This window comes from Mycolicibacterium sp. XJ662 (assembly GCF_053484035.1).
Map to the genome: position 1 here is coordinate 57,672 of NZ_JBEFTL010000002.1, position 54,195 is coordinate 111,866.

Annotated in this window: 61 protein-coding genes (2 of these 61 running past the window's edge); 28 read left to right on the top strand and 33 right to left on the bottom strand. The window is 66.7% G+C overall.

The window, feature by feature from the left end:
- Positions 1-2,202, bottom strand: the 5' portion of a protein-coding gene (locus ABQE93_RS07495) for an ATP-dependent helicase (protein WP_448407182.1). Its footprint begins 927 nt before the window's first position; only the first 2,202 of its 3,129 coding nucleotides appear in the window; the start codon lies at positions 2,200-2,202; its stop codon lies off the left edge, out of view.
- A 63-nt stretch (positions 2,203-2,265) separates the two neighbouring features.
- On the opposite strand from ABQE93_RS07495, the gene ABQE93_RS07500 reads away from it, so the two are divergent.
- Both ABQE93_RS07500 and ABQE93_RS07505 read left to right on the top strand, forming a co-directional pair.
- A complete protein-coding gene (locus ABQE93_RS07500) occupies positions 2,266-3,048 on the top strand; it encodes an alpha/beta fold hydrolase (RefSeq protein ID WP_448407181.1) in 783 nt (260 codons plus the stop codon).
- 2 nt (positions 3,049-3,050) lie between these two features.
- Positions 3,051-3,347, top strand: coding sequence for an MGMT family protein (locus tag ABQE93_RS07505; RefSeq protein WP_448407180.1), 297 nt, complete (start codon positions 3,051-3,053; stop codon positions 3,345-3,347).
- A gap of 78 nt (positions 3,348-3,425) precedes the next feature.
- Here ABQE93_RS07505 and ABQE93_RS07510 read toward each other — a convergent pair whose 3' ends face one another.
- From ABQE93_RS07510 to ABQE93_RS07520, 3 genes are all read right to left on the bottom strand, one after another.
- The gene (locus tag ABQE93_RS07510; protein ID WP_448407178.1) at positions 3,426-4,280 is read right to left on the bottom strand and encodes a TIGR02569 family protein; all 855 of its coding nucleotides are present in this window, start codon (positions 4,278-4,280) and stop codon (positions 3,426-3,428) included.
- A gap of 36 nt (positions 4,281-4,316) precedes the next feature.
- Positions 4,317-5,495 (bottom strand): adenylyltransferase/sulfurtransferase MoeZ, encoded by a 1,179-nt coding sequence (moeZ, locus tag ABQE93_RS07515; protein ID WP_448407177.1) that lies wholly within the window; start codon positions 5,493-5,495, stop codon positions 4,317-4,319.
- Between the two features lie 173 nt (positions 5,496-5,668).
- Positions 5,669-6,718 carry a DUF3152 domain-containing protein gene (locus tag ABQE93_RS07520; RefSeq protein WP_448407175.1) on the bottom strand — a complete coding sequence of 350 codons (1,050 nt, stop codon included), beginning with the start codon at positions 6,716-6,718 and terminating at the stop codon, positions 5,669-5,671.
- 131 nt (positions 6,719-6,849) lie between these two features.
- Between ABQE93_RS07520 and ABQE93_RS07525 the strand changes: the two genes are divergently transcribed.
- Positions 6,850-7,515: an HTH-type transcriptional activator FasR gene (locus tag ABQE93_RS07525; RefSeq protein ID WP_448407174.1), complete on the top strand. Its 666-nt coding sequence runs from the start codon at positions 6,850-6,852 to the stop codon at positions 7,513-7,515.
- Here ABQE93_RS07525 and ABQE93_RS07530 read toward each other — a convergent pair.
- Positions 7,502-7,756, bottom strand: coding sequence for a DUF3107 domain-containing protein (locus ABQE93_RS07530; RefSeq protein WP_448407172.1), 255 nt, complete (start codon positions 7,754-7,756; stop codon positions 7,502-7,504). The two genes, ABQE93_RS07525 and ABQE93_RS07530, sit on opposite strands and share 14 nt — an antisense overlap.
- 255 nt (positions 7,757-8,011) lie before the next feature.
- On the opposite strand from ABQE93_RS07530, the gene ABQE93_RS07535 reads away from it, so the two are divergent.
- A complete protein-coding gene (locus tag ABQE93_RS07535; RefSeq protein ID WP_448407170.1) occupies positions 8,012-8,824 on the top strand; it encodes a hypothetical protein in 813 nt (270 codons plus the stop codon).
- 7 nt (positions 8,825-8,831) lie between these two features.
- On the opposite strand, the gene ABQE93_RS07540 is transcribed toward ABQE93_RS07535, so the two are convergent.
- A complete protein-coding gene (locus tag ABQE93_RS07540) occupies positions 8,832-9,527 on the bottom strand; it encodes a ferritin-like fold-containing protein (RefSeq protein WP_448407169.1) in 696 nt (231 codons plus the stop codon).
- Positions 9,528-9,760: 233 nt separating this feature from the next.
- Between ABQE93_RS07540 and ABQE93_RS07545 the strand changes: the two genes are divergently transcribed.
- Positions 9,761-11,218, top strand: coding sequence for a DEAD/DEAH box helicase (locus tag ABQE93_RS07545; protein ID WP_448407167.1), 1,458 nt, complete (start codon positions 9,761-9,763; stop codon positions 11,216-11,218).
- Between the two features lie 18 nt (positions 11,219-11,236).
- Entirely contained in the window at positions 11,237-12,448 is a 1,212-nt protein-coding gene (locus tag ABQE93_RS07550; RefSeq protein ID WP_448407166.1) for an Rv3212 family protein, read from the top strand.
- Between the two features lie 49 nt (positions 12,449-12,497).
- Here ABQE93_RS07550 and ABQE93_RS07555 read toward each other — a convergent pair whose 3' ends face one another.
- Positions 12,498-13,301 (bottom strand): ParA family protein, encoded by an 804-nt coding sequence (locus ABQE93_RS07555; protein ID WP_448407165.1) that lies wholly within the window; start codon positions 13,299-13,301, stop codon positions 12,498-12,500.
- A 51-nt stretch (positions 13,302-13,352) separates the two neighbouring features.
- Here ABQE93_RS07555 and ABQE93_RS07560 point away from each other — a divergent pair, with 51 nt between their 5' ends.
- Genes ABQE93_RS07560 through ABQE93_RS07570 form a run of 3 tightly spaced genes read left to right on the top strand, consistent with a single transcriptional unit; the run spans position 13,353 to position 15,567 of the window.
- Complete coding sequence (locus ABQE93_RS07560; RefSeq protein ID WP_448407163.1) at positions 13,353-13,997, top strand: acid phosphatase; 645 nt, start codon at positions 13,353-13,355, stop codon at positions 13,995-13,997.
- Entirely contained in the window at positions 13,994-15,088 is a 1,095-nt protein-coding gene (locus ABQE93_RS07565; protein ID WP_448407162.1) for an isochorismate synthase, read from the top strand. Before ABQE93_RS07560 ends, ABQE93_RS07565 begins: the two co-directional genes overlap by 4 nt.
- On the top strand, positions 15,085-15,567 hold the full coding sequence (locus ABQE93_RS07570; protein ID WP_448407161.1) for a GNAT family N-acetyltransferase: 483 nt from the start codon (positions 15,085-15,087) through the stop codon (positions 15,565-15,567). The genes ABQE93_RS07565 and ABQE93_RS07570 overlap by 4 nt, the downstream gene beginning before the upstream one ends.
- On the opposite strand, the gene ABQE93_RS07575 is transcribed toward ABQE93_RS07570, so the two are convergent.
- The 6 genes from ABQE93_RS07575 to ABQE93_RS07600 all read right to left on the bottom strand — a co-directional run bounded on the left by ABQE93_RS07575 (position 15,519) and on the right by ABQE93_RS07600 (position 20,079).
- Complete coding sequence (locus tag ABQE93_RS07575) at positions 15,519-15,956, bottom strand: hypothetical protein (RefSeq protein WP_448407289.1); 438 nt, start codon at positions 15,954-15,956, stop codon at positions 15,519-15,521. The two genes, ABQE93_RS07570 and ABQE93_RS07575, sit on opposite strands and share 49 nt — an antisense overlap.
- Positions 15,957-16,023: 67 nt before the next feature.
- Positions 16,024-17,070 (bottom strand): patatin-like phospholipase family protein, encoded by a 1,047-nt coding sequence (locus tag ABQE93_RS07580; RefSeq protein WP_448407159.1) that lies wholly within the window; start codon positions 17,068-17,070, stop codon positions 16,024-16,026.
- 7 nt (positions 17,071-17,077) lie between these two features.
- The gene (locus tag ABQE93_RS07585; protein WP_448407157.1) at positions 17,078-17,998 is read right to left on the bottom strand and encodes a catechol 2,3-dioxygenase; all 921 of its coding nucleotides are present in this window, start codon (positions 17,996-17,998) and stop codon (positions 17,078-17,080) included.
- Position 17,999: 1 nt separating this feature from the next.
- Complete coding sequence (locus ABQE93_RS07590) at positions 18,000-18,488, bottom strand: 2Fe-2S iron-sulfur cluster-binding protein (RefSeq protein WP_448407155.1); 489 nt, start codon at positions 18,486-18,488, stop codon at positions 18,000-18,002.
- Positions 18,485-19,255 carry a 2-keto-4-pentenoate hydratase gene (locus ABQE93_RS07595; protein WP_448407154.1) on the bottom strand — a complete coding sequence of 257 codons (771 nt, stop codon included), beginning with the start codon at positions 19,253-19,255 and terminating at the stop codon, positions 18,485-18,487. The genes ABQE93_RS07590 and ABQE93_RS07595 overlap by 4 nt, the downstream gene beginning before the upstream one ends.
- A complete protein-coding gene (locus tag ABQE93_RS07600; protein WP_448407152.1) occupies positions 19,252-20,079 on the bottom strand; it encodes a 2-keto-4-pentenoate hydratase in 828 nt (275 codons plus the stop codon). The genes ABQE93_RS07595 and ABQE93_RS07600 overlap by 4 nt, the downstream gene beginning before the upstream one ends.
- A gap of 174 nt (positions 20,080-20,253) precedes the next feature.
- On the opposite strand from ABQE93_RS07600, the gene ABQE93_RS07605 reads away from it, so the two are divergent.
- On the top strand, positions 20,254-20,682 hold the full coding sequence (locus tag ABQE93_RS07605) for a GlcG/HbpS family heme-binding protein (protein ID WP_448407151.1): 429 nt from the start codon (positions 20,254-20,256) through the stop codon (positions 20,680-20,682).
- Between the two features lie 29 nt (positions 20,683-20,711).
- On the opposite strand, the gene ABQE93_RS07610 is transcribed toward ABQE93_RS07605, so the two are convergent.
- From ABQE93_RS07610 to ABQE93_RS07620, 3 genes are read right to left on the bottom strand one after another with little or no spacing between them, the layout of a single operon-like run.
- Complete coding sequence (locus tag ABQE93_RS07610) at positions 20,712-21,539, bottom strand: aldo/keto reductase (RefSeq protein ID WP_448407150.1); 828 nt, start codon at positions 21,537-21,539, stop codon at positions 20,712-20,714.
- A 51-nt stretch (positions 21,540-21,590) separates the two neighbouring features.
- Positions 21,591-21,893 carry a GYD domain-containing protein gene (locus tag ABQE93_RS07615; protein ID WP_448407148.1) on the bottom strand — a complete coding sequence of 101 codons (303 nt, stop codon included), beginning with the start codon at positions 21,891-21,893 and terminating at the stop codon, positions 21,591-21,593.
- 28 nt (positions 21,894-21,921) lie between these two features.
- Positions 21,922-22,941: an MBL fold metallo-hydrolase gene (locus ABQE93_RS07620; RefSeq protein WP_448407147.1), complete on the bottom strand. Its 1,020-nt coding sequence runs from the start codon at positions 22,939-22,941 to the stop codon at positions 21,922-21,924.
- Positions 22,942-23,189: 248 nt separating this feature from the next.
- Here ABQE93_RS07620 and ABQE93_RS07625 point away from each other — a divergent pair, with 248 nt between their 5' ends.
- The 4 genes from ABQE93_RS07625 to ABQE93_RS07640 are packed head-to-tail and all read left to right on the top strand — an operon-like array spanning position 23,190 to position 28,505.
- A complete protein-coding gene (locus ABQE93_RS07625; RefSeq protein WP_448407146.1) occupies positions 23,190-24,545 on the top strand; it encodes a Rieske 2Fe-2S domain-containing protein in 1,356 nt (451 codons plus the stop codon).
- Between the two features lie 10 nt (positions 24,546-24,555).
- Complete coding sequence (benB, locus tag ABQE93_RS07630) at positions 24,556-25,074, top strand: benzoate 1,2-dioxygenase small subunit (RefSeq protein WP_448407144.1); 519 nt, start codon at positions 24,556-24,558, stop codon at positions 25,072-25,074.
- Between the two features lie 21 nt (positions 25,075-25,095).
- Positions 25,096-27,777: a benzoate 1,2-dioxygenase electron transfer component BenC gene (gene benC, locus ABQE93_RS07635; protein WP_448407142.1), complete on the top strand. Its 2,682-nt coding sequence runs from the start codon at positions 25,096-25,098 to the stop codon at positions 27,775-27,777.
- Positions 27,778-27,815: 38 nt separating this feature from the next.
- Positions 27,816-28,505, top strand: a complete 690-nt coding sequence (locus ABQE93_RS07640; RefSeq protein ID WP_448407140.1) for an alternative oxidase — start codon at positions 27,816-27,818, stop codon at positions 28,503-28,505.
- Between the two features lie 13 nt (positions 28,506-28,518).
- Here ABQE93_RS07640 and ABQE93_RS07645 read toward each other — a convergent pair whose 3' ends face one another.
- Positions 28,519-29,727 carry a globin domain-containing protein gene (locus ABQE93_RS07645; RefSeq protein ID WP_448407139.1) on the bottom strand — a complete coding sequence of 403 codons (1,209 nt, stop codon included), beginning with the start codon at positions 29,725-29,727 and terminating at the stop codon, positions 28,519-28,521.
- 148 nt (positions 29,728-29,875) lie between these two features.
- On the opposite strand from ABQE93_RS07645, the gene ABQE93_RS07650 reads away from it, so the two are divergent.
- The 5 genes from ABQE93_RS07650 (at position 29,876) to ABQE93_RS07670 (ending at position 33,888) form a co-directional block, all read left to right on the top strand.
- A complete protein-coding gene (locus ABQE93_RS07650; RefSeq protein WP_448407137.1) occupies positions 29,876-30,715 on the top strand; it encodes an alpha/beta fold hydrolase in 840 nt (279 codons plus the stop codon).
- A gap of 111 nt (positions 30,716-30,826) precedes the next feature.
- On the top strand, positions 30,827-31,543 hold the full coding sequence (locus ABQE93_RS07655) for a maleylpyruvate isomerase family mycothiol-dependent enzyme (protein ID WP_448407136.1): 717 nt from the start codon (positions 30,827-30,829) through the stop codon (positions 31,541-31,543).
- A 150-nt stretch (positions 31,544-31,693) separates the two neighbouring features.
- Positions 31,694-32,548, top strand: a complete 855-nt coding sequence (locus ABQE93_RS07660; protein ID WP_448407135.1) for a 3-hydroxybutyryl-CoA dehydrogenase — start codon at positions 31,694-31,696, stop codon at positions 32,546-32,548.
- A 79-nt stretch (positions 32,549-32,627) separates the two neighbouring features.
- A complete protein-coding gene (locus ABQE93_RS07665) occupies positions 32,628-33,032 on the top strand; it encodes a helix-turn-helix domain-containing protein (protein WP_448407133.1) in 405 nt (134 codons plus the stop codon).
- Between the two features lie 4 nt (positions 33,033-33,036).
- On the top strand, positions 33,037-33,888 hold the full coding sequence (locus tag ABQE93_RS07670; RefSeq protein WP_448407132.1) for an alpha/beta fold hydrolase: 852 nt from the start codon (positions 33,037-33,039) through the stop codon (positions 33,886-33,888).
- A 28-nt stretch (positions 33,889-33,916) separates the two neighbouring features.
- On the opposite strand, the gene ABQE93_RS07675 is transcribed toward ABQE93_RS07670, so the two are convergent.
- Genes ABQE93_RS07675 through ABQE93_RS07705 form a run of 7 tightly spaced genes read right to left on the bottom strand, consistent with a single transcriptional unit; the run spans position 33,917 to position 40,977 of the window.
- Positions 33,917-34,498 (bottom strand): antibiotic biosynthesis monooxygenase, encoded by a 582-nt coding sequence (locus ABQE93_RS07675; RefSeq protein ID WP_448407130.1) that lies wholly within the window; start codon positions 34,496-34,498, stop codon positions 33,917-33,919.
- Between the two features lie 3 nt (positions 34,499-34,501).
- Positions 34,502-36,154 (bottom strand): 2-oxo acid dehydrogenase subunit E2, encoded by a 1,653-nt coding sequence (locus ABQE93_RS07680; RefSeq protein WP_448412344.1) that lies wholly within the window; start codon positions 36,152-36,154, stop codon positions 34,502-34,504.
- Between the two features lie 42 nt (positions 36,155-36,196).
- Positions 36,197-37,600 (bottom strand): dihydrolipoyl dehydrogenase, encoded by a 1,404-nt coding sequence (lpdA, locus tag ABQE93_RS07685; RefSeq protein ID WP_448407127.1) that lies wholly within the window; start codon positions 37,598-37,600, stop codon positions 36,197-36,199.
- A complete protein-coding gene (locus tag ABQE93_RS07690; RefSeq protein WP_448407126.1) occupies positions 37,597-38,589 on the bottom strand; it encodes an alpha-ketoacid dehydrogenase subunit beta in 993 nt (330 codons plus the stop codon). Before ABQE93_RS07690 ends, lpdA begins: the two co-directional genes overlap by 4 nt.
- Positions 38,579-39,589 (bottom strand): thiamine pyrophosphate-dependent dehydrogenase E1 component subunit alpha, encoded by a 1,011-nt coding sequence (locus ABQE93_RS07695; RefSeq protein WP_448407125.1) that lies wholly within the window; start codon positions 39,587-39,589, stop codon positions 38,579-38,581. The genes ABQE93_RS07690 and ABQE93_RS07695 overlap by 11 nt, the downstream gene beginning before the upstream one ends.
- 14 nt (positions 39,590-39,603) lie before the next feature.
- Entirely contained in the window at positions 39,604-40,434 is an 831-nt protein-coding gene (locus ABQE93_RS07700; RefSeq protein WP_448407124.1) for an alpha/beta fold hydrolase, read from the bottom strand.
- Between the two features lie 57 nt (positions 40,435-40,491).
- Positions 40,492-40,977 (bottom strand): MaoC family dehydratase, encoded by a 486-nt coding sequence (locus ABQE93_RS07705; protein ID WP_448407123.1) that lies wholly within the window; start codon positions 40,975-40,977, stop codon positions 40,492-40,494.
- Between the two features lie 250 nt (positions 40,978-41,227).
- On the opposite strand from ABQE93_RS07705, the gene ABQE93_RS07710 reads away from it, so the two are divergent.
- Positions 41,228-41,614 carry a hypothetical protein gene (locus ABQE93_RS07710; protein WP_448407122.1) on the top strand — a complete coding sequence of 129 codons (387 nt, stop codon included), beginning with the start codon at positions 41,228-41,230 and terminating at the stop codon, positions 41,612-41,614.
- 162 nt (positions 41,615-41,776) lie between these two features.
- Here the strand turns inward: ABQE93_RS07710 and ABQE93_RS07715 are convergent, their stop codons facing one another.
- Complete coding sequence (locus tag ABQE93_RS07715; RefSeq protein ID WP_448407121.1) at positions 41,777-42,619, bottom strand: IclR family transcriptional regulator; 843 nt, start codon at positions 42,617-42,619, stop codon at positions 41,777-41,779.
- Between the two features lie 221 nt (positions 42,620-42,840).
- On the opposite strand from ABQE93_RS07715, the gene ABQE93_RS07720 reads away from it, so the two are divergent.
- The gene (locus tag ABQE93_RS07720) at positions 42,841-43,143 is read left to right on the top strand and encodes a hypothetical protein (RefSeq protein WP_448407120.1); all 303 of its coding nucleotides are present in this window, start codon (positions 42,841-42,843) and stop codon (positions 43,141-43,143) included.
- Between the two features lie 96 nt (positions 43,144-43,239).
- Here ABQE93_RS07720 and ABQE93_RS07725 read toward each other — a convergent pair whose 3' ends face one another.
- A complete protein-coding gene (locus ABQE93_RS07725; protein ID WP_448407119.1) occupies positions 43,240-43,509 on the bottom strand; it encodes a hypothetical protein in 270 nt (89 codons plus the stop codon).
- Positions 43,510-43,868: 359 nt separating this feature from the next.
- On the opposite strand from ABQE93_RS07725, the gene ABQE93_RS07730 reads away from it, so the two are divergent.
- Both ABQE93_RS07730 and ABQE93_RS07735 read left to right on the top strand, forming a co-directional pair.
- A complete protein-coding gene (locus ABQE93_RS07730) occupies positions 43,869-44,693 on the top strand; it encodes an IclR family transcriptional regulator (RefSeq protein ID WP_448412346.1) in 825 nt (274 codons plus the stop codon).
- A gap of 102 nt (positions 44,694-44,795) precedes the next feature.
- On the top strand, positions 44,796-45,611 hold the full coding sequence (locus ABQE93_RS07735; RefSeq protein ID WP_448407115.1) for an IclR family transcriptional regulator: 816 nt from the start codon (positions 44,796-44,798) through the stop codon (positions 45,609-45,611).
- Between the two features lie 18 nt (positions 45,612-45,629).
- Here the strand turns inward: ABQE93_RS07735 and ABQE93_RS07740 are convergent, their stop codons facing one another.
- The 3 genes from ABQE93_RS07740 to ABQE93_RS07750 are packed head-to-tail and all read right to left on the bottom strand — an operon-like array spanning position 45,630 to position 47,428.
- Positions 45,630-45,839 (bottom strand): dodecin family protein, encoded by a 210-nt coding sequence (locus ABQE93_RS07740; RefSeq protein ID WP_448407114.1) that lies wholly within the window; start codon positions 45,837-45,839, stop codon positions 45,630-45,632.
- Positions 45,840-45,848: 9 nt separating this feature from the next.
- Positions 45,849-46,625 (bottom strand): 2-keto-4-pentenoate hydratase, encoded by a 777-nt coding sequence (locus ABQE93_RS07745; RefSeq protein WP_448407113.1) that lies wholly within the window; start codon positions 46,623-46,625, stop codon positions 45,849-45,851.
- Positions 46,622-47,428, bottom strand: a complete 807-nt coding sequence (locus ABQE93_RS07750) for a 2-keto-4-pentenoate hydratase (RefSeq protein WP_448407112.1) — start codon at positions 47,426-47,428, stop codon at positions 46,622-46,624. The genes ABQE93_RS07745 and ABQE93_RS07750 overlap by 4 nt, the downstream gene beginning before the upstream one ends.
- Before the next feature lie 122 nt (positions 47,429-47,550).
- On the opposite strand from ABQE93_RS07750, the gene ABQE93_RS07755 reads away from it, so the two are divergent.
- The 3 genes from ABQE93_RS07755 (at position 47,551) to whiB1 (ending at position 50,771) form a co-directional block, all read left to right on the top strand.
- Positions 47,551-49,260 (top strand): PHA/PHB synthase family protein, encoded by a 1,710-nt coding sequence (locus tag ABQE93_RS07755; protein WP_448407111.1) that lies wholly within the window; start codon positions 47,551-47,553, stop codon positions 49,258-49,260.
- A 56-nt stretch (positions 49,261-49,316) separates the two neighbouring features.
- Positions 49,317-50,282, top strand: a complete 966-nt coding sequence (locus ABQE93_RS07760; RefSeq protein WP_448407110.1) for a diacylglycerol/lipid kinase family protein — start codon at positions 49,317-49,319, stop codon at positions 50,280-50,282.
- Positions 50,283-50,516: 234 nt separating this feature from the next.
- A complete protein-coding gene (whiB1, locus tag ABQE93_RS07765; protein ID WP_014208822.1) occupies positions 50,517-50,771 on the top strand; it encodes a transcriptional regulator WhiB1 in 255 nt (84 codons plus the stop codon).
- Positions 50,772-50,966: 195 nt separating this feature from the next.
- On the opposite strand, the gene ABQE93_RS07770 is transcribed toward whiB1, so the two are convergent.
- Positions 50,967-52,454: a two-component system sensor histidine kinase PdtaS gene (locus ABQE93_RS07770; RefSeq protein ID WP_448407108.1), complete on the bottom strand. Its 1,488-nt coding sequence runs from the start codon at positions 52,452-52,454 to the stop codon at positions 50,967-50,969.
- Positions 52,455-52,492: 38 nt separating this feature from the next.
- Positions 52,493-52,708 (bottom strand): biotin/lipoyl-binding carrier protein, encoded by a 216-nt coding sequence (locus ABQE93_RS07775; protein WP_448395092.1) that lies wholly within the window; start codon positions 52,706-52,708, stop codon positions 52,493-52,495.
- Positions 52,709-52,878: 170 nt separating this feature from the next.
- On the opposite strand from ABQE93_RS07775, the gene ABQE93_RS07780 reads away from it, so the two are divergent.
- On the top strand, positions 52,879-52,971 hold the full coding sequence (locus ABQE93_RS07780; RefSeq protein ID WP_090355725.1) for a 50S ribosomal protein bL37: 93 nt from the start codon (positions 52,879-52,881) through the stop codon (positions 52,969-52,971).
- Here ABQE93_RS07780 and rsrA read toward each other — a convergent pair.
- Together rsrA and ABQE93_RS07790 are read right to left on the bottom strand one after the other, a co-directional pair.
- On the bottom strand, positions 52,968-53,276 hold the full coding sequence (rsrA, locus tag ABQE93_RS07785) for a mycothiol system anti-sigma-R factor (RefSeq protein WP_448407107.1): 309 nt from the start codon (positions 53,274-53,276) through the stop codon (positions 52,968-52,970). The genes ABQE93_RS07780 and rsrA overlap by 4 nt on opposite strands.
- Positions 53,273-53,932 carry a sigma-70 family RNA polymerase sigma factor gene (locus ABQE93_RS07790; protein WP_448407288.1) on the bottom strand — a complete coding sequence of 220 codons (660 nt, stop codon included), beginning with the start codon at positions 53,930-53,932 and terminating at the stop codon, positions 53,273-53,275. Before ABQE93_RS07790 ends, rsrA begins: the two co-directional genes overlap by 4 nt.
- Before the next feature lie 251 nt (positions 53,933-54,183).
- Here ABQE93_RS07790 and ybaK point away from each other — a divergent pair, with 251 nt between their 5' ends.
- Positions 54,184-54,195: the 5' portion of a Cys-tRNA(Pro) deacylase gene (ybaK, locus tag ABQE93_RS07795; RefSeq protein ID WP_448407106.1), read on the top strand. It continues 486 nt past the right edge of the window; only the first 12 of its 498 coding nucleotides appear in the window; it begins with the start codon at positions 54,184-54,186; its stop codon lies off the right edge, out of view.

Sequence of the window (54,195 nt, forward strand, 5' to 3'; positions counted from 1 at the left end):
CACCGCTCGGAGCCGACCGACCAACGCCGCTGGCGTCAACACCCGCGGCGCCTTGACCGGTGTGAAAGCGGCCGGGTCGGCGTCGTCGGCCATGGTGGCCAGTTCGTGGAAGAACGACGACGGCAGCGTCGAGTCGTCGCCGGTGTCGCTGTCGACCGCGGTGACCAGCAGCCGGTCGCGGGCGCGTCCCATCGCGGCGATCAGCAGCCGGCGCTCCTCGGCCAGCAGGGGCGCCCGGGTGGACAACCCGCGGTCCTCGTCGGCCGCGACCCCATCGAGGACGTCGACCAGCTGCTGGGTGCCCAGCACCCCGCCCCGCGGAACAGTGTTGGGCCACAACCCTTCCTGTAAACCGGCGATCACGACGAACTCCCATTCGCGGCCGAGCGATGCGTGTGCGCTGAGCACGGCGACCGCGTCGACGTCGCGCTCGTCACGCGGGGCGGCCGGCGCGCCGAGGTCGGCCATGTGGTCGATGAGACCCCGCAGCGACGCACCCGCCGTGTGGTTGACGTACTGCTCGGCGACGTCGAACAGCGCGGTGACCGCGTCGAGGTCGCGGTCGGCCTGCGCGCCCGCGGTGCCGCCACGTTCGCTGGCGCTCAGCCATCGGCGCTGCAGACCGGAGCGGTGCCAGGCCTGCCACAGGGTGTAGCGCGGGTCTTGGCCCTCGTCGACCGTGCGGCGCGCGGCGGTCAACACGGCGCGCACGCGTCGCATCGAACGCTCCAGCGTGTCGGGCAACGCGTCGGTGCCCTGTTCCAGGGCCGCGACGAGCAGTTCGGTGAGGGGACGCGGGGGCTGGCTGCCGTCGGCGCGGCGCAGACTGCGCCGCAACTGCCGCAGTGACACCGGATCGACCCTGCCGATCGGTCCGGTCACCAGCGCAAGCGCCTGGTCGCCGTCGAGCCCGTGCGCGGTGGCCTCGAGCACCGTCAGCAGCGCCTGCACCGCGGGGTGTGCGGCCAACGGTGCGCCCGCTGCGGACATCTCGACGGGCACGCCTGCACCCTCCAGCGCGCGGGCCAGTGCGGCGCCGAGCCGCGGCACCGAGCGCACGACCACCGCCATCTGCGACCACGGCAGCCCGTCGACGAGGTGGGCGCGGCGCAGCGCGTCGGCGATCAGCGCCGACTCGGCGTGTGATGAGCCGGCGATGCGCACGCTCAGCGCGCCCCGGCGTCCGTCGGCGCCGTCGAGGTGGCGGCCCGGGTCGACACCCGGTAGCCGTCGTGCGGCCGCCGTGATCGCATCGGCGATCGCCGGTGCGCACCGGTGGGACTGCCTCAGCGTGATCGCCGGCTCCTCGCCGCGCAGCAGCGCGGGATCTGCGCCACGGTAGCCGAACACCGCCTGGTTGGGATCGCCTGCCACGACGGTGAGTTCGGCGCCCGCCGACAGCACCCGCACCAGCCGCGCGGCCTGCGGATCCAGCTGCTGCGCGTCGTCGACGAGGAGCAGTTTCACCCGCGCCCGTTCGCCGGCCAGCAGGTCGGCGTCGGTGGCGAAGGCCTCCAACGCCGCCCCGACGAGCTCGGCCGCGCCCAGGGCGGGGATGGTGGCCTGCGGCGCGGCCATCCCGACCGCGGAGCGCAACAACATGATCTGTTCGTAGGCCTGGGCGAACTGCCCTGCGGCCAGCCACTCGGGACGACGCGCACGACGCCCGATGCGTTGCAGCTCAACAGGATCCACGCCGCGCTCGGTGCAGCGCGCCAGCAGGTCACGCAACTCGGTGGCGAATCCGGTGGTGCCCAGCGCCGCACGCAGATGCCCCGGCCAGGCGACCGCCGACGCGTCGCCGTCCTCGAGGTCACCGGCGAGCAGTTCGCGGATGATGCCGTCCTGCTCGGCGCTGGTGATCAGGCGCGGCGGCGGGTCGCCGTTGCGCTGCGCGGCCAACCGCAACACCGCGAAGGCATAGGAGTGCACGGTGCGCACCAGCGGTTCACGCACGACCGCGCGTCCACCGGCACCCAGCAGCGCCGCGGTGACGGCGGCCCTGGCCTCGACTCGGAGCCGGGCCGAACCCGTCAGCAGCAGAACAGATTCCGGATCGACCCCGGCGGCAATGTGCGCGGCGGCCGTTCGGACCAGCAGCGTGCTCTTACCGGTGCCCGCGCCGCCGATGACGCGGACCATCCCGCGCGTGCCCGGTTCAGCGAGCGCGGCCGGTGTCAGATCGGTGTGCGGTGCGGACATGCCCCGAATAACACCATGGGGGTCTGACAATTCGCGGTCGACGCTGGTGGCAGCATCACATCCGTGACCGCCGACCTGTATGTGCACCGCTATGGCCCGGCGCGGCCGACCGACGTTCTGCTGCTTCACGGCCTGACCGGGCACGGTCAACGGTGGCAAACGCTGGCGACGCGGCACCTGACCGAGTTCGCGGTTGTCGCACCGGACCTGATCGGGCACGGCCGGTCGTCGTGGGCGGCGCCGTGGACGATGGATGCCAATGTCGCTGCGCTGACCGCCCTCATCGAGGCCGACGGACCTGTGGTGGTGGTCGGGCACTCGTTCGGCGCCGGGCTGGCGTTGGATCTCGCTGCCGCCCGGCCCGACCTCGTCTCGGCGCTGGTGCTGCTCGACCCGGCCGTCGGGCTCGACGGCGCGTGGATGCGCGACATCGCCGAGAACATGCTGGCCTCCCCCGACTACACCGACCGCGCCGAAGCCCGCGCCGAGAAGGCCAACGGCTCGTGGGGTGAAATCGAACCGGCCGAATTGGACCGCGAACTCGACGAGCACCTGGTCGCGCTGCCCAACGGGCGGGTGGGATGGCGGATCAGCATCCCGGCGATGATGGCCTACTGGAGCGAGTTGGCCCGCCCGGCCACGTTGCCGCCCAAGGAAACTCCGACCACGTTGGTGCGCGCTGCCCGCACCCGTCCGGCCTACGCCTCCGATGAGCTGATCGCGTCGCTGCGCCAACATCTCGGGGACGCTTTCACGCTGGCCGAGTGGGATTGTGACCACATGGTGGCCCACGCCCGCCCCGCCGACACGGCGGCGTTGATCCGCGACGCGCTGAAGCGGCGTTGACGATGGCGGCCGTCACCGACGAGCAGGTGGAGACCGTGCGGGCGTTGGTCGCGGCCATTCCACCCGGCCGGGTGTCGACTTACGGCGACATCGCCGAGGCCGCAGGGCTTTCCAGCGCGCGCATCGTCGGCTGGATCATGCGCACCGACTCCTCGGATCTGCCGTGGCACCGCGTGATCCGGGCATCGGGGCGGCCCGCACCGCACCTGACGACGCGACAACTCGAGTTGTTGCGCGCCGAAGGGGTGCTGGCCTCCGACGGTCGGGTCCCGCTCGCGCAGGTGCGCCACACGTTCTGAGCCGGCGAACGTGGGTTACCGACACGCTCCGTTGCGCGAAAGCGTGCGGGTAACCCACGTTCGCGCCCGAAACCCGGCTTAGAGGATCAGCCGCACCAACGCGGCCGTCCGCGCCAGCCCGGGAAACGCCGCGGCCGTCGACCGGGGATGCAGCGCATGCACGGCGATGCGGAACATCAACGCGCGCAACAACATCTGTGGCCATTCCGGCAGCGCGTTCCACCGTTCGATCAGCCCGTCGTCGGCCTCGCCCCATGACAGCGCATCGACGACGGCCACGCCGGCCGCCCACGGCGCCGGCCGCCAGTACGGGGTGATGTCGGTGATACCCGGGGCGGCGGTGCCGGCGAAAAGCACTGTGCCGTAGAGGTCGCCGTGAACCAACTGGCTGGGACTCTTTGTCGGCCTGCGCAGCGTGGCGAGCAGGTTGAGCAACTCGATTGACTTCTGGCCGTCGGCGGAGCCGGGCGAAACCCGCGCGCCCGGCGGCAACGAATGCAACGGACGTTCCTCCCACGCGGCGCGGTCGGCGGCGATGAAGACGTCGACGTCGGCCCACGGCGCGACTGGGGGCTGGGTGAGAAACCGCGGACGTTCGAGTTTGGCGGTCGCTTCGTGTAGCCGCACGGCGGCCGAGATCACCTCGTCGTGGCGCGGTTCGGGGCTGCCCGCGACGAACGTGTCGGCGCGCCAACCGGCCACCACATACCGGCCGTCGGTGGAGCGCACCGGCCGCGCCAGCCGCACGCCGTCGACGAACAGGGTTTCGCGCACCTTTGCCGACCACGCGGCGCGGGCGTGATCGGCCACCATCGACAGCACGACTTCGCCGCAGCGCCAGCCGCCCTCCCAACTCGAGCCAAGCGAAACCGGCTCGACGCCGGTCAGCCCGAACGCCGCCAGCACATGATCCGGCGGGCCATCGACTGTCACGAGCTCAGCCTAAGCCGCGCACGGGCAAACCAGGCGTTAGTACATCACCATGTCGGGTTCGAGTTGCTTACCCCACGCGACGATTCCGCCCTGCACGTGCATGGCGTCCGAGAAGCCGGCTTTCTTGGCGATGGCCAGCACCTCGGCCGAGCGCACCCCGGTCTTGCAGTAGAACACCGGTGTGCGGTCCACGGGCAGTTTGGCCAGCGCCTCGCCCGATTCGAAGGCGGTCTTCGGGATCAGCTCGGCGCCCTCGATGCGGTTGATCTCCCACTCGACGGGTTCGCGCACGTCGATCAGCGCCAGCGGCTTGCCCGAATCCATCAGCTCCCGAAGCTCCCTCGGGGTGACCGTGGCGTCGGCGGCGGCCTCGGCGGCCGCGTCGGAGACGACGCCGCAGAACTCCTCGTAGTCGATCAGCTCGGTGATCTTCGGGGTGGCCGGGTCCTTGCGGATCTTGATGGTGCGGTAGCTCATTTCGAGCGCGTCGTACACCATCAACCGTCCCAGCAGCGGTTCACCGATGCCGGTGATCAGCTTGATCGCCTCGGTGCCCATGACCGAGCCGACCGACGCGCACAAGATGCCAAGCACCCCGCCCTCGGCGCAGGACGGCACCATTCCAGGGGGTGGCGGTTCCGGGTAGAGGTCGCGGTAGTTGAGGCCCGCTCCGTTGGGGGCGTCCTCCCAGAAGACCGAGATCTGGCCCTCGAAGCGGTAGATGGAGCCCCACACATACGGTTTGCCCGCCAGCACCGCGGCGTCGTTGACCAGATAGCGGGTGGCGAAGTTGTCGGTGCCGTCCAAAATCAGGTCGTACTGGGAGAACAGGTCGACGGCGTTGTCCGGTTCGAGGCGGAACTCATGTAGCCGCACCTCGAGCAGCGGGTTGATCTCGAGGATCGAGTCGCGTGCGCTCTGCGCCTTGGACCGGCCGATGTCGGATTGTCCGTGGATGACCTGGCGCTGCAGGTTGGATTCGTCGACCTCGTCGAACTCGACGATGCCAATGGTGCCCACCCCGGCCGCGGCCAGGTACAGCAGCGTCGGCGAACCCAGCCCGCCAGCCCCGATCACCAGCACCCGGGCATTTTTCAGCCGCTTCTGCCCGTCGACCCCGAGGTCGGGGATGATCAGATGACGGCTGTAGCGCGCAACCTCGTCACGCGTGAGTTCGGCCGCCGGTTCAACCAGCGGCGGCAACGGTGTCGACACCGAATTACTCCTTGATTGGCTTTCTCGTCCATCACAGCAGGTACCCGAGTCAACAGCAACGCGGCCCCTGTGCTTCCCACGGTTGCTCGACGCGCGCGAGAGGGCGCGTTCGTACCTGCGTACCCGGCGTGTCGGCGTACAGGCACGGTCGCTCGCGGCAACAAGGCCGCGGATCAGGCGATCGGATAGGGCCAGGGGTTGAACCGGCAGGTCTTACCGTCGGGGTTGACCGTGCCGGGGTCGAAGCGGGCCGCGTCGTCGTTGCTGGTGGAGAACGTCTGCTGCATCATGATCGGCGCCAGCTCACCGTTTTCCGGGCACTGCTCGTGCCGCTGGTAGCCGATGGCGTGGCCGACCTCGTGGTTGATCAGGTACTGCCGGTAGGACCCCACATCGCCCTGGAACGGAATCGCCCCGCGCACCCAGCGGGCCTCGTTGATGAACACGCGTGGCTGGCCGTCGATGTAGGCGGGGTTGTAGCAGGACGCCTCGAGCTGGATGTCGTAGCCGCAGCCCTCGCGGATCGTCATGGGCGTGGTCAGCGACACCCGGAAATCCGGCTGGACCCCGGACGCTTCGTCGACGCGGACGAACCCGAACTGGGGGTTGTGCGTCCAGCTCTTGGGGTTGGTCAGGGTTTCGGTGACCATTCTGGCGAACCCGTCGTCGCCGCCGAACGTCGTGGTGTCGATGCCGTTCTCCACCTCGACGGTGTAGGTGAACACCTTGGCGGTGCCCTCCCCCACCTGTGGGGCGGCACCGGGCACGACGTGCCACGTCTTGGCGCCGGCCTGGGTGAACGGACCGCCCGCGGGCAGGATCCCGGTGGGCAGGTTGGCGTCGAACTCAGTCAGACCCTTGGGCGGGGCGCCGATGATGGCGGTGCTGGCCACCCCGATGGTGGGCGGGCCTTGTACGGGGCCTTCGGCCTGCTCGGCTACGGGCGGCGCGCTGGTCCCGGTGATCGTCTGGTACACGACGACGACGGTCAACACCATCAGCACGGGCAAGGCGTAGGCGCGCCAACCGTAGGTGGACACGAAGCGGCCCAGCCAGGTTTGTTTGCGGACCTGGCGGTGCTCGTCGCGGTTGGACCTGATCCGCCCAGACCCCTGGGACAGCGGATCGCGTTGCGCACGTAGTGGCTCGCGCCACTCGTTACGCAGCGCGGGCACATCGGCCCGGACGCGCGAGCCCACGCGACGCTCCGAGTCGTGAGTCACCGAATCAGGATGACACAGGCCGAAGCGCAGGCACTTCCGGCGCGCCACCGAAGAAGCCGACAACGGCCTACCACTACGGCTTTGCCGACGGTAGTAGTGTCATTGCCGAAACTGACCGGACGAAGGACATGATGAGCGATCTCGCGAACCCCGCCGCGAGGAGGAGCGCACCGCCGGGAAACGGCAACGGACCCAACCGGCGCGGCAACAGGCTGCCACGCGATGAACGTCGTGGGCAGTTGCTCGCTGCGGCCAGCGAGGTGTTCGTCTACCGCGGCTATCACGCCGCAGGCATGGACGAGATCGCTGATCGCGCCGGCGTAAGCAAACCCGTTCTCTACCAACACTTCTCGTCGAAGCTGGAACTATACCTGGCGGTGCTGCAGCGCCATGTGGAAAACCTGGTCTCCGGGGTGCGCCAGGCGCTGCGCACCACCACCGACAACCGCCAGCGCGTGCGGGCCGCCGTGCAGGCGTTCTTCGACTTCATCGAGCACGACGGCCAGGGTTACCGGCTGATCTTCGAAAACGATTACGTCACCGAACCGCAGGTGGCCGCGCAGGTCAAGGTGGCCACCGAAGCCTGCACCGACGCGGTGTTCGACCTGATCAGCCACGATTCCGGGCTGGAGCCGCACCGGGCCAGGATGATCGCCGTCGGCCTGGTCGCCATCAGCGTCGATTCGGCGCGCTACTGGCTCAACGCCGAGCGCCCGATCTCCAAGGAAGACGCCGTGGAGGGCACCGTGCAGTTCATCTGGGGCGGTTTGTCACACGTGCCGCTTACCCGGTCTTAGCCGGCTCGGCTCCCACTCCGACGCCGAACCCGACGCGGCGCACGTCGGCCGCGCCGATCTCGACGTAGGCGATCTTGGTGGTCTGCACCAGAAAGCGCCGGCCCTTCTCGTCGGTCAGGGCCAGCACACCCGACTGCCGCTCCAGCGCGTCGGTGATCAACTTCTCCACCTCGCTGGGCGTCTGTGCGCTGTTGAAGACCAGCTCGCGCGGGCTGTCCATGACACCGATCTTGACCTCCACGCTGCGGACCCTTTCCGTTCGTCGCACTTGCCGGGACTGTTTGGACCAAGGCTAATGGACGCCGTCGAGGCCGCGCCGAGGCGGTGAGTTCGCGGGCAGCGAAGCCTCCGATGAACGCATTGCGGCCGTCGGCTACAAACGGCGACCGAACCGAGGCCGGACCGTAACCAACACACCGACCGCTAGACCTCATGCGTCACTCCCGCATCGATAGCATCAGGCAGGTATTGCTCGATACGACTTGGGAAAGCCCACATGAACAGGCCTTTTACCGCGCGGTCGCCGTATTCGCTGACCCCGACCGAACGCCGCGGCCACGACGGCGGATCGCCCGTCGACCAGCTCGACTACGACCCCCACTACGACGCCGGGTACCGGCCTGGCTATGACGAGGGGTACGACGAGCACTACGACGACTACGCCGACGAGTACGACGACTACGCCGATGAGTACGCCGATTTCGAGGACGACGAGGCGCGTATCGACCGGCGCTGGATGTGGGTGGCCGGCATCGCCGGGGCCATCCTGTTCGTCGCCGTCGGCACGACGGGCGTGATCCTCGGCGGTGGGGACAGCGGTTCGGTTACGGCCGCTCAGACGTCGACGGCGCCCAGCCCGAGCGCGACCGCGTCGTCGGCCACGCGCGCGCCGCTGGTTCCCACCCTGCCGCCGGAGACCGTCACCACCGTCACGCCGTCGGCCGAGGCCGCACCAACCGCACAGCCGACCGCGCAGCCGGTCGTGCCACCCACACAGGCCGTCCCGCCCGCTCAGGCGGCCCCGCCGCCGGCGCCCGCACCGCGTACGGTGACGTACCGGGTGACCGGCAATCGCCAGCTGATCGATCTGGTGACGGTGATCTACACCGACGCGCAGGGCGCGCTGAGAACCGACGTCAACGCGGCGTTGCCGTGGGCCAAGACCATCGTGTTGGACCCCGGTGTGGAGCTCAGCTCGGTCACCGCGACCAGCGTTGCGGGTCAGCTCAACTGCAGCATCACCGACGCGTCGGGTGCGGTGATCGCCGCGCAGAACAACAACACGATCATCACCAACTGCACGAAGTAGCCCGGCCTCAGGCCAGGCCCAGCTCCTCCATGCGGGAGGCGTGTGTGCGCTGAAGCCGGTCGAAGAACTCGGTCATCTGGCTCAGACCCTCACCGCTGGCCATCACCAGGTCGACCAACTCGTCGTGATCGGCCAGCACGAACTGCGCCTGGGTGATCGCCTCACCGAGCAGACGCCGCGACCACAGGGCCAGCCGATGGCGCTGTTTGTCGCTGGCGGTCACGGCGGCCTGCACTTCGGCGACGACGAACTGTGAGTGCCCGGTTTCCGCCAGCACTGCCCGCACCACGTCGGAGATCTCGTCGGGCAGTGCGTCGGCGATCTCGAGGTAGAAGTCGGCGGCCAGTGCGTCACCGACGTAGGTCTTCACCAGCGCTTCCAGCCAGGTGCTCGGCGTGGTCAGCCGGTGGTAGTTCTCCAACGCCGACGCGTACTTCGTCATCGCCGGCACCACGTCGACTCCCCTGCGCTGCAACGCATCTCGGAGCACCTCGTAGTGGTTCATCTCGGCGGCGGCCATGATGGCCATGTTGATCCGGCCGCGCAGGTTGGGAGCCATCCGCGCCTCGTCGGTAAGCCGATAGAACGCGGCAACCTCGCCGTAGGCCAGCAGCGCGAACAGTTCGTTGACACCGGGGTGATCCGGGGAGACGCCCGGTGACACCGAGGTGGGCTTGGGCTCGGGCCCCGGCGTGGAAGTCATGGGCCAAGCCTAAACGCCGCCCGGCGCGCCGACCGCCGGGCGAGGCCGCACGGGTATGATGACGGGTGGCAGTGGTGCTCAGAGCACTTTGGGTTTGCCGCTTCCGAAGAAATGTGCGTGCACGCAGTTGGTCCGCCTACCTCAGCGCTGGGCCCCGGCAGCAGCTTCGTCGAACTCGTGCGCGCGTGTGGACGCCATGAGGAACGACAAGTGAAAGGCTACCTCGACCGCGTATGACGCATCTCAATCCAACCTTTGCCGAACTCGGAGTTCGTGACGAGATTGTCCAGGCTCTCCGCGAAGACGGCAAAGAACATCCGTTTGCTATCCAAGAACTCACCATGCCGATGGCGCTGGCCGGCGACGACCTGATCGGCCAGGCCCGCACCGGGATGGGCAAGACCCTGGCGTTCGGAGTGCCGCTGCTTCAGCGCATCACGACCGACGCCGAGCGGCCGCTGTCCGGGATCCCCCGGGCGCTGGTCGTCGTGCCGACGCGCGAGCTGTGCCTGCAGGTGTTCAACGACCTGTCGGTCGCGGCCAAGCACCTGCGCGCCGGTGAGCGCAATTTGACCGTCACGTCCATCTACGGTGGGCGCCCCTACGAGCCGCAGATCGAGGCACTGCAGAAGGGCGTCGACGTCGTCGTCGGCACGCCCGGCCGGCTGCTCGACCTGGCTCAACAGGGCCACCTGCAACTGGGCGGGCTGTCCATGCTGGTGCTCGACGAGGCCGATGAGATGCTCGATCTGGGCTTTCTGCCCGACATCGAGCGGATCCTCAAGCAGATCCCCGACCAGCGTCAGGCGATGCTGTTCTCGGCCACCATGCCCGACCCGATCATCACGCTGGCCCGCACGTTCATGAACCAGCCGACGCACATCCGTGCCGAGGCCCCCCATTCGGCGGCCACCCACGACACCACCGAGCAGTTCGTCTACCGCGCCCATGCGCTGGACAAGGTGGAACTGGTCACCCGCGTGCTGCAGGCCGAAGGTCGCGGCGCCACGATGATCTTCACCCGCACCAAGCGCACCGCCCAGAAGGTCGCCGACGACCTCGGCGAGCGCGGCTTCAAGGTCGGCGCCGTGCACGGCGATCTGGGCCAGGGTGCTCGCGAGAAGGCGCTCAAGGCATTCCGCAACGGCGAGGTGGACGTGCTGGTCGCCACCGACGTCGCCGCCCGCGGCATCGACATCGACGACGTCACCCACGTCATCAACTACCAGATCCCCGAGGACGAGCAGGCCTACGTGCACCGCATCGGCCGCACCGGCCGCGCAGGCAAGACCGGCGTCGCCGTGACGCTGGTCGACTGGGATGAGCTGCCCCGCTGGGAAATGATCGACAAGGCGCTGGGGTTGGGCTGCCCCGAACCCGCCGAGACCTACTCCAGCTCACCGCACCTGTACGAGGAGCTTGGCATCCCGGCCGACGCCAGTGGTCGCGTCGGCGCGGCGGTCAAACCGAAGGCCAAACGCGCGCCGTCCGAGCGGTCCACCGACCGTCCCCGCAGCCGCAACCGCACCCGGCAGCGGACCCGCGGCGGCAAGCCGGTGACCGGGCATCCGGGGTCGTCGACCAACGAGCAGACCCCGGCCGATGGCGAAGACACCGCGGCCGACGAGAACGCCAAGCCTCGCCGTCGGCGTCGGCGCCGGTCGGGTAAGGCGCCGGCCAGCGCCAGCTAGCGAGGCGCCCGCCCCGCGATGGTCAAACCCGAACGCCGCACCAAGGCCGATGTGGCGGCGGCCCTGGCGATAGTCGCGGTGGTGGCCGTCGTCATCGCGCTGGTCTGGTGGAACAGCGACGCGCGCGCCACGATCAGCCGACCGGCCGCCGAGCCCGTGCCGAAACTGACGCCGGCCAAGGCGGTTCCTGACGCACTGGCGCAGCTGTGGACGGCACCCAGCGCGCAGACCCGTAGACCGCTGGTGGTGGCGGGCAGTGTGGTCACCGGGGACGGCAGTGTCGTCGAGGGCCGCGACCCGGCGAGCGGGGACACGTTGTGGAGTTACGCCCGCGATCTGCCGTTGTGTGGGGTCACCTATGTCTACGAGTACGCGGTCGCGGTGTATCCCGACGTCCGCGGTTGCGGACAGGTCAGCACCATCGACGCCGGCACCGGGGTGCGCGGTCCGGCCCGTTCGGGCTACGCCGATCCCGAGGTGAGGCTGTCATCGGACGGCACCACCGTGTTGTCGGCGGGTGACACCCGGCTGGAGCTGTGGCGCTCCGACATGGTCAGGATGCTCAGTTACGGCGCCATCGACGCCCGCATCAAACCCGACATCCCGGTGTCGCCGCTGTGTCGGCTGGTGTCCGCGGCGGCCAGTTCGAGCGCGGTGTCGGTGCTGGAGGCCTGCCCGCATGAGCCTGACCTACGGCTGACGCTGCTGCGGCCGTCCGACGAGGAAGACACCCCTGAGCTGAAATACGTGCCGCTGGGGGGCGTCGCCGAAGACTCGGGCGCGCGCGTCGTCGCCGTGGCGGACACCACGACGGCCGTGTACGTGCCGACCCCCCAGCCGACGGTGAACGTCATCGACGAAACCGGCGCGACCGTCGCGAGCACGCAGTTGCCCAAACCCCCGGCGCAGAACGCCACGATGTCGCGTGCGGGGGATCTGATCACCTGGTGGACCGGCGACACGGTAATGGTATTTTCCGCCAACGGACTTCGCTACAAGTACTCGATCGCGCCGTCGGGCCCCGACGTTCCGCTGGGGCCGGCGACGGTGATGGCCGGGCGGCTGCTGGTGCCTGTCACCGGGGGCTACGACCTGTTCGACCCGGCCACCGGGCAGGGCGATCGCCACATCGCGGTAAAGCGGTCGCCGCATTCGACGCCGGTGGTCCCCGCGGTAGCGGGTGCGGTGGTCATCGAGCAACGCGGCGACGAAGTGGTCGCATTGGGCTGATCTGAGCCCGCCCCCCGCACTTTCCCGCCCGTTTGTCCCTTCCGGCGGTTTAGAGCTCGGGGGTGAAGGTGGGCAGTTGTTTGCCGTTCTTCCAATACTCGAGCAGCGCGGCGGCCAAATCCCGGTAGGCCAACGAGCCCTTGTTCTTGCGCGCCGCCAGCACCGAGGAACCCGACGCCGAGGCCTCGGCGAACCGCACGGTGCGCGGAATCGGCGGCGCCAGCACCGGCAGGTCGTAGCGGTCGGCGACGTCGAGCAGCACGTCGCGGCTGTGCGTGGTGCGTGAGTCGTACAGCGTCGGCAAGGCGCCCAGCAGCTTCAGGTCGGCGTTGGTGATCTGCTGGACGTCGGTGATCGTGCGCAGGAACTGGCCGACGCCGCGGTGCGCCAGCGTCTCGCACTGCAGCGGCACGATGACGTCATCGGATGCGGTCAACCCGTTGAGCGTGAGCACCCCCAACGACGGCGGACAGTCGATGATCACCACGTCGAAGCGGTCGCCGAGCTTGGCCAACGCCCGCTTGAGCGCATACTCGCGACCCGCCCGCATCAACAGCATGGCCTCCGCGCCCGCCAGGTCGATGTTGGCCGGCAGCAGGGCCATCCCCTCGGCCGTGTCGACCAGCGCGGCGTCGGGTTCCACCTCGCCCAGCAGTACCTCGTGGATCGAGACCACCAGCTTGTCGGGGTCCTGCCCGAGCGAAAACGTCAAACACCCTTGCGGGTCGAGGTCCACCAGCAGCACTCGCCGCCCCTGTTCGACCATCGCCGCGCCCAGGGAAGCCACCGTCGTCGTCTTGGCCACGCCACCCTTTTGGTTTGCGACCGCAAGAACCCGCGTCACACTTCCCATCCTGGCACGTGCTCGCAACTTGCGACGCGCCGTGGGGCAGAATTCGTGGGCGTGGGCGACGAGCCACTGCGGCGTGGACCAGAAAGCGGTGCCGAACGGCACCGGCTGCTGCTGCTTCGCCACGGTGAGACCGAATGGTCGCGCTCCGGTCGGCACACCGGACGCACCGACCTCGACCTCACCGACACCGGTCGTACACAGGCCAAGCTGGCCGCCGACGCGCTCTCGGTACTGGACCTCGACAACCCGCTGGTGGTGTCGAGCCCGCGCCACCGTGCGCTGGTCACCGCCGAACTGGCCGGGCTGACCGTCGACGATGTCTCGCCCCTGCTGGCCGAATGGGACTACGGCGACTACGAGGGCCTCACCACTGGACAGATCCGGCAAAGCGTGCCCGACTGGCTGGTGTGGACGCACGGCTGCCCCGGCGGCGAGACGGTCCAGCAGGTCAGCGACCGCGCCGACCGCGCTATCGAATATGCGTTGGTGCACATGCGATCTCGTGATGTGGTGTTCGTCGGGCACGGCCATTTCTCGCGCGCCGTGGTGACCCGCTGGGTGGAGCTTGCGTTGCAAGACGGGATCCGGTTCGCGATGGTCGCCGCGTCGATCGCGGTGTGCGGCTACGAGCACGGCGTGCGCCAGATCAGCGCACTGGGACTGACGGGCCATCGCCACCCGTGCCTGCCGACATGACGCGCGAACCCTGCTTCGTCCTGGTCTCCGGCGGCGCCGTCGTCGCCGAAGGAGTGCACACCGCGTTCCCCAACGTCGCCGAGGCGCGAGCCGCGCTGGCCTCCCACAGCGCGCCGATCATCGTGGGCGCCTTACCTTTTGACATGTCCAAACCGGCAGCGCTGATGCGGCCGCAGGCGGTGCAGTTCCTCGACGAACCACCGCAGTGGCCGCTGCGTGCGCTGCCGTCTGTGCGCATCGTCGAAACCAGGCCCGAACCCGACGAACACCGTGCCCGCGTCGAGGCCGCGTTGCAGCGGCTGCGCGACCCGGGCAGCGCGATGCGCAAAGTCGTCTTGGCCCGCGCGCTGCGGTTGGCTGCCGACGGCCCGATCGATGCGCGCACCGTCGTGGACCGCCTGGTGGTCGCCGACCCGACAGCGAATGCGTTTCTCGCCGATCTGACCGCGGCAGGCGGAGGCTACTCAGGATCCGCCCTGGTGGGGGCCAGCCCCGAGCTTCTGGTGGCGCGCGGCGGCGATCAGGTGGTGTGCGCGCCGTTCGCCGGCTCTGCCCCCCGGCTTTCCGATCCCGAGGCCGACGCGGCCAGCGGCGCTGCGCTGGCCGCGTCGAGCAAGGACCGCTACGAGCACCAACTGGTGGTGGACGCGATCCGAGATGCGCTCGATCCGCTCTGCACGGATCTCGACATCGCGCCCGAACCCAAACTCCGCAAGACCGACGCGGTCTGGCATCTCTACACCATGATCAGCGGCCAGCTGCGCGACAAGTCCACCACCGCAATGGATTTGGCTGTCGCACTGCATCCCACCCCGGCGGTCGGGGGTGTACCCGCCGATGAGGCTGCCGATCTGATCACCGAGTTGGAAGGCGACCGCGGCTTCTACGCCGGCGCCGTGGGCTGGTGTGATCAGCGCGGCGACGGCCGCTGGGTGGTGTCCATTCGGTGCGCGCAGTTGTCCGCCGACCGGCGCACCGCCACCGCCTATTCGGGCGGCGGCATCGTCGCCGAATCAGATCCCGACGACGAAGTCGCCGAGACCACAAGCAAGTTCGCCACGATCCTGTCGGCCCTGCAGGCCCAGCCGTGACCGAACTCATCCGTCGCGTTCGCCCGGGCGACGAGGCGGAGTTGACGGCGATGATCCACGAACTCGCCGCCTTCGAACACGCCAGCGACGAATGCACGGTCACCGAAAGTCAGGTGTATGCAGCGCTTTTCGGCGATGCACCGGTGGTGTTCGGGCACCTCGCCGAGGTCGACGGCGAGGTCGCGGCCGAAGCCTTGTGGTTCCGCAACTTCTCGACATGGGACGGCGTGGCCGGTATCTATCTGGAGGACCTCTACGTCCGGCCGCAGTTTCGTCGGCGCGGCCTGGCCCGCAAACTCCTAGCCGCGCTGGCCCGCGAGTGCGTCGCCAACGGCTACACCCGGTTGACGTGGGCGGTGCTGGACTGGAACATCGACGCGATCGCGCTCTACGACGCCGTCGGCGGCAAGCCGCAGACCGACTGGATCACCTACCGGGTGTCGGGCCCGGAGTTGTCGGCCTTGGCCGCTGAACCCTGACCGGCGCCGGACGCCGCCACCCACTGCAGCGAGGACGGGCTGAACAGCAGCCCCAGCGTGATCAGCGCCAGGATCGCCACCACCCCGCCGTAGACCCACTGATGTGAGCCGATGGCCATGTACCAGGCCACCGGAAGCAGCAGCAGCTGCGCGAATACCGCGATGCCGCGGCCCCAGCGCCGACCGGTCCACAGCGCCCACCCCGCGGCGGCGACCCCGCCGCCGATGATCGCGAACCAGGCGGCGGTGCCGAAGAAGTTCATCCCCGGCTGGTCGCTACCGGACAACCCGCTCACCACGTAGACCAGCGCGGCCATCAGCCCACCCAGGCCTTCGAGGCCGACCAGAACGGCCGCCTGGCGCACGGTTGACGGTGAGGGAACGGTCATTTCGCCGCCGCACCGGGCCACCGAACGCAGGTCACGCCCGTAGGGTACCGGCACGGCCGAAGGCCGGTCACCCCAGCACGCTTTGCACATCGAAGGTGCCGCGCACCCCGACCGCGTCGTAATGCTCTTCAATCCATGCTTTGGCGGTCTCGCGGCCGGCGTCGCGCAGTTTGACGAAGAAGTCCCAGCCCGCGTTGAAGCGCGACGACGCCGGGTACTTGTCGAGTACCCCGCTGGCGTCGATGCGGTGCAGGCGCACGTCCTTGTAGTTCTTGGCCGACAACGTTCCGTTTTCGAGCAGCCGCTTGACGAACGCCACTGCGCGCAACTCGCGCAGAAGGTTGCCGTTGAACGTGATTTCGGTGAGCCGGCCGTGGATTTCGCGCGCGGTGCGCGGTGTCTGCCTGCGCTCGATGGGGTTGATCTGCACCAGCACGATGTCGTCGACGCCGGTCTCGTAGTAGAGCGGGAACAGTGCCGGATTACCCATGTAGCCGCCGTCCCAGTACGGCACGCCGTCGATCTCGACCGCCTGGAAGACCATCGGCAGGCAGGCCGACGCCATCAGGTGATCGACGGTGAGCTCTGCCCTGTGGAAGACCTCGATTTTGCCGGTCCAGACATTCGTCGCGCTGACGAAGATCTCGACGTCCGGGCAGGCGCGCAGACGGTCGAAGTCGACGAGGTCACCGAGGGCGTCTCGCAGCGGGTTGATGTTGAGCGGGTTGGTCTCGTACGGGCTCAGCCGGCGGGTGAGGAAGTCCGCCTGGTTGCTCCACACCCGTAGCATCCGGGCGACAAGCCTGCGCTGCACGGGGGCGAAGAACCCGTCGACGCTGGCGCGCCGCCAGAAGGTTTCCAGATGGCTGCGCGCCTCGTCGGCGCCTCCGTTGAGCCAACCCTGGGTCAGCACAACGGCGTTCATCGCACCGGCGCTCGCCCCGGTGATGGCTTCCACCCCGAACCGTCCGTCTTCGAGCAGCGCGTCGAGCACGCCCCACGTGAAGGCGCCGTGCGCGCCGCCGCCCTGCAAGGCAAGCGATACCGTTTTCTCGGCAGCCGGGCCCGCCAGGGCGGAGCGTTCGCGTTGACGACGGCGAAAGCGGCCCGTCATGGCGGGGTTAGGTGAACACCGTCGTGAACCGGTCGTTGAGCTCGCGGGCGTGGTAGAAGATGCCCTTGCCCAGTTGATCCACCGTCCAGTTGATCGTCGGGAAGTCGAGATGGACGCGGTGCCCAAGCCCGGCGAACACCTCGTTGCGGTTGCCCGAGGGGTCGAAGAAGTAGATCGTCTCCCCGCGGGTGATGCCGTGCCGGGTGGGACCGATGTCGATCGGCACATCGTCCATCGAGAAGATGTCGCCGGCCCGCAGGATCGCCGCCCAGTCGTCGAGGTGGAAGGCGAAGTGGTGCAACTTGTTGTTGGGCCCCTTGATCACCGCGAGGTCGTGCGGGGAGTTGGAGTTCTCCGCGGTCATCCACGTGCCGACGAGGTCGGGATGGTCCATGCTCTCGACTACCCGTTCGGCGGTGCGGAAGTCCAGGCACTCGTGGAAGAAGCGCTCGACCAGACCCGGATCCTCCGCGGCGATCAACGCGTGGTCGATCCAGTGCCCGGCCACCCCGCGCGCATGCCGTGGCCACGCCTCGGGGTTGATCGAACCGGTTTCGGTGCCGGTGAACTCGATGTCGTTGTACAGCTCGAGCGTGTGCTCGCTGGGCAACGTGATCCGCACCCCGTCACCGACGGTCAGGTTCTCGCCGCGGCTGAACCGTCCGGTCGTCGCACCGAACTGCGCGCAACGCTTCTCGTATTCGGCCAGATCGTCTTCCGACGAGCACTTGTAGCCGAACTTGACGAGGCCGACGCCACCTTCCTCGAGTACCAGGGAGTGGTGGTCCCACTCGTCCCAGCACTTGAGGTGTAACCGGCCCGGCTCCTCGTGTACGACGGACATACCCATCGTGTCCGAGTAGTGGGTGCGGGCCTCCTCGAGGTCGGTCACCCGCAGGTGCACATAGCCCAATCGCATGATGCCCATGTCATTTCCTTTCCTTTGATTCCGTACGGGGGTCAGGCGCCGGCTGCGTGGGCGGTCGCGGCGCCGAGTCGGAGAAGACGAAGCTCAACAGCTTGCGGAGCCGGTCGCCTTCCTGCAGTTCGATTGCGATGTTGGTGATGGGCACCGCCCGGCAGCTCAGGCAGATGCCCTCGACGCGTTCGTCGTCGCTGAGCACGCTCGGCGCGACCACCCGCTCGTAGCGGATCTCGCCGAGCACCAACTGCACCTTGCAGATGCCGCATCCGCCGCGTTTGCAGCCCACCCGGTACTTCAGCCCGGCCCGGCTGAGCGCGGCCAACACCGTCTCCCCCGGCCGGGCCGGCACGCGCAGACCGTCGGGCAGGATCGTCACCTCCGACATCTGCTCGCTGTCCACTTCGGCGGGTTGGCTGGGCGGCGGCGCGGCGGCCGCGGTCGGCTCCGCCCGGTCCCTGCGGACACCGGACAAGCGATCGGCTTCGGAGGTCATTGACAATGGAGTTGCACCATTCCCAGCCCGTCGAACTCGGCGGACACCACCGCACCAGGCAGCAGCTCCGTCGAAGCGGTCAGACCTCCCGACAGCACGATCGACCCGGCCTCGAGGCGCTCACCGCGGGAGCCGAGCGCGGTCGCCAACCACGCCAGCGCGGCGGCAGGATGGCCCAACACGGCTCCACCGGCGGCGGTTTCGACCCCACCGCGATGTCGGAACATACAGCCCAGCACGTGCAGGCCGACCAGTTCACCGGGCGGCCTGCCCTGCGCGCTGAGCACCACCCGCGCGGCGCCCGCGTTGTCGGCGACGGAGTCGGCCAGCCGGAACGGCTCGTTGTAGCGCGAGTCCATCACCTCGATAGCGGGGATGACGGCTTCGACGGCGGCGAGGACACCGGCGGGCGGCGTCGACGGCGCGATCGTCTCACCGATCAGGAAGGCCAGTTCGGGCTCGGCGCGCGGATGGATGAGCTCGTCGTATTTGATCGGCTCGCCGTGTTCGACCAGCATGCCCGAGGTCAGCAGGCCGTACACCGGTTCGTCGATGCCGAGCGCAAGGCGTTTGACCCGGCTGGTGAAACCCAGCTTCGCGCCGACCACTTTCTCACCGGCCTGCAGGTGGTGTTCGACAATGAGTGCCTGCGTTTTGTAGCCGACGTCGGCCGACAGGAACGGGTTCTTGTTGGTGAACGGCGCGATGGGTACGCGGTCGCGCTGCGCGGCGATCAACGCATCGGCCATGGTGCGGGGGTCGGTCACGCCGCCCCCCGTTCCCCGCCGAACTGCACGGTCACCGTCCCGAGGTGGGCGAACTCCACCTCGTAGACGTCGTTGGGGCGCGCCGGTACCAGGCGGTGCAGCGGTCCGGACAGCACGATGTCGCCGCGGCGCAGCCCCCGCTGGGGCGGCAGCAGCCGGTTGGCCAGCCAGGTCAAACACCGCAGCGGGTTGCCGAGCGCGGCCGCCCCAGCACCGCTCTCGATCGCCACGCCGTTGCGATACAGAAGCAGTCCGACCAGGCGCAGATCGATCCCGGTGGCCGGGGTGGCCCGGCTGCCGAGCACGACCCGCCCCGAGGAGGCGTTGTCGGCGACGGTGTCGGCCAGCCGGACCCGCCAGTCCGCGATGCGGCTGTCGACGAGTTCGAGCACCGGCAGCACTCCCCCGATCGCGCTGAGCGCGTCGGCGGTGGTGACGCCCGGTCCGACGAGGTCGTCGCTCAGCAGAAACGCCATCTCGGCCACCACCCGCGGCTGCAGGAACGTCTCGAAGGCCACCACGTTGCCGTCGTCGACGAACATGTCGTCGATGAGCATGCCGAAGTCGGGTTCGGCGACGCCGAGGATGTCCTGCCTGGGCTGGGAGGTGCGTCCGAGCCGGCAGCCCCGGATCGCGCGGCCGGCATGCACCCGGCGCCGAACATTGTGCGCCTGGATTGCGTAGGCGTCGGCCAGCGTGAGATCGGGTCGACTGTCGGTGAGGGGTTCGATCGGGGTGCGATCGCACTCGGCGCGCCACAACCGGTCGGCCAGCTCTCCGACCGTGACACTGGTCGCGTCGCCCATCGGTGTACCGCCCGTCATACCATCCAGCGTCCGCCGACCCACCGCCTAAACGGCTGGCGGAGGCGGCACTTTCTGCTGGACGGAAGCTCGCCCATGGCTAGAAGATCCCACACCGCCTAGTGATTCGGCACCCGATTCCATCCAGTGGCAGTAACCGGTGCTGCCGGCGGCGTTACGGTAGCTTCGCCAGCGATGACCGAAATCGACTCGCAACGCTGTATCACGCTGGCAGGCGCCAACCGTGCGTTGACCGCGGCGATGGAACACGCCGCCTCGATCAACGTCCCGGTGTGCGTCGCCGTCGTCGACCGCGGAGCCAACCTGGTGAGCTTCGCCCGGATGGACGGGGCGCCGATGTTGTCGGCGCGCATCGCCCAGGACAAGGGCTATTCGGTGGTGGCGTTCAACGGACTGCCCACCCGGGATTGGTGGGGCCTGCTCAAGGACGATCCGGCGCTACTGCACGGAATCGTCAAAACGGACCGGTTGATGGTCTTCGGCGGCGGCGTGGCCATCGTCGACGGCGATGAGGTGGTGGGCGCAGTCGGTATCTCCGGCGGCACCGCCGAGGAGGACCACGAGATCGCCGCCGCAGGCGCCAGCGCGGTCACCCCGTCATAAGCTCTGCGCTGCACCGTCTTTCGTGTCTTCTAGTGCCCGAAAGTGTCGGCGTCGAGCATCTCGGGATCCGGCCGGTCCAATGACCCCAGCGCGGCCATGTCGTCGTCGGAGAGCGTGAAGTCGAAAACGTCGAGGTTCTCGCGCTGCCGATCCGGATCGGCGGACTTCGGCGTCGGGACGAAGCCCTGCTGGACGTGCCAGCGCAACACCACCTGCGCTGGACTGCGCCCGTGGCGGTCGGCCGCGGCGGTGATCGCGGGATCGCTCAGCATCTCATTGCCTCGCCCCAGCGGGCTCCAGGTCTGGGTGATGATTCCGCGGTCCCGGTGCAGTGCCACCAGGTCCGGGCGCAGATGATACGGGTCGAGCTGAACCTGGTTGACGTGCGGTGTCATCCCGTTGTCGAAGAGGCGCTGTAGATGAGCCGGTTTGAAGTTCGAGGTACCGATGGCGCGCACCAGACCCGCATCCAGCAGCTGCACCAGGCCCTCGACCGCCTCGACGTAGGTGTCCTGGTCGGGGTTGGGCCAGTGCACCAGCAACAGATCCAGATAATCCAGCCCGAGCCGCTTTAGGCTTGCCTCGCAGGCCTGCCTCGCCCCTTCGACGCTGTGCCAGCGGCGGTTGAACTTGGTGGTGACGAACACCTCGGCGCGGTCGATGCCCGACTTTCGGATGCCCTCGCCGACGCCGCGCTCGTTCTCGTAGTTCTCCGCGGTGTCAAGGAGGCGGTAGCCCAGGCGCAGCGCGCCGGCCACGGCGTCGACGGATTCGGCGTCGTCCATTGGCCACGTGCCCAGGCCGAGGGTGGGCATCTCCACGCCGTTGAGCAGGGTCACGGTCGGTGCTGGTTTCACGGTCAAACGATCCTCCCGGCGCAGAGATGTATATTCTTGCGGCGCAATGGATCACGCCAGGTGCACGTCGCCCCGCAGATGCTCCTTGAACTCCTCCGACGTCAGCGCTGCCATCACCAACCGTGTCGAGGTGCCCCGCGCGCTGAGGTCGATGTGCATGTGCAGCACCGTGCCCGCATCGGGTGCCTCGATGATCGACAGTACATCCCATTCACCGAGAAGCGCATATTGGACAACGACTTTGCAGCCCAGTTGTTCGATCTCACCGGCGACCGCGTCGAGGCGGTCGGGGTTGTGATGCATCGTCTCGTAACCCTCTTTGGTCAGCTTGGTCAGCATCGCAAACGTTGCCATTGCGAACTCCTCTCATCGGGTGCAGCCATCACATGGCTTCGTCAGTCGAATACCATTCGTAGACACCGTCTTCGCGGGTTCGCCGTTCGATGAGTCCCTGCCAGCGCAGATAGGCGAGATGGGCGAGGGTCTCGGCCATCGCAAGGTTGCGCTGGAACTTCAACAACGTCTTGGCCACATGCCTTTCGGCGATTTCGCGGACGGTGCACGGGTGGTCGCGGATCATCGCGTGGATGGCGTCGAGGCGGCGCTGTTTGTTGCGCAGGATCGCGTCGACGCGCCGCCTTCCGTCGGCGAACGCCCGCCCGTGGCCGGGCATCACCAACGCCGGATCGTGGCCCGCGACCAGCTTGAGTGAATCCAGGTAGCTACGGAGCGGATCCTGGTCGAAGCCACGCTCGAAGGTGACCGGCGGCGTGACGGCGGGCAGCAGATGATCGCCGGAGAACAACAACTTGTCGGTCGGCGACCACAGGCAGACGTGGCCGAGCGAGTGACCGGGAGTGTGCAGAACGTGCCACTGCCGGGTGCCGATGTCGAGCACCTCACCCCCGTGCAAGCGAGTGGAGGCCTCCACGACCGAATGCAGGTACGGCAGCCACTCGACGAGCGTGTCGGCGAACGACGCGATTTCGGCGTCCGACACCCCGTGGTCGCGGTAGGTGTCGCGCTTGCGCGCCTGAGCGGTGTCGGGATGTCGGTACTTCTCGCAGTCCAGGTCGGTCATGGCGTGCATGAACAGTTCGGCACCGGTGAGTTCCATCAGGCGCCCGGCCATCCCGTAGTGGTCGATATGGGCGTGGGTGACAATGATCCGTGAAATGTCTTCGAGCACATAGCCGCGCAGGTTCAGCGCATCCCGCAGCACGGTCAACCCGTCGTCGGGTTCGCCCGGACGCCACACGCCGCAGTCCACCAGCGTCACCGAGTCGCCGTCTTCGATGATGTAGACGTTGACGCTCTCGATGTGGTTGACGCCGATGGGCATTGCCGCCACACCGATGCCGTCGGCCTGCACGTGGCCATGGAGTTCCTGCGTGGCGGTCACCACCGACCAACCCCCTTCAAGACCGCACCGTCGTTGGCGGACCCGTGGGCCCGCTGCCTCCATGGTGTCGTGGCGCCGCGAAGCATGCGGCGTCTTCCCGCTGGTCGGAAGACGCCGCCGACCACAAATCCGGCCCCGACGGGGGCCTGGCTCTTATCCAGCGGAAACTACCCCGCTGCGCGTTGTGAGGGCAGACACCCTCTGCCAGTGTTTGTTTTGGCGACCACAGCAGTGAGCGGAGAACACCTATGACCGAAACCCTGGACCACGCAGCGTCCATCCTTGCCGATGCCGTCGTCGAAGATCCCGCCGCGGGCATCTATCGAGCCAACCGGCGCATCTTCACCGACGAAGAGATCTTCGAGCTCGAGATGAAGCACATCTTCGAGAACAACTGGGTGTACATGGCCCACGAGACGCAGATCCCGAACCCGGGCGACTACTTCACCACCTACATCGGCCGCCAGCCGGTGGTGATCACCCGCGACCGCAAAGGCGAGTTGCACTGTCTGATCAACGCCTGCTCGCACCGCGGCGCGATGTTGTGCCGCCGCAAGACCGACAACCGCCCGACGCTGACCTGTCCGTTCCACGGCTGGACGTTCCGCAACGACGGTCGCCTGCTCAAGGTCAAGGATCCCGACGGCGCCGGCTATCCCGACTCCTTCGACACCGACGGCTCCCATGATCTCGTGCGGGTGCGCATGGAGAGCTACCGCGGCTTCCTGTTCGGCAGCATCAACGACGACGTGGCGCCCATCGAAGAGCACCTGGGCGACGCCACCAAGGTGATCGACTTGCTGGTCGATCAGTCACCCGACGGTGTCGAGGTCGTGCCGGGGGCGTCGACCTACACCTACGACGCGAACTGGAAAGTCCAGGCGGAGAACGGCGCCGACGGCTACCACGTGTCCGCGGTGCACTGGAACTACGCCGCCACCACGTCGCGACGCGGCACCGGCGAGTCGGCGAACGTGACCAAGACGCTCGACGCCGGCAGCTGGGGCAAATCCGGCGGCGGCTACTGGTCCTTCCCCAACGGGCACCTGTGCCTGTGGACCTATGCCGCCAACCCGCAGGACCGCCCGCTGTGGGACCGCCGCGACGAACTCAAGGCCATGTTCGGTGAGGCCAAGGGCGACTTCATGGTGACGGGCTCACGCAACCTGTGCCTGTACCCGAACGTGTATCTGATGGACCAGTTCTCGACGCAGATCCGGCATTTCCGCCCGATCGCGCCGGACAAGACCGAGGTCACCATCTACTGCATCGCTCCCAAGGGCGAGAGCCCCGAGGCGCGGGCCAACCGCATCCGTCAGTACGAGGACTTCTTCAACGCCTCCGGGATGGCCACCCCCGACGACCTCGAGGAGTTCCGCTCCACCCAGCTGACGTTCCGGGCGACCAAGGCCCCGTGGAACGACATGAGTCGCGGCGCCAAGCACTGGATGGACGGACCGAACGACCTCGCCAAGGAACTCGGTATGAACGGCGTGATCTCGTCCGGGGTCAAGAACGAGGATGAGGGCCTGTTCCCGGTGCAACACGGGTACTGGCTCGAGACCATGCGCGCCGGTTTGGCAGCCGACACCCAGTCTGTCTGAGGAGGATTCGATGACCGCAACGCTACCCACGACCAGCACGACCATCACGCAGCAAGCCATCGAACAGTTCCTGTACCGCGAAGCCCGCTATCTCGACGACCGCGAGTTCGAGAAGTGGCTGGAGTGCTACGCCGACGACGTCGAGTTCTGGATGCCGTCGTGGCGCGACGACGAAAAGCTCTCGGACGACCCCAACACCCAAGTCTCGCTGATGTACTACCCGAACAAGGGCGGGCTCACCGACCGGGTGTTCCGGATTCGAACCGAACGCTCCAGCGCCACGTCGCTACCTGAGGCTCGCACCAGCCACAACATCACGAACGTGGAGGTCATCGAGCGCCGCGGGGATCTGGTTGATGTCCGGTTCAACTGGCACACAATGTATTTCCGCTACAACACCGTCGATCCCTATTACGGCACGTCGTTCTACACCATCGACTTCTCCGGCGAGTCACCACTGATCCGGCGCAAGACCGTGGTCTTGAAGAACGACTACATCCACCACGTGGTCGACATCTACCACATCTAAAAAGCACAGCAAGGAAGCCGCATGACGCAGCATCAAGTGGCGCTCGGTTTCGAAGACGGCGTCACCCGGTTCATCACCTGCAAAGACGACCAGACGGTTGCCGACGCGTCGTACCGGGCACGGATCAACATCCCGCTGGACTGTCGCGACGGGGCGTGTGGGACCTGTAAGGCGTTCTGCGAGTCAGGCGAATTCGACCCCGGGATCTACATCGAAGACGCGCTCACCGAAGACGAGTTCGCACAGGGCTATGTACTGCCCTGTGTGATGAAACCGAAGTCGGATCTGGTGCTGCAGATCGCGAGCACGTCGGAGGTGGCCAAGACCCAGGCCGCGACGTACGTCGGTGAGATCACCGAACTCACCCGGCTCTCACCGACCACCGTCTCGTTCAGCGTCGAGATCCCCAACCGAGACGAACTGGTCTTTCTCCCAGGGCAATACGTCAACATCGCCGTTCCCGGTACCGACGAGACGCGGTCGTATTCGTTCAGCAGCGCCCCGGATGACAAGGAGTTGAGCTTCCTGGTAAAGCTGACGCCGGGCGGGGTGATGTCGACCTACCTCGACGAGCGTGCCCAGGTCGGCGACCAGCTGACGTTCACGGGGCCCAACGGAAGCTTCTTCCTGCGCGAGGGTGACGGACCGGCACTGCTGCTCGCCGGTGGCACCGGCCTGGCGCCGATCCTGTCGATATTGCGCAGGTTGCGCTCAAGCAGCGACCGCCAACTGCACCTCATCTACGGCGTCAACACCGACGAAGACGCGGTGGAGCTGGACACCCTCAACAGCCTCGCAGGGGAACTGGGCAACTTCACCTGGGATTACTGCGTCGCCGACAAGAACAGCACGGCACAACACAAGGGCTATGTCACCGCCCTGATGACACCGGAGCACCTCCACGAGGGCAAGGCCTCGATCTACCTGTGCGGCCCGCCACCGATGGTCGATGCGGTGCGCAATCACGTCGACGCCGGCGGCGTCCAACCGGTCGGCTTCTACTACGAGCGGTTCGCGCTGTCGGGTACCGGCGCGGGTGCGCGGACCGAGGCGCCACGCCCCGAGGTCGAGGTGATCGCGGAGGCCGTGACGACGGCGCCCGCAGCAGAATCGCGACCCCCCGAACGTCCGGCGCCGCCTGTGGAGGTCGCGGCAGTCCTCGCCGGCCCAGAGGGTCGCGCGGTCATCGGTCAGACAATCTGGCCCACAAGGGATCTTGTGCCGCTAGGTCGTTCGGCCACCCCGGCCTCCGCCGCCGACGAGGCGGCGATGGCGCGCGCGATCATCGGCCAGCCGATCGCGCAGGCGGGCAGCGACGCTCCAGTGGATGAACTGGATGTCGGTGGCCGGCTCATCGAGTCCAATGACGCGAGATCGGTCATCGGCCAACAGGTTCTGGCCAGAGCCGACATCGAACCGTTGGTGGAGCCGCAATACGTGATCGGCGAGGAGCATCCGTCGGTGCTGACGTCCGATGCGATCTTCGACGCTCGCGAGGCGCTCGAGTTGGGCGCGCTCGAACTCACCATCGGCAGGCTGACCTCACAGCAGTTGACCGGCTACCGCCTGGTGGCCGAGGCGACCATGCCGTACGTGAAGGGTGAGCACTTCACCGACGCCGCGGCCTACACCGAGACCAACGCGGTGTTCCACGACTACCTGTTCGAGATGACAGGCAACGAACACCTGTTGCAGGCTTACAACAACCTCGGCGTGAAGGGCAAGATGCACGAGGTGCTGCGGCACGCCAAATGGGCCCATCCGCTCTGCGCGCAGGACCACCTCGACATCGTCGCGGCCTTCGAAGCCGGCGACCGCGACGCGGCACGAGCCCTGATCATTGCGCACGCAGACCGGTCGAAGCAGACGATGCGCCGGGCGCTGGAGGAGAGCCGCGCACGCGTATTGCCCGCCCTGTTCAGCCCCGGGCGGTTCGAAGGGAAGAACGTCCTCGTCACCGGATCCGCGCAGGGCATCGGGCAGGCGGTGGTCCGGCGCATCGCCGCCGAGGGCGGCGAGGTCGCGCTCGTCGACCGCTCAGACCTGGTGCACCAGGAAGCCGATGCGCTTTCGGCGGCGGGATGCCATGCCGTCGGCATCACCGCGGACCTTGAGCTCTACGACGGCGCCGCAACGGCCGTCGAGCAGGCGGTCAAGGAACTGGGCCGAATCGATGTGCTGGTCAACAACGTTGGCGGTGCGATCAACTTCAAACCGTTCACCGAGTTCACCGACGCCGAGATCCGCGCCGAGATCACCCGCTCCCTACTGACCACCCTGTACGCCTGCCGCGCCGCGCTGCCGGCGATGGTCGAGCAGGGCCACGGCGTGATCGTCAACGTCTCGTCCGCGGCGACGCGCGGCATCCACCGCATCCCGTACTCGGCGGCCAAGGGCGGTATCAACGCGCTGACCGCATCGCTGGCGATGGAGTACGCCGACGCCGGTATCCGGGTGGTCGGCACCGCACCGGGAGGCACCGAGGCGCCACCGCGGCGGATCTCGCGCGGCACACCCGAAAGCCGAACCGCCACCGAAGAGGAATGGTTCCAGGGCCACATCGACCAGACGGTCGACTCGTCGCTGATGAAGCGGTACGGGACGCTGGACGAGCAGGCGGCCGCGATCTGTTTCCTGGCCTCCGACGAAGCGTCCTACATCACCGGGACAGTGCTACCCGTGGCGGGCGGTGACCAGGGGTAGACCGTTCCAACCAGGTTCGACAGGAGAAGGACCGACCCGTGGCTGCAGTACCCGATACCGCTGCCGGAGGGCCACCGAAGCTCAACCACGCTCAGTTGGCGCTCGCGCAGCAGCAGACGCTGGCGACACCGCGCCGTCGCTACGGCCTGATGGCCCGAATCCTGTTCACCACCTTCGATCTGCTGTACGGCAAAGAGCGCAACTTCTCCAAGTTCAAGGTCCTCGAACTGGTCGCCAGGGTGCCCTACCAGTCGTGGGAGCAAGTCGCCTACATCGCGGTCTCCCATGTGCACAAGCGCATCGAACTGGCCCATCGGATCGCCGACCGGGTTCAGGAGTCGCGCGAGGCCCAGGACAACGAGCACTGGCATCTGTTGATCCTCGAAGACCTCATCTCCCGCAGCGGCAAGCGGGAGAACCGGATCCTCTACTTCTGGATCCCGCAGGCCATCGCGCTTGTCTACTACCAGGTCAGCTGGCTGCTGTTCGTCGTGAAACCCAGTGCGTCATACCGCCTCAACGCCGACTTCGAGGACCACGCCGAACACGAGTACATGCAGTTCGTGGCCGAACACCCGGAATGGGAAACCACGCCGTATCACTCCGAGCTCACCGCGGGGTACGGCGCCTACGAATCGCTGGCCGACGTCTTCCGCCAGATCGGCCACGACGAACGCGTGCACAAGAACGATTCACTCGACCGCATCGGGGAAGCCCGGTTCCGCTGAGCGGCTTGGACGTTCAGTCCAGGTCGGCTTGCCAGAGGTCTGGCCCGAACACCTCGTACTGGATGTCGGATGCGGGCACACCCCGTTCGAGCAATCTTCCGCGCACGGCCTGCATGAACGAAATCGGCCCGCACAGGTAGTACCAGGCGTTGTCCGGAAGGGTGACGTCGTCGAGGTTCATGAACCCGGCGTGCACCCCGTCGACCGGTTCGTGGCTGCCGCTGCCGTCGGCGTACCAGACGTGCATCGACGCCCGCGGCAGCGACAGGACGTCGCTGATCACCTGTCTGCGCAGCGCGACGGTGCCTTCGTGGTCGTCGGCGTGCAACACCGTGATCTGCAGACCAGAGTTGGCGGCGGCCAGATGCGACAGCATGCCGGCCATCGGGGTGATGCCGACCCCGGCGCTGGCGAACACCACAGGCCGACCGGAATCATCAAGTACCACATCGCCGTACGGCAGCGACATGGTGACCACGTCACCGACCTGCAGCGTGTCACACATCATCGTGGACACTTCACCGTCGGGGCTGCCGTTGCCGCCACGCACCCGCTTGACCGAGATCTGGCGGTGCATTCCGTCGTCGGCGCGGGTGAGGCTGTACTGGCGCGGTTGGCGCACCCCGTCGGGCATCGGGATCTGCACGGTGACGAACTGGCCGGGCAGCGAGGTTTTCACCAGGCGGTCGTCGATCCGCCTGAACACCAACGTCACCACATCGGGTGACTCCTGGATCTTCTTCTCCACCTCCCAGTCCCGCCATATGGTCTTCGGTTTCACGCCCCGCGCGCTGTAGAGACCGCGTTCCTGGTTGATCAGTGCATTGGCCATCAGCCAATACACCTCGTCCCAGGCGGCGGCGACCTCCGGGGTGATGGCCTCACCGAGAATGTCGACGATCGCACCGAACAACTCGTCGTGCACGACCTGGTACTGCTCGGGGCTGATGCCAAGCGACGCGTGTTTGTGCGCGATCCGCGACATCAGCTTCTCCGGTGCCGTGCCCGTGGCCAGCAGACCGGTGGCGAAAGCTGCCACCGACCCGGCCAGCGCCTGCTGTTGGGAGCCGTCGTGCTGGTTGCCGCGGTTGAAGGTCCCGTTGAGCAGTTCCGGGTGAGCGGTGAACAACCGCTCGTAGAAGCGCGATGCGATCTTCTGGATGTTCTCGCCGACTACGGGAAGAGTGGCTTCGATGACGGGGCGGGACTGTGTGGAGAGCATTTTCACGTTCCTCGTGACGGAGCCAGCGCGTCCAATGCAGCTGGATTTTGGCGGTGTGCAACCAGTCTCGACCCCCGGGAGCCGATACGGTAGCCCTTTCCACCTGCCGGAATAGGGCCGGGCCGGCTGACGAGTAGCCTGACCAGTGATGGCTTATACCAACCGAATCCAGCTCAAGTCGGGCGTCGTGCATGTGGAAACAAGTGGCGATCCGAGCGGTCGACCCGTGCTCTGCGTCCATGGCCTGTCGGCGAATTGCCGGTCGTTCGACCGCCTCGCCCCGGTGCTAGCCAAAGGGGGCCGCCACGTCATAACCATGGATTTGCGGGGGCGGGGCCGCAGCGACGTCACCCCTGCTGGCACCTACGGTTGGGACAGCCACGTGCGCGACCTTCTGGAAATCGCCGATCACTATGGGGCGGACGCCTTCGACGTCGCCGGGCACTCGATGGGCGCATTCATCGGGATGTCTTTGGCCGCCGCCCATCCGCGGCGATGTCGCCGGCTCGTCCTGATCGACGGTGTCGGCGCACCCGAGCCTCAAGCGCTGCTTTCCATCACGAAATCCGTGAGTAGGTTGGGCCAGACGTACCCGTCTGCGAATGCGGCGCTGTCCTATATGCGCGCTGCCGGCAGCATTCCATCCTGGGATGAGTTCTGGGACAGGTACTTCGCCTGGGAGTTGGAACCGCTCGACGATGACACCGTCCGGATCCGCACGGATCCCGTTGCGGTTGCCGAGGACAGCGCATACGCGTCGACGCACGACGCATCCGAGCTGTGGGCGCAACTGCATTGCCCGGTGCTGCTGCTCCGGGCGATGCAGCCGATGGCGCCGGCCGGTGGTGTGGTGGTCACCCAAGCCGATGCCGATCGATTCGTCGCCGAGGCCCGCAACGCCACGGTCGCCGAAATCGAGGCCGACCACTACTCCATCTTGACGAGCGCTCCCGCGATCAACGCCGTGAGTCGATTCCTCGGCCCCTGACCCGGGCGACAAATCGCGTCTGCCGCTGGACGGAAGCCCGGCCCAAATCGCAGCCGATCGGGCCTGCGGCGAGGGACGCTACGGACACGGACGCAACGAGGAGGACCGGCCATGTTCAAGACCGCAGCTCATCTGCCCGGCGACCTGAACCGCCTCAGCCGCGAAACCGACATGTTGTTGGCCACGGTCGACAGTTTCGGCGACGAGGAGTTCGCCGTGCAGTCCAAACGCGACGGCTGGACCCGCGCCCACGTCGTCGCGCACCTGGCCGCAGGCGCCGACGCCATGGGCAACCTGATCGCTTGGAGCACAACGGGAGTCGAGACGCCGGCGTATGCCTCGCGCGAGGAACGCGACGCCGGCATCGCGGACCTGGCCGAGAAACCACCCGCCGAACTCAAGGCCGCACTGCACACCGCCGCAACGAATTTCGCCCAGCGATGCGCGGCCCTGAACGACGATCTCGAGGTCCAGACCGTCACCACAAGTGACGGCACCGCGATCACGCCGTACGCATTGCCGGCCTGGCGCATCGCGGAGGTCATCGTCCACCACGACGACCTCGACACCGTGTGGGGACTCGAAGAAGCCGACATCGACGCGCTGGAGGACACGCTGGAGATCGTCGTGGAACGGGCGTCGACGATGCCGGAGTTTCCCGGCCTGACGATCGAGACCGACGAGCGCGACAGCTATGTGATCGGCGACGGCGCCACCAAGGTGGAAGGCGGCCGCGATGCGATCATCGGCTGGTTGGCCAGCGGAATGACCGACGGGCTGCGCAACGAGGGCGAGCTGCCCGAGTTACCGCCCCGCCCGCTGTGCTGAAAACGCGCATAACACCTGCTCAGAGCCTTTCGTGACCGGGTTCACACCCCATCCAGTGGAAATGGACTGCCCAATGGGCGCGGTTACGATGACGATCGATCGGGGCACCGGCACAGCTGCCGGACCAATGGCTCTGCGAAGGGAGCGAACGTGGAGAAAGCCGTAGGAATCGTCGGCGGCGGCATCATGGGCTGCGGTATCGCGGAGGTTGCGGCGCGCAGCGGATGCGATGTGGTGCTGCGTGATGTTAACGAGGAACTCGTCGAAGCCGCCAAGCGCAAACTCGAGGGCTCGCTGGACCGGGCGGTGAGCAAGGCCAAGCTCACCCAGGCCGAACGCGACGAGATCCGGGGCCGGGTGCGCTTCACCCACCGAATCGTCGAGCTTGCCGACCGCGATCTCGTCGTAGAAGCGGTGATCGAGGACCTGCCGGTCAAGATCGAGATCTTCGAACTCCTGAGCAGGGTCGTTCGGCCCGACACGCTGCTGTCCAGCAACACGTCGTCGATCCCGATCATGCAGTTGGCGGCCGCCACCGAGCGGCCCGAACGCGTCGTCGGCTTGCACTTCTTCAACCCGGCGCCGGTGATGCCGCTGGTGGAGATCATCCCGTGCGAGCTCACCTCCGAAGAAACCGTGAGCCGCGCGAACGAGTTCGCCTCCGACCAACTGGGCAAGACCACCATCACCGCCAAGGACCGTGCCGGTTTCGTCGTCAACGCGTTGCTGATCCCCTACCTGCTGTCCGCGATCCGGATGGCTGATGCCGGTCTGGCCAGCCCAGAGGACATCGACACCGGGATGGTCGCTGGTTGTAACCATCCGATGGGCCCGCTCGCGCTGACCGATCTGATCGGGCTGGACACCACGATGGCGGTCGCGGAGTCGATGTACGCCGAGACCAAGGAGCAGTTGTATGCCCCGCCGGCACTGCTGCTGCGCAAAGTCGAGGCCGGCGAACTGGGGCGTAAGAGCGGACGCGGGTTCTTCACCTACTCCAGGTAGCGGCCCTACCGGCCCGCCGATAGCGACACAGCGCCACCCCCTGCGCAAAAATGCGTTCCGACCTGGCACCATGGTGGTCATGGCCGAAAGTGGACCGGCGGCGAGCCAGAACGACCCCTGGCAACAGCAGCGCGACACACTCGGCAGCTTCATTCGGATGCAGCGGCAGTTGGCCCAGATGTCGCTGCGCGAGATGGCCGCGATGACCGAGGTCTCAAACGCCTACCTCAGCCAGATCGAGCGCGGCTTGCATCAACCGTCGCTGAAGGTGATGCAGTCGATCGCCAAGGCGCTGGGAATACCCGCGGCGGACCTGCTGCGCCAGGCCGGCGTCGCCTCGGAGGAGGCGGACTCCGCCGCAGACGGCGGGGATGATGCCGGGCACGTCGACACCGAGCGGGCGATCAGGACCGACCCCCGGCTCACCTTGGCGCAACGGGAAGCGCTCCTCGGGGTATATCGCAGCTTCCTTGCGGAGAACTGACATCGTGAGATACGACGCGCCGATCGCGAGGCCCAAGACGCTGCGGCTGCCCAACGGCAGGTCGGTGGCCTACCGCGACTTCGCCGGGCCGGCCGGCGCCGAGGCAATTCTGCTGCTGCACGGCATCGGGATGACCGCGGACCTCAACTGGGGCGGGTCGTACGCCGCGCTGCGCCGACAGTTCCGGGTGATCGCACCGGACCTGCAGGGCCATGGCCGAAGCGTCTCTGAATCACCGTCGTTTGCGCTGGAGGACTGCGCCGACGATGTGGTGGCGCTTGCCGATGCGCTGGGCGTCCGACGGTTCATCGTCATCGGATATTCGATGGGCGGCCTGGTGGCGCAGTTGGTGTGGCGCAGGCACCCCGGGCGCGCCACCCGGCTGGTGCTGTGCGCGAGCTCGCGTAACTTTCTCGGCACCCCGGCGGAGCGGATCGCGTCGATGTTCGCGCCGGTGGTCACGGCCGCGGTCCGGCTGAACCCGCTGCTGAGCGGGCTCGGTGCGGCCGCTCTGAACCCCGGTCTGGTCAACGACCTCGATGCCGAACAGCGCCAGTTCGCGCTGACCGAGATGAACCGCACCAGCATGACCACCGTGACCGATGCGCTGGTGCAGGTGTCCAAATTCACCTCCCACGAATGGATCGGGCAGATCGACATCCCGGTGACCGTGCTGGTGACGTTGCGCGACACGGTGGTACCGCCGGCGCGACAGCGCAGGCTGGCCGAGGCCATTCCCCACGCCCGGTTGGTCATGGTCGACGGCGACCACACGGTATGCATCAGCGATCCGGACCGGTTCAACGCCAAACTGCTCGAGGCCTGCCGCAACGATTCGAAGAGGTCATCGGCCTGACCTGAACGGTCGAGCGGCTCAGGCGGTTTCAGTGGTTGGATGCGCTGCGGCGCGGGCCGTACAGCCAGCCCTCGAGCAGGCGCGCGATGCGCGGTTGCACCAACCACGTCATCATCGCGGTCGTGCCGATCACGATCACCGCGATCCGCGGCACCAGCCACACCCCCTCCGTCGCGGGCGGTAGCACCACGCTCAAACACAGCTGCAGCACGAAGATCACTGCGGCGGAGACAACGAACATCTTCCATCGCGGCGGGGCCGGCGCGGTGCGGCCGGGCAACTCGAACCATGTCTCCAGCCCGCTGACCCGGTGAACGTTGCCCGTGGACATCACCTGCTCGCCTTTGGCGAGCAGGTCGGACCTGGCCGGCGAATGCTCCCAATTATGAAGGGCCGTCGGTGAATTGAAGCGGTAGACCACATGCCAGTCCTCACCGACATGACCGGGACGAAGCAGCCCGGCGCCGAGGAACCCGGGGAACTCCGATGCCGCTCTGGTCAGCTCTTCGGCCCAGTCCTCGAACTCGATCTCCTTGCCCGGGTGGACGCTCCGGGCGACCATCACCGTGACAGGTCCGCTCGTGGCGACGCTGTCGGCCGCTTCGCTCATCGCTCAAGCGAGTTCTGCGGCCCAGTCCCGCTGTTCGAGGGAATCGCGGATGTGCAGCAGGAACTTCGATGCCGTCGATCCGTCGAACGCGCGGTGGTCATAGACCAGCCCGATGATGCCGACGGCGTGGATGGCGATCGCGTCGCCGACGGCGACGGGCCGGCGCTTCACCCCGTCCGTGCACAGGATCGCGACGTTGGGCTGGTTGATGATCGGCGCGGAGGCGTAGCTGGCGAACGGTCCCGGGTTGGTGATCGTGAACGTGGACCCCGACATCTCCTTGTTCGGTAGCTCCTTGGCGCGCGCCGCGGCGGCCTTGGTCGCGATCTCGCTGGCGATCCCCCGGATGTTCAGCGAGTCCGCACCCTTGACGACCGGCACCACCAGCCCCTGCTCGTCGAGATCGACCGCTACGCCGAGGTTGACGTAGGGGTGCAGCGTCATCGTCTTGGCTTCCAGATCGATCGACGAGTTGACCGTCGGGAACGCCCGCAGGGCGTCACACGTCGCGCGCGAGATGAAGGGCAGGTAGCTCAACGAAGCGCCGGTCTCCTTCTTGAACTGTGTCTTGTATTGCGCGCGAGCGCGTTCCACGTTGTCGAAGTCCACCTCGACCGACGTCCACACCGAAGCCGCCATGGTCTGCGACGCCTTGAGGGTGTCGGCCAGAATCAGCCGCATCCGGCTCAGCGGGACGACCTCGTCGCGTTCGTCGGTCGGCGCCTTGGGCGCCCGCGCGGCCGACGCGGCCTGAGCTGCCTGTGCGGCGGGTGCGGGGGCCGCCCCGGCGGCCGGAGCCGCAGGACGCGCGGTTTGGTTGGCGATCGCCTGTTCGACGTCCTCGCGTCGGATGCGCCCGCCGACGCCGGTGCCCGTGATCGCCGACACGTCGAGGTTGTGTTCGGCGACGAGCCTGCGCACCAGCGGAGACAGCAGCCTGCCTTCCCCGTTTCCCGCGGCTTGGGCCGGGGCGGCGGGTGCGGCCGCGGGGGCAGCCGCCTGGGCCGGGGCCGTCGGTGCTGTGCCTGCGCTCGGGGCCGCGTTCTTGTCGCCGATGCGGGCAAGCACGGTGCCCACGGCCACCGTCTCCCCGTCTGGCACAAGGATTTCCAGGATCGTGCCGTCGTAGGGGCTGGGGATTTCCGAGTCCACCTTGTCGGTGGACACCTCGAACAGCGGATCGTCGAACTCGACTTCATCGCCGACCTGCTTGAGCCAACTGCCGACGGTGCCCTCGGTCACCGACTCACCGAGCTTGGGCATGGTGACCTCATAGACCGCGCCGTCTCCCGGGGTCGCGACGTTGGCTGCTTCGATCGCGGGGCCCTCCGAACCACCCATCGAAGGCGCCGACGGTTCGCTGATGGATCGGCCACCCGCGGCGGCGACGGCGTGCGCGGCCGACGGCAGCCGGTTCTCCACCTGGGCTCCCTTACCGCCGATGCGCAGGACCGGGGCGCCGACGGGAACCGTTTCACCGGGCTGGGCAAGTACTTCCAGCACCACCCCGTCGTAGGGGCTGGGAATCTCCGAATCCACCTTGTCGGTCGACACCTCGAACAGCGGATCGTCGAACTCGACCTCATCGCCGACCTGTTTGAAGATGGCGCCGATCACCCCGTCGGTGACCGATTCACCCAGTTTGGGTAGTGCCACGACCCAACTCTCGTCGGACATTTCGCGTGCCTCCTGGCGGTTTCAGCCGTGCAACGACCGGCCGGTAAACGGGATCATGGTTTCGCCGATTGCTTCGGACAGGCTCGGGTGCGCGTGAATCAGTGCCCCCACCTCGGAGGGCAACGCCTCCCAGTTCACCGCGAGATACCCCTCGTGGATCAGCTCGCTGGCCCACGCCCCGACCAGGTGGACACCGAGTATCGGTCCCCCACGTGCCGCGACCACCTTCACCAACCCCTCGGTCTCGCCCAGGATCATCGCCCGGCCGTTTCCGGCGAACGAGTGCTTGTGCACCTCGATGTCGTGGCCGGCGTTGCGCGCCTCGTCCTCGGTCATGCCGGCCCAGGCCACCTCGGGATGGGTATAGACCACCCACGGCACCTTGCCGTAATCGACCGGTGCGGGGTTCTCCCCGAGAATCGCCTGCACCGCCACCACCGCCTCTGCGTAGGCGACGTGGGCGAGCCCGGGCGTGGCCACACAGTCACCTATCGCGTACACGCCGGGGCGCGACGTCGCCATGGTCGCGGTGTCGACTTCGATGAAGCCGCGGTCGGAGACGTTGACCCCGGCCTCGGCCAACCCCATGTCTTCGCTGACAGGCCTGCGCCCGATCGCCACGAGAACCTGGTCGACTTCGATCTTCTCCGCACCCTTGGGGGTTTCGAACGGAACGAGTATCCCGTTGCTGGTGGTTTCGACCGTGCCGACGCGGGCCTCGGCGTGGATGTCGGTGCCGCGTTTGGCCAGAGACTTGGCCAGTATGTTCGCGGTGTCCCGGTCCGGGCCGACCGGCAGGACACCGTGCGGCAGGGCCTCTAACAACGTGGTGCGCACACCGAAATCGGTGTAGACGGACGCGAATTCGGATCCGATCACCCCGCCGCCGATGACCGCCACCCGCTCCGGCAGCGCCGCGGCTTCGCTGTTGGTCGCATGATCGGAGGTGACGATGCGCTCCCCGTCGATATCCAGACCGGGCAGCGAGCGGGGCTCCGAACCCGAGCAGATGATCACGCCCTTGCCGGTGAGGGTCTGCCCGTCGACCGAGACCGCACCGGACGAGGTCAGGCTGCCCAACCCGTCGATCACGGTGACCTTGCGGCGCTTGAGCAGACCCGACAGCCCCTTGTGCAGCGTGGAGACGATGCCGGCCTTGCGCTTGTTGACCGCGGGCCAGTCCGCAGCCGGTTGCGCACCGCCTAAGCTGACGCCGTGGTCGGCGGCATCACCGACCGTGCGGAACACCTCAGCGGTGTGCAGTAGCGCCTTGGCCGGGATACAGCCGCGGTGCAGACACGTTCCGCCGACGCCGCCCTTGCGTTTCTCGACCAGGGCCACCTTCTGCCCGGCCGACGCCGCGTAGAGCGCGGCCGCGTAACCGCCGGGGCCGCCACCGACGACGATGACGTCGTAGTCGCTCATGCTCGCGCCACCTTCTGCAGGGTTTCGGCGATCTCGGCCGGCTGCGGAATCGTGGCGTCTTCGAGCGGCGGGCTCGTCGGGGTGGGGGTGTTCTTGGCGGCGATTCGCACCACCGGATGGTCCAGGTGCCAGAAGCAACGCTCCTGGACCTCGGCGGCGATCTCGGCGCCGTAGCCCAGCCGGCGGGCGGCCTCATGCAGCACGACCGCGCGCGACGTCTTCTGCACCGAGGTGACGATGGTGTCGATGTCGAGCGGCACCAAGGTGCGGATATCGACGACTTCGACTGATACGCCGTCCTTTTCCAACTCATCAGCGACCTCGAGGCCCTGCGATACCCCCGCCGAGTACGTAATCAGCGTGACGTCGCGGCCTTCGCGCACCACATTGGCCTGCCCGAGCGGGACGGGGTCGAGGCTCACCGGGCCGTCGCTGCGCAGCCGGCGGTACAGGTACTTGTTCTCCAGGTACAGCACCGGGTTGTTGTCCCGGATCGAACTGATCAGCAGGCCGGCCGCGTCCTGCACGGTGCCGGGCATCACGATCTTCAACCCCGGCACGTGCGCGAAATACGACTCCACGCTTTGTGAGTGTGTCGGGCCGGCGCGCAGCCGGGCACCGAACGGGGCCCGCATCGTCACCGGAATCGGGTCACCGGTGCGGTAGTGATGGCGCGCCATCACGTTGATGATCGGATCGAAAGCGCACGAGATGAAGTCGGCGAACTGAAACTCGACGACCGGACGTAACCCGACCAGCGCGGCGCCCGCGGCCAGCCCGGTGAAACCCGTTTCGGCGATCGGTGTGTCGACCACCCGCCGCTCGCCGAACTTCTCGAGGAAGCCTTTCGTCACCTTGAACGCGCCGCCGAACTGCCCGACGTCCTCGCCGATCAGAAAGACGTTCGGGTCGGCCTCCATCTCGGCCATCATCGCTTGACCGATGGCCTCCAGGTAGGTCACCGACCCGTTGGGGGTTTCAGTCCGCATAGACACCGTCCTCGACCGTGCTGGCGTCAGGCATCGGGTCCGCCAACGCTTTACGCCTGGCGGCGATGGCGTACTGGCGGGCCTGTTCCCGAATGTCTTTGGCGTACTCCTCGTCGATCACGCCGCCCTCGATCAGAACGTTCTCGAACAGCTCGACGGGATCCTTCTTGCGCCACTCGTCGAACATCTCCTTCGGCACGTAGTCGGCCGGGTCGTGCTCGGCGTGACCGTGCATCCGCATCGTCACCGCCTCGATGAGCGTGGGCCCCTCACCGCTGCGGGCGCGGGCGACGGCCTCGGCCACCGCGTCGTACACCTCGAGCGCGTCGGTGCCGTCGACCTTCACCCCGGGAAAGCCGTACGCCACCGCCTTGCAAGCGAAGTCCTCCGAAGCGGTCTGCAGACTCAGGGGCGTGGAATAGGCCCACTGGTTGTTCTCGACGACGAAGACCGCCGGCAACTTCAGCACGCCGGCGATGTTGAGCGACTCGTGGAAGTCGGCCCGAGACGTCGAACCGTCACCGCAGAAGGCCAGGCACACCTTGTCCTCGCCGCGGTACTGCGCGGCAAACGCCATGCCGGTGGCGACCGGGAAGTTCGCCGGGATGTGGCTGGGCAGGTTGTAGATGCCGAGATCCAACCGCCCGTAATGGAGTGTCCCGTCCCGACCGCCGGTCGGCGAGGTGGCTTTACCCATGAAGCTCGCCATCACCTGCCACGCCTCCATACCGCGCCACAGGTGCGCCCCGAGATCACGGTGGATCGGCGCCATGTAGTCGTCGGACCGCAGGGTCGCGGCCGCCCCGACCGAGATCGCCTCGTGCCAATGCCCGGTGTACAGCGATCCCAGCAAGTCACCGGATTTGTACATCGCGACCATACGATCCTCGACGGCCCGCGTCTGCACCATCTTCTCGTAGATACGCTTGAGTAAGTCCGAATCACGTTCTGCCAGCGACGTTTTCGCTGACTTGGCCTTGGCCTTGGTCGCAGTCGCCATATCGGTTCCGCTGCCTAGCTGGAGAAGAAGTCGATGAGGGCACGGTTGAAGTCCTCGGTGCGCTCGATCATCGACCAGTGCCCGCAATGCGAGTACACCGAAAGATCGCCGTTGTCGAGCAGCTCCATCAGCCGCAGCGAAGTGGAAACGGGGATGACTTGGTCCTCGCGGCCGTGCACGATCAGCGCGCGATGCGGCAACTTCTTCAGGTCCTCCTCGGGCGTGCACATCGCCTCGACCCACCGCTGCCGCGGCGCGGGGAACATCGCCGAGAACGCCTCCTGGAAGCCCGGCTGGATACTTCCCTCGTAGCGCACCTTCGCCAGCTCGTCGTTGACCAGTTCGCGCGAATACGCGAAGTAGTCGAGCACCTTGCGCATGTTCTCGAACGACGGCTCGTATCCCCACACGGCGTCGAGACCCTCGGTGATCGGGAACGTCACGCCCATGCTGCCCATCAGCACCATCTTGTCGACCCGGTCGGGATGTTGGGTGGCGATGCGCAGTGCGATCGAGCCGCCGAAGCTGTTTCCAACCAGGCTGGCCTTCTCGATATCGAGCGTATCCATAAGGCCGACAACCTGATCGGCCCAAGTTTGCAGGTTGTAATCGATGCCCTCGGGCCGCTCGGAGAACCCGAACCCGACCATGTCCGGCGCAATGACCCGGAAATGCTCGGCAAGAGCGGGGATGACGAGACGCCAGTTGGCATAGGAGGTAACACCGGGTCCGGACCCGTGAATGAGCATGACGGTCTGGTTGCCGGATCCGCCCTCGAGGTAGTTCGTCTGGATTCCGTTGGCCACAGCGGTGGCGCCGATCTCCGGCTTCGAAGTAGTCGTCATCTCAGGCTCCGTATCTGAATTTGTTAGGGACAAATGTTTTCGTGGATTCTGTGGGGTTCAGTAGTAGCGGAAGACCAGGTCGGCCACACAGCACGGTTTGGACTCGTTCTCCACGTCGTAGGTCAGCCGGTAGACCACTTCGGCTCCGTCTTTCAGTTCCTTGACCTCGGCCAACTCGACGCGCATGCGGAACCGTGAGCCCAGCTTCAGCGGGGCTGGGAAGCGCACTTTGTTCAGGCCGTAGTTGAGGATCACGTCGAATCCCTCGACCGTGCAGACCGACCAGAGCAGGCCGGTGGACATGCCCAGCGTGAGGAACCCGTGCTGAACGGTCGTTCCGAACGGGCCTTGCGCGGCACGCTCTGGATCGACGTGGATGTACTGCTCGTCGCCAGTCAGCTTCGCGAAGGTGTTGATGTCTTCCTGCACGACCTCAACCCAGTCACTGACACCCAGTTCCGTTCCTGCCCGTTCCTGAAGTCCGGCCAGCCCTTCCATCACGATCGGCTTTCGGGTATCGCCCGGTGCGGCACCAACACTCATTGCGCAAGTCCCTCCTCACATTTCGAACGACCGCCGGGCCCGGCCGACCGCCTGCTGCGAGTGAAACACCTGCCGCGCGGCGCAGGCCAGCGCGTTGGCCGCTTTTCCGTCCAGCGAGAGTGACACGGACGTCGACGGGCGGCCGGTCCGCGAGCGGCCGAGACCGGCAGCCGTATGCGCGCCGGTTGACATTCAATGCGTGCGTTAAGTATAGTTAACGCATTGTCGGACTCGACTGAAATGAGGAAACATGAGCAAGATTGAGCAAATCGACGAGATGGTGCGGACCCAGACGTTGGATGCGGTCCGCAGGGCACAGGACGCCGCCGTCAAGGTCGTCACCACGTGGAGCGAAACCACAAGCAACATCCCCGGATTCGCCAAACTGACCGAGCAGTGGCCGACTCCGATCGAGGTCATCGATTCGGGGTTCGACTTCGCCCAGCAGATCCTCGACAGCCAGCGCGAATTCGCAAACCGGATGGCCGCCCTCGCCACGAGCGAGGCTGAACAACGGCCGAAGGCCACCCGAAAGGCTGCCGCGCCGAAACCGGCCAGTGCGCCGAAGGCTGTCGCGGCGAAGCCGTCCGCGGCCAAACCGAAGAAGCGCCCGGCCCGCAAGGTAACCGCCAAGTAGTTGGCAGACGTTCACGCTCACCCCGGCGGGATCCAGCGACCGATACGGTCGCGGCCGCCGGGGTCTCGCGTGGGAGAACGAGCACGGGCGGCGTAGGCGTCAATACACGCACCGCTACCCGTCCCAGCAGTTGATCTTGATCCCGTTCCTACGGAACGGATTTCAGGCTGCGCCCACCTTCTTGGCCTCGACGTTCACCGTCGACACGGCCGCGGGTGGTGTCGATTTCATGAGCCGGCCGACCAACACCTCTGGCGGCAGCGCCGCTTTGAGTTCGCGCGCGAGGCTTCCGCACGCCATCGCGAGGGCTGCGGTGAGCGTCCCAGGCTCGGTTCGCAAATCATCCACCTGTAGTTCAAGGGCGGCAATCGCTTTGTTGCCACTGAACACCGGCATCGCCACGGCGCCGTTTCCGTTCTGCAGTTCCGCCATCGAGAAGGCCATTCCGATCCGACGAACCGAGGTCAGGTTGTGCCGGAACAGATCGGGCGAGGTGATGGTGTTCTTGGTGAATCGGGTCAGGCCTTTGGCGATCAACCCGTCGGTGATCCGGGTCGGCGAGAAGGCCAGCAGTGCCTTGCCGACGGCCGTGGCATGAGCCGGCAACCTGGCGCCGGCGTCGAAATCGGTCACCGGGCGGTGCGGCCGTTTTTCGATGTATCTCACCGTGGTTCCGGCGAGCACGCCGAGTCGCGCCACGCGCTGCGTCACTTCGGAGAGGTCCTCCAACACGCACGCGCCACGTTCGGCCAAGGTCGGCTCTCGCCAGTCGGAGGTGCCGAGTCGGCTAAGAGATCGCGCGACCCGGTACCGACCCGATGCGTCGCGCTCGAGCAGGTCGGTCGCGGCCAACTCGACGGCCAACCGGTGCGCGGTCGAAACTGGCAAACCGGTGAGCCGCGCGATCTCGGTCAACGAGTACACGTTGCCGTCGGTGAACGTCAGCAGAACCGCGGCGACCCTGCTCGTGACCGACTGCCCAGGTTCAGTGGAATTACCCGCCATTACGCCTCCTGGCTGTGAAAAGTCGCGCCGGAGTGGGTCCTTTCACGCGACCCGCATACCACTGAATAGTAGACGTCCGCGTCACCGGATACCTCCGAATCACTCCCACCCAATGGATGTGAGCTTGGGCTGATCCTCACTCCTGCCGACCGCTTGACTTTTCATCTGAGCGTTAAGTATAGTTACCACCGAACCGATAACACGTCCCCTCAGGAGGAGATATGAACACCGTGCAAGAGATCAACCAGAAGGTCCAGGAGCAGACCATGGAAGCCGTTCGCAAGACGCAGGACGCCACTGTCGACGCGGTCACCGCGTGGACCGAGACCGCAACCAAGGTCACCCCGCAGCTGGCCGACTTCGCCAAGGGCTATGAGATCCCCGGGATGAACGAAGTGACCAAGCAGCTGCCCAGTGTCGGCGAAATCATCGATTCCAACTTCGATTTCGCGCAGCAGGTTCTCACCAGCCAGCGCGAGTTCGCCCACCGGATCGTCGAGGCGACCAGGAAGGCCGCCAAGTAAACCTTCGGCCCTTCCGATGAGTAAACGGGCGGCGCGCCTACCGGCGCGCCGCCCGTTCTTCGCTTCCTGGGACCACCTGCGGCCCAGGGGTTTTGCTTACTTGAGTCGGTCCTTTACCGCCCCGAGAAATGCTTCCGACATTTCTCGCACGACCTCGGTCTGCGCTGACACCAGCGTGCTGATCCAGTCCTGGCCAAGATCTTTCGCGGTTTCCTCTTCGAGTTTCAGCACACCATTGAGCATCTTTTCGTAGGCTTCCAGCCAGGCCATACCGTTCTGCTTGCTGAGTTCAAGCACCCGGTCGCTGGTTTGCTTGACGCGCTGCGCGACTGCCTCGATGTCGGGGCTCGCGGTGGTTTCCGTCATCTGTCTCTCCTTTTGCACACGCCGTGCGGTCCCTCGACGGCCACTCGGTAGTAGCCGAGGCCTACACCGTGGAGTCTGGCACGCATGCTCGTCCCGACCCAGTCCTCGTCGGGCAAGTTCCATCCAGCAAGAAGCCCTAGCCCGTTCGACCGCAGGCAGTCACTATCTAGAGCAACCAGATGGACCGGAGGAACCGGATGGCGCATCGATCACCAACGGGCAGACGGTGAAGTGCCACATCCTGTCGACGCCGTTCGATACCACTCCCCCGGCGGCGCGCCGGACGCGCCGGTCAGATTCGGGTAACACACTGCGGACGCTCCGGCAGTACGATCACCACCGGTGCGATGGGAGTGAGGATGGCTAGCGTCGAAGAACGACAGGGCGGTCGCTCGGTGACCAGTAAGGTCGTCGCAATCCTCGATGCGTTTTCCGCCGACACCCCAAGGCTGTCGCTACAGGGGCTCGCCGAGCGCACCGGGTTGCCACAGTCGACGACCTACCGGCTCGCGTCTGAACTCGTGGAGTGGGGTGGGCTCGAACGCGGTTCGGGCGGATACCAGATCGGCATGCGACTCTGGGAGATCGGTGAGCTGGCCCGCCGCGGTGAACAGTTGCGCGACGTAGCGCTGCCGTTCATGCAGGACCTTTACGACGCTACCCACGAGAACGTACATCTCGCGGTGCTGGACGGCCGCGAGGCGCTCTATATCGAGAAGATCAGCGGCCGGCGCGCGGCGCGGGTGGTGACCCGTCGCGGCGGCAGGCTTCCGCTGCACGCGACCGGCGTCGGCAAAGCCCTGCTGGCCTATGCGCCCGAAGACCTTGTCGCGGAAATTTTTTCCGGTGAGTTGAAGCGCTATACACCGCGCACCGTGGTCGCGCCTGCGTTGCTGCGGCGCAAACTCACCGAGGTGCGGCGGACCGGGGTCGCGTTTGCCTTCGAGGAAATGTCGCTGGGCTCCGTCTCGGTCGCCGCCCCGATCTTGTCGAGTCCGGACACCGCGGTCGCGGCACTGGCCGTCGTCGTCCGCTCGAGCCGCAAGGATGTCCAGCGGCTCGCACCCGCGGTGCGGACGACCGCCAACTCGCTGTCCCGGATATTTCAGCAGCAGGGCCTGCAGGTCGGCCCGCCGATCGGCGGGACGAACGGAAGCCGACGCTCCCGCGAGGTAGCCGTTTAAGACCGCCTTGCGCTGGACACTCCCGTCTGACGAGAGTGATTCGTAGGTTGTGCGGTGATCAACTGAGACTCTCGTTACATTGGTAAATAACGGGAGCGAAACATGGCCGGAAACTCAACCGATCCAGGTCGATCGGTCACCAGCAAGGTCACCGCAATTCTCATGGCGTTTTCCGGTGGCCCCGAACTCACGCTGACCGAAATCGCCAACATCGCGCGGTTGCCGACGTCGACCGCGCACCGGTTGGCATCCGAATTGCTGGCATGGCGGCTGCTGGAGCGCACCGAGGACGGTGGTTACCGCGTCGGGTTACCGCTGCGGATCATCGGTAAAGACGCCACCGACGTCGACGCGGTCCAACGGGTGATCCTTTCCGTGCGGGCCAGGCCCGTGCTCGTCGAGTTGGCAAGGACGGTGCGCGCGGACGCGAAACTCGGCGTGCTCAACGGCCACCATGTCGTGCTGCTCGGGCAGAGCAGCCGAACCTCCGACGCCGACACCGACGCCATCGCACCGAAGATCCCGGCGGTCGCCTCGGCCATGGGCAGGGCTCTGCTGGCCTTCTCGCCGACCGGCGCGGTCGATCGAGCCATCTCCAGCGGGGTGCACACCGTGACGAAGGTCGTCTCACCGGAGGCGTTGCGTCAATCGTTGTCGGTCACCCGCCTCACCCGGATCGCCACCGTGCGCGACGAGTACGACCCCGAAAAGGTGGGGGTTGCCATGCCGGTGTTCGGCGCCGGGGGCAAAGTCGCCGCAGCAGTGGAATTGACGGTGCGAGAAGCCACTTCGGACCTCAAGGCCGTCACGGGTGCGCTGGCCGTGGCATGCCGGAGCCTATCCCGGCAACTCGCCACCGAGTGCCCGGGTCACCGCGGCTTCGACGCCGGTGCGGGCCGGTCCACCCGCTCGGAATGAGCACGGTCGGCTACGGGCTCACCCGTGGATCTTCTCCATCAGCGTGAACCACACGCGCACCTCGACACGGTAGGTCGGCTGCCCATCGCCGATCAGGCCGCTCACATCCTGCACGCGAAATGACGTGATGCCCTCCAGCGTCAGTTGGGCGCGGTCCAGTGCCTCGCTCACCGCATCCTGCACGGTCGGTCCTTCGCCGATGAGATCGAGCGCTTTCTGCACCGCCATATCGCCTCCCTATCCGGTGAATGCCTCGATGGTGCCGAGCCCGTCGAACTCGACGGTCACGAAGGATCCCGCCGAAAGCGCAACGGGTGCCGTCAAACCGCCGGAGAACACCGTCCATCCGGCCTTCAGCACCTCGCCGCGCTGCGCCAGCTGATTCGCCAGCCACGCGACCGAAGCGGCGGGGTGCCCCATGGCCGCGGCTCCCGCCGCCGTCGCCGCGACATCACCGTTGGCGCGGACCACGCATCCGAGCAACCGCAGATCCTCGATCTCATCGGGTGAAACGGACCGTGGCCCGATCAAGACCCTGGCCGCACTTGCGTTGTCGGCAATCACATCCGGCAGCTTGAACCGGAACTCCTGGTAGCGCGAATCGATGATATCGATAGCGCCACAAACAGATTCGGTTGCCGCCAAGACAGTCATCACCGTCGCCGGAGCCTCGACGTCGCGCCCGAGGGTGAACGCGATCTCCGGCTCTACCCGGGGGTGGATCAACTTCGACAAATCGATCGGCGCACCAAACGGTGCCAGCATCCCGCTCGTCACGCTACCGTACAGCGGCGAATCAACGCCCATCGCTTCCTGTTTGGCCCGGCTGGTGAGCCCGAGCTTGGCCCCGACCACGTGCTCGCCGGCATCCAATTTGGACTGGACAAACGCACGCTGCGTGACGTAGGCGGTCTCGACATCGAAGTCGGGACTCGCGTCGGTGAACGGTGCTATCGCCGTGCATTCCCGCTCGGCGACGATGAGTTGTTTGGCGAATTCGTCCGGAGAAATCATGCGGCAGCTCGCGTTTCGTTCGAGAAGCGGACCGTGACAGCGCCCAGATGTGCGAACTCAGCGCGGAACACGTCGCCGGGTTGCACCGCGACCATCTTGTGTACGGCGCCGGGAAGGACGACATCACCGGCGCGCAGTTTGGCGCCGAAGCCGGCGAGCTTGTTCGCCAACCACGCCACGCACCGCGCCGGGTTGCCGAGGGCGGCCGCGCCCGCGCCGGTGTCGATGAGCTCACCGCCGCGGGTGACGGCAACCCCGATGAGCCGCAAGTCCAATTCGTCGACTCGGCGCAGCCGTCCGCCCATCACGATGAGCCCCGACGATGCGTTGTCGGCCACCGTGTCCACCAGCTTGATCTTCCAGTCGGCCACGCGCGAATCGACGATCTCCACCGCCGGAAGTACCCCTGCGATCGCTTGGAGGGCGGTCGCGGTATTGACGCCAGGCCCTTCGAGATCGGACTCCATGACGAACGCCATTTCGGCTTCCACCCGCGGCTGCACCATCTTCGGCAGGTCGATGACGTCGCCGTCCTCGACGAACATCCCGTCCAGCAGGACACCGTAATCCGGTTCGTCGACGCCGAGCAGGTTCTGCATCGGCTTGGAGGTCAGCCCGATCTTGCGACCGCAGATCCGTTCGCCGCCGGCCACGCGTCGTTCGATGTTCAACGACTGGATCGCGTAGGCGTCCTCGATCGTCAGATCGGGATGACGGTCGGTCAACGGTGAAATCGGTACCGCGGTGGTGTCGGCACGCCAAAGTTCATCGGCCAATTCCCGATGAAGGTCTGTTGCTTGCACGACCCCAGCATTCACCCCGCGCGCGGGCTAATAAAGCCGCTTCCGAAGAGTGGGAATTGGTTTCTGGTTCCGACCAGTGGGAGGATCAAGCGGCAAACGTGAGAAGTGTCCACCATGGAGCCATGGCATGGGATTCGTCATGGGATGTCGGCCAGCAGGCCGCCGAAATGCTGGCACCGGAATCAAACGTGGTTGGGCTGGGACCGGACACCGCGGGCATCGGGGATTCGCTCACCGCCGCGGTGGGCAAGGCCGCCATGAACCCCCCGCTGATGGTCAAGGCGGTCGGAACCCTGGGCGCGGGGCTCGCCGCGATTCCGTCGACGGTGCTGTCGAGCTGGCTCAAACCCAGGTCCGGCAAGGACAGCAAGGCAGCGGATCGACGGTTCGCGGATCCGGCGTGGACCGACAACCCCTATTTTCACTCGGTGTTGTTGGCGTACCTGTCCGCATGTGACTTCGCGCGAACGATGGTGGTCGAGTCGAACCTCGACCAGAAACGCGCGACCAAGGCCAAGCTGGGCCTCGAGTTGATGCTGGACGCGGTGGCGCCGAGCAACTTCCTGCTGACCAACCCGACCGCGATCAAGCGTGCGTTCGACACCGCGGGCGTGAGCCTGCTACGGGGTGCCCGCAACTTCACCTCCGATCTGCTCCAAAACCGGGGTCTGCCAAGGCAAGTCGATTCCAGCCCGTTCGAACTGGGCCGCAACCTGGCCGTCACACCGGCCAAGGTGGTTTTCCGCAACGAGTTGATGGAGTTGCTGCAGTACGAGCCGCAAACCGAAACGGTGCACGAGGTTCCGGTGCTGTGCAGCCCGCCGTGGATCAACAAGTACTACATCATGGACCTGGCCCCGGAGCGCAGCTTCATCGAATGGGCCGTCAAGCATGGCCGGACGGTGTTCGCCATCAGCTACCGCAATCCCACCTCGGAGATGGCCAGCACCACGATGGAGGACTACCTGATCTCCGGACCCCAGAAGGCCCTCGACATCGTCTCCGACATCACCGGCGCGTCGAAGATCGACATGGTCGGTCTGTGCCTGGGCGGTGCGCTCACCGCGATCACGGCGGCCTACCTGAACCAGACCGGAGACGATCGGCTCGGCAGCCTGACGTTGCTCAACACGATGCTCGACTACTCCGAGCCGGGGCAGTTGGGGGTGTTCACCGACGAGGACGCCATCGTCCGGCTCGAGAAGGAAATGAAGAAGTCCGGCGGCACGCTGCCCGGCAAGTCCATGGCCGGCACGTTCGACGTGCTTCGCGCCAACGACCTCATCTTCAGCTACGTGGTCTCCAACTGGCTGCTCGGCCAAACCCCGCCGGCGTTCGACATCTTGGCGTGGAACAGCGACAGCACCCAGATGCCCGCGGCGATGCACACGTTCTACCTGCGCAACTTCTACGTCAAGAACCTGCTTGCCAAGGGCGAGCTCGAGATCGCGGGCCAGACGATCGACCTGAGCGCGGTGAAGTCGGCCACCTACATCGTCAGCGCCAAGAACGACCACATCGTGCCGTGGCAGTCGGCCTACAAGACGACCGGGCTGGTATCCGGGCCCACCCGGTTCATCCTCAGCAACGGCGGGCACATCGCCGGCATCGTCAACCCGCCCGGCCCCAAGGCGTGGTATCTGTCCAGCGACCACTACCCCGCCAACGCCGAGGACTGGGCCGAGAGCGCCGAACGCACCGCGCAGTCATGGTGGGTCGACTGGGTCCAGTGGGCCGGTGATCAGGCCGGTCCGATGGTCGAACCGCCGAAGACGGGCAGTCGCACGTACCCGGTCCTCGGCGACGGACCCGGTGAGTACGTCCACACCTGACCTCCCCGCCCGTCGGCCCGTCCTCGCCGAAGCGCTTCCCGATAAGCTGACGCCCCGTGCGCGCCGTCCTGATCGTGAACCCGAACGCGACATCGACGACGCCGGCTGGGCGTGACCTGTTGGCCCACGCGCTGGAAAGCCGCGTCAAGCTTGCTGTCGTACACACCGACCACCGCGGCCACGCCATCGAGATCGCCCGTGACAGCGCCCGCGACGGCGTCGACGTGCTGATCGTGCACGGTGGCGACGGGACCGTCAACGAAGTGGTCAACGGCATTCTGGAGGTCGGAGGGCCCGGGGCGGCCGCACCCGCTGTCGGCGTCGTCCCCGGCGGTTCGGCCAACGTTTTCGCCCGCGCGCTGGGCATCAGCCCGGACCCGATCGAGGCGACCAACCAGCTCATCGACCTGCTGTCCGGCTACCGGCGCCACCGAACGTGGCGCCGGATCGGGCTGATGGACTGCGGCGAGCGCTGGGGCGTGTTCACCGCGGGCATGGGCGTCGACGGCGACGTCGTGGCGGCCGTCGAGGCCCAACGCAGCAAGGGACGCAAGGTGACCGCGTCCCGCTACGTGCGTGTCGCGATCCGTGAAATGTTGGCCAGCACCCGCAACGAGCCGTCGCTGACCCTGCACCTGCCCGACCGCGACCCGGTGACCGGTGTGCACTTCGCGTTCGTGTCGAACGCCAGCCCGTGGACATACGCCAACAACCGGCCGGTCTGGACCAACCCGACGACCAGCTTCGAGACCGGCCTGGGCGTATTCGCCACCACCAGCATGAATATCGGGGCGAATCTGCGGCTGGTGCGGCGGATGCTGTCGCGGCGCCCGCGCATCGAGGCCAAGCACCTGGTCCGCGACGATGATCTGCCGTGGTTGCGGGTGACGAGCGACACAGCGGTGGCATGCCAGATCGACGGTGACTATCTGGGTGTGCGGGATGCGATGACGTTCAGGGCTGTTCCCGACGCGCTGGGGGTGCTGGCGCCTCCCGCAAAACCCTCACCTGAGCTGCGGTAACAACATCCGAGGTGCCGGTTAAGGGCGCAGATGAGTCGATCCTAGTACAAAGGAATGAGCGATCTGCTAACACCTCGGTCTAGTGAGATTGCGCACTTGTTACTGAGGAGTGTTGACATCTGTCCAGCCTGTGAAAGCATCGATAGCAACAGTGCAGAAACATTCCCTGTGCACGCGTTGACAGCCGAAGAAAAGCTCGTGCGCCCCGCTGCGCACATGTAAGGAGTTGTGATTATGGATTGGCGCCACAAGGCGGTCTGTCGTGACGAGGATCCGGAACTGTTCTTCCCGGTGGGGAACAGCGGGCCGGCGCTCGCGCAGATCGCCGACGCGAAGCTCGTCTGCAATCGTTGTCCCGTCACCACCGAGTGTCTCACCTGGGCATTGGAGTCCGGCCAGGACGCCGGCGTATGGGGCGGCATGAGCGAGGACGAGCGGCGCGCGCTGAAGCGGCGCAATGCCCGCACCAAGGCCCGCAGCGGCGTCTAACCGCAGTACAAGACCAATAGATTTACGGCCCCGGCGAAAATCGGGGCCGTAAATGTGTGCAAATTCAATTAGGGCCAGTTCGCGATACAAATAGCCAATTCGCGCAATTGAGAATGTTCATTGCGCGGCTCGGCCGCCCCCGCTCATTGCGCGGCTCGGCCGCCCCCGCTCATTGCGCGGCTCGGCCGCCCCCGCTCATTGCGCGGCTCGGCCGCGGCGCCCGATCGGGACCCGCAACACCGCCTCCGTGCCCCCGTCGCGTCCGTCGCGCATATCCAGCGACCCATCGAGCTCCGCGGACACCAACGTCCGCACGATCTGCAGACCCAACCGGTCGGACTTCTCCAGGCTGAACCCCACGGGTAGACCACGGCCGTCGTCGTGCACGATGACGTCGAGCCACCGCGCCGAGCGCTCGGCGCGGATCGTGACACAACCCTGCTCCTTCGATCCGTCGAAGGCATGCTCGATCGCGTTCTGCACCAGCTCGGTGATGACCATGATCAACGCCGTGGCCCGGTCGGCATCGAGCACCCCGAGATCGCCGACACGGGCGATACGCATCGGACTGTCCACTGTCGCAACGTCATTCATGATCGGAAGAATCCGGTCCACGACCTCGTCGAGGTTGACCTCCTCGTCCACCGACATCGACAGCGCGTCGTGCACCAGCGCGATGGACGACACGCGGCGCACCGATTCCATCAGCGCCTCGCGACCCTCGGCGTTATTGGTGCGCCGGGCCTGCAGGCGCAGTAGCGCCGCGACGGTCTGCAGGTTGTTCTTCACCCGGTGGTGGATCTCACGGATGGTGGCGTCCTTGGACAGCAGCGCGCGGTCGCGACGCTTGACCTCGGTGACATCGCGGATCAGCACGATCGCGCCGACGGGCTTGCGGCGCACCACCAGCGGCAGCGTGCGCAGCAGCACAGCGGCACCGCCCGCGTCGACTTCCATGCGCATGCTCGACCCGCCGCTCAGCGAGTCGCGCACGTGCTCGGCCAGTTCCTCGGCCTCGAACGGATCGGAGATCAGCGGTCGCGTCACCTCGACGAGGTCGTGGCCCTCGAGTTCGGCGGGCAAACCCATCCGGTGATAGGCCGATATCGCGTTCGGGCTGGCGAACACCACCACGCCGCCCTCGTCGAGGCGGATGAAACCGTCGCCGACGCGCGGGCTGGAACGCGACACCGCAAGATCGCCGACGTTGGGAAAGGTGCCCTCCGACACCATGTGCAGCAGATCGCCCGCAGAGTCCAGGTATGCGCTTTCCAGCGGGCTGGCTTTGCGCGACGCCAACGCCGTCTGGTGGGTGAGCACCGCCACGACCTCGTTGTCGTAGCGCACCGGCACTGCCTCCACGTTCAGCCCAGATGAAACCGGTTGTCCCGCACTGTCTCCCACGCCGATACTGCCCGACTCGAACGCCGCGGCGACGACGGGCATATCGCTGGGCGCCGCCAGCGTGCTGACCGCGTCGGCCAGCAGCACCGTCGGCGCGGTGTTGGGCCGTACCTGCGCCACGCACACCAGGGAGTCGTCGTCGCGGCGGACCCACATCAGGAAGTCGGCGAAGGACAGATCGGCCAGCAGCTGCCACTCCCCCACCACCGCGTGCAGATGATCAACCGCGTTGCCGGGCAACACGGTGTGCTCGGCAAGCAGGTCACCGAGAGTCGACATCGGGGGTTACTCCGGTACCGCGGCGGCGGTCACCCGCGTCAGCTGATCACCGCGATGAGATCGCCGGCCTGGATCACGTCCCCGACGGAAACGCTGACCTTGCTGACCGTGCCTGCCACCTCGGCCAGCACCGGGATCTCCATCTTCATCGACTCCAGCAGCACCAGGGTGTCGCCCGCACCGATCTGATCGCCCTCGTTAACCACGACCTCGAGCACACTGGCCACGATTTCCGCGCGAACATCCTCGGCCATCTTCACCCCTTCGGAGTACATGTCGTGGGCATCCCGATCCGGCTGCCTGCCGCGTCTATCGAACCACAACCACGCGATGGCAGCGGTGTCGGCGGGCCATGACACAATGGTTTGGCTGCGTCCGCCGGGCGGCGGACCTCTCAAACCCTTGACTTATACGGAGGAACATCATGGCCAAACGTGGCCGTAAGAAGCGTGACCGCAAGCACACGAAGGCCAACCACGGAAAGCGGCCGAACGCCGGTTCGAAGTCGGTGCGTTAACCGCCGCGGATGATGGTGGTGCGGCTGATCTCGATGCGCAGCCGCTCGCGAAGGCTCTCAGGGGCCTTCTCACCGCCGCATTTCTTGGCGATCAAATTCTTGACCCGCTCCTCGACGCCGTAGTGCCGTAAGCAGGCCGGGCAGGCTTCGAGGTGCTGCTTGAGCTTGTCGCGGGTCTCGGCCGTGCATTCGCCGTCGAGCAGCATCCAGACCTCGGCAATCACCGCGGCGCATTCGGGATGGTCGGGGTCCACCGGACCGACCGGCGGGGTCCATCGCTCGTCGGAATCCGAACGCTCGCTCATGAGGACACCTCCTCAGGGGTGTCCAGCTGTCCCCGGATGAAGCCACGGTCGCGCGCCACATCGGCGAGCAGCTCGCGAAGCTGGCGCCTGCCCCGGTGCAACCGGGACATCACCGTGCCAATCGGTGTGTCCATGATCTCGGCGATCTCCTTGTATGGAAAACCCTCCACGTCGGCGTAGTACACCGCCATCCTGAAGTCCTCCGGCAAAGCCTGCAACGCTTCCTTGATCTCGCTGTCGGGAAGCCCCTCCAGCGCCTCCACCTCAGCTGACCGCAGCCCCGTCGAGGAGTGCGAGGCGGTCTCTGCCAGTTGCCAGTCGGTGATCTCCTCAGTGGGATACACCGCCGGCTGCCGCTGCTTCTTGCGGTAGCTGTTGATGTAGGTGTTGGTCAGGATGCGGTACAGCCACGCCTTCAGGTTCGTACCCTCACGGAACGAGCGAAAGCCGGCGTAGGACTTCACCATGGTTTCCTGCAGCAGGTCCTCGGCGTCGGCGGGATTGCGCGTCATGCGCAGCGCACCGCCGTACAGCTGGTCGAGCAGCGGAATCGCGTCGCGCTCGAACCGGGCTGTCAGCTCCTCATCGGTTTCTTGACGTTCGGGCGCCGACGTTTCGGGCGCGCCGTCGCGCGCTGCGCCGTCGGAGTCGGTCATCGTGGGGAACACCGTCCCTTCTGTCGTGGTGCCGCCGAAAAGGTCAGCCAAATCCACCGGACGTACTCGCACGTCCATGGCCATCGTGGGCACCGAGACCCCCTTCTCGCAATCCTAGAGGTAGTAACCGACATCTGACCCGGCCGTCCAAAGCAGCCGGGTTCTGGTCCGAATAACAAGACGACCACCTGCAGTTGTTCCCTGCCGGGCACAAAACGGGCGGTCCACCACCGCGGCACTAGGCTGAGCCGATGGCGCGCGCG

Excerpts from the sequence above, each read along its gene's own strand:
- ABQE93_RS07690 (WP_448407126.1), bottom strand. The coding sequence starts at position 38,589 with ATGCGGACTGAAACCCCCAACGGGTCGGTGACCTACCTGGAGGCCATC.
- ABQE93_RS07745 (WP_448407113.1), bottom strand. The coding sequence starts at position 46,625 with ATGATTTCTCCGGACGAATTCGCCAAACAACTCATCGTCGCCGAGCGG.
- ABQE93_RS07775 (WP_448395092.1), bottom strand. The coding sequence starts at position 52,708 with ATGGCCGAGGATGTTCGCGCGGAAATCGTGGCCAGTGTGCTCGAGGTC.
- ABQE93_RS07710 (WP_448407122.1), top strand. The coding sequence starts at position 41,228 with ATGAGCAAGATTGAGCAAATCGACGAGATGGTGCGGACCCAGACGTTG.
- ABQE93_RS07545 (WP_448407167.1), top strand. The coding sequence starts at position 9,761 with ATGACGCATCTCAATCCAACCTTTGCCGAACTCGGAGTTCGTGACGAG.
- ABQE93_RS07665 (WP_448407133.1), top strand. The coding sequence starts at position 32,628 with ATGGCCGAAAGTGGACCGGCGGCGAGCCAGAACGACCCCTGGCAACAG.
- ABQE93_RS07605 (WP_448407151.1), top strand. The coding sequence starts at position 20,254 with ATGACCGAAATCGACTCGCAACGCTGTATCACGCTGGCAGGCGCCAAC.
- rsrA (WP_448407107.1), bottom strand. The coding sequence starts at position 53,276 with ATGAGCGAGCGTTCGGATTCCGACGAGCGATGGACCCCGCCGGTCGGT.
- ABQE93_RS07780 (WP_090355725.1), top strand. The coding sequence starts at position 52,879 with ATGGCCAAACGTGGCCGTAAGAAGCGTGACCGCAAGCACACGAAGGCC.
- ABQE93_RS07575 (WP_448407289.1), bottom strand. The coding sequence starts at position 15,956 with ATGACCGTTCCCTCACCGTCAACCGTGCGCCAGGCGGCCGTTCTGGTC.
- ABQE93_RS07525 (WP_448407174.1), top strand. The coding sequence starts at position 6,850 with ATGAGCGATCTCGCGAACCCCGCCGCGAGGAGGAGCGCACCGCCGGGA.
- ABQE93_RS07735 (WP_448407115.1), top strand. The coding sequence starts at position 44,796 with ATGGCCGGAAACTCAACCGATCCAGGTCGATCGGTCACCAGCAAGGTC.
- ABQE93_RS07565 (WP_448407162.1), top strand. The coding sequence starts at position 13,994 with ATGACGCGCGAACCCTGCTTCGTCCTGGTCTCCGGCGGCGCCGTCGTC.
- whiB1 (WP_014208822.1), top strand. The coding sequence starts at position 50,517 with ATGGATTGGCGCCACAAGGCGGTCTGTCGTGACGAGGATCCGGAACTG.
- ABQE93_RS07705 (WP_448407123.1), bottom strand. The coding sequence starts at position 40,977 with ATGAGTGTTGGTGCCGCACCGGGCGATACCCGAAAGCCGATCGTGATG.
- ABQE93_RS07505 (WP_448407180.1), top strand. The coding sequence starts at position 3,051 with ATGGCGGCCGTCACCGACGAGCAGGTGGAGACCGTGCGGGCGTTGGTC.
- ABQE93_RS07720 (WP_448407120.1), top strand. The coding sequence starts at position 42,841 with ATGAACACCGTGCAAGAGATCAACCAGAAGGTCCAGGAGCAGACCATG.
- ABQE93_RS07715 (WP_448407121.1), bottom strand. The coding sequence starts at position 42,619 with ATGGCGGGTAATTCCACTGAACCTGGGCAGTCGGTCACGAGCAGGGTC.
- ABQE93_RS07770 (WP_448407108.1), bottom strand. The coding sequence starts at position 52,454 with ATGTCGACTCTCGGTGACCTGCTTGCCGAGCACACCGTGTTGCCCGGC.
- ABQE93_RS07695 (WP_448407125.1), bottom strand. The coding sequence starts at position 39,589 with ATGGCGACTGCGACCAAGGCCAAGGCCAAGTCAGCGAAAACGTCGCTG.
- ABQE93_RS07540 (WP_448407169.1), bottom strand. The coding sequence starts at position 9,527 with ATGACTTCCACGCCGGGGCCCGAGCCCAAGCCCACCTCGGTGTCACCG.
- benC (WP_448407142.1), top strand. The coding sequence starts at position 25,096 with ATGACGCAGCATCAAGTGGCGCTCGGTTTCGAAGACGGCGTCACCCGG.
- ABQE93_RS07555 (WP_448407165.1), bottom strand. The coding sequence starts at position 13,301 with ATGGGAAGTGTGACGCGGGTTCTTGCGGTCGCAAACCAAAAGGGTGGC.
- ABQE93_RS07755 (WP_448407111.1), top strand. The coding sequence starts at position 47,551 with ATGGCATGGGATTCGTCATGGGATGTCGGCCAGCAGGCCGCCGAAATG.
- ABQE93_RS07700 (WP_448407124.1), bottom strand. The coding sequence starts at position 40,434 with ATGACGACTACTTCGAAGCCGGAGATCGGCGCCACCGCTGTGGCCAAC.
- ABQE93_RS07615 (WP_448407148.1), bottom strand. The coding sequence starts at position 21,893 with ATGGCAACGTTTGCGATGCTGACCAAGCTGACCAAAGAGGGTTACGAG.
- ABQE93_RS07590 (WP_448407155.1), bottom strand. The coding sequence starts at position 18,488 with ATGACCTCCGAAGCCGATCGCTTGTCCGGTGTCCGCAGGGACCGGGCG.
- ABQE93_RS07725 (WP_448407119.1), bottom strand. The coding sequence starts at position 43,509 with ATGACGGAAACCACCGCGAGCCCCGACATCGAGGCAGTCGCGCAGCGC.
- ABQE93_RS07655 (WP_448407136.1), top strand. The coding sequence starts at position 30,827 with ATGTTCAAGACCGCAGCTCATCTGCCCGGCGACCTGAACCGCCTCAGC.
- ABQE93_RS07740 (WP_448407114.1), bottom strand. The coding sequence starts at position 45,839 with ATGGCGGTGCAGAAAGCGCTCGATCTCATCGGCGAAGGACCGACCGTG.
- ABQE93_RS07580 (WP_448407159.1), bottom strand. The coding sequence starts at position 17,070 with ATGACGGGCCGCTTTCGCCGTCGTCAACGCGAACGCTCCGCCCTGGCG.
- benB (WP_448407144.1), top strand. The coding sequence starts at position 24,556 with ATGACCGCAACGCTACCCACGACCAGCACGACCATCACGCAGCAAGCC.
- ABQE93_RS07585 (WP_448407157.1), bottom strand. The coding sequence starts at position 17,998 with ATGGGCATCATGCGATTGGGCTATGTGCACCTGCGGGTGACCGACCTC.
- ABQE93_RS07550 (WP_448407166.1), top strand. The coding sequence starts at position 11,237 with ATGGTCAAACCCGAACGCCGCACCAAGGCCGATGTGGCGGCGGCCCTG.
- ABQE93_RS07625 (WP_448407146.1), top strand. The coding sequence starts at position 23,190 with ATGACCGAAACCCTGGACCACGCAGCGTCCATCCTTGCCGATGCCGTC.
- ABQE93_RS07645 (WP_448407139.1), bottom strand. The coding sequence starts at position 29,727 with ATGCTCTCCACACAGTCCCGCCCCGTCATCGAAGCCACTCTTCCCGTA.
- ABQE93_RS07675 (WP_448407130.1), bottom strand. The coding sequence starts at position 34,498 with ATGAGCGAAGCGGCCGACAGCGTCGCCACGAGCGGACCTGTCACGGTG.
- lpdA (WP_448407127.1), bottom strand. The coding sequence starts at position 37,600 with ATGAGCGACTACGACGTCATCGTCGTCGGTGGCGGCCCCGGCGGTTAC.
- ABQE93_RS07535 (WP_448407170.1), top strand. The coding sequence starts at position 8,012 with ATGAACAGGCCTTTTACCGCGCGGTCGCCGTATTCGCTGACCCCGACC.
- ABQE93_RS07730 (WP_448412346.1), top strand. The coding sequence starts at position 43,869 with ATGGCTAGCGTCGAAGAACGACAGGGCGGTCGCTCGGTGACCAGTAAG.
- ABQE93_RS07790 (WP_448407288.1), bottom strand. The coding sequence starts at position 53,932 with ATGACCGACTCCGACGGCGCAGCGCGCGACGGCGCGCCCGAAACGTCG.
- ABQE93_RS07650 (WP_448407137.1), top strand. The coding sequence starts at position 29,876 with ATGGCTTATACCAACCGAATCCAGCTCAAGTCGGGCGTCGTGCATGTG.
- ABQE93_RS07600 (WP_448407152.1), bottom strand. The coding sequence starts at position 20,079 with ATGACGGGCGGTACACCGATGGGCGACGCGACCAGTGTCACGGTCGGA.